56 protein-coding genes and 1 pseudogene (1 of these 57 cut by a window edge) are annotated in these 55,599 nt (G+C 59.7%); 30 read left to right on the top strand and 27 right to left on the bottom strand.

Features of this window, described 5'->3' with window-relative positions; all coding sequences use genetic code 11:
• On the bottom strand, positions 1–24 hold the 5' end (the start) of the coding sequence (locus QRN33_RS12530) for an alpha/beta hydrolase (protein ID WP_285408819.1). It extends 747 nt beyond the left edge of the window; 24 of the gene's 771 nt are visible here — the first part of the coding sequence; the start codon lies at positions 22–24; its stop codon lies off the left edge, out of view.
• Between the two features lie 111 nt (positions 25–135).
• Between QRN33_RS12530 and QRN33_RS12525 the strand changes: the two genes are divergently transcribed.
• The gene (locus QRN33_RS12525) at positions 136–1,095 is read left to right on the top strand and encodes an aldo/keto reductase (RefSeq protein WP_285408817.1); all 960 of its coding nucleotides are present in this window, start codon (positions 136–138) and stop codon (positions 1,093–1,095) included.
• Positions 1,096–1,101: 6 nt separating this feature from the next.
• Here the strand turns inward: QRN33_RS12525 and QRN33_RS12520 are convergent, their stop codons facing one another.
• A complete protein-coding gene (locus QRN33_RS12520; protein ID WP_285408815.1) occupies positions 1,102–1,995 on the bottom strand; it encodes a LysR family transcriptional regulator in 894 nt (297 codons plus the stop codon).
• Between the two features lie 97 nt (positions 1,996–2,092).
• On the opposite strand from QRN33_RS12520, the gene QRN33_RS12515 reads away from it, so the two are divergent.
• Entirely contained in the window at positions 2,093–2,569 is a 477-nt protein-coding gene (locus QRN33_RS12515; RefSeq protein ID WP_285408813.1) for a (R)-mandelonitrile lyase, read from the top strand.
• A gap of 312 nt (positions 2,570–2,881) precedes the next feature.
• Here the strand turns inward: QRN33_RS12515 and paoC are convergent, their stop codons facing one another.
• From paoC to QRN33_RS12495, 4 genes are all read right to left on the bottom strand, one after another.
• Positions 2,882–5,080: an aldehyde oxidoreductase molybdenum-binding subunit PaoC gene (paoC, locus tag QRN33_RS12510; RefSeq protein WP_285408811.1), complete on the bottom strand. Its 2,199-nt coding sequence runs from the start codon at positions 5,078–5,080 to the stop codon at positions 2,882–2,884.
• Positions 5,077–6,033 carry an FAD binding domain-containing protein gene (locus QRN33_RS12505; RefSeq protein ID WP_065616112.1) on the bottom strand — a complete coding sequence of 319 codons (957 nt, stop codon included), beginning with the start codon at positions 6,031–6,033 and terminating at the stop codon, positions 5,077–5,079. Before QRN33_RS12505 ends, paoC begins: the two co-directional genes overlap by 4 nt.
• Positions 6,030–6,653: an aldehyde dehydrogenase iron-sulfur subunit PaoA gene (paoA, locus tag QRN33_RS12500; RefSeq protein WP_016775137.1), complete on the bottom strand. Its 624-nt coding sequence runs from the start codon at positions 6,651–6,653 to the stop codon at positions 6,030–6,032. The genes QRN33_RS12505 and paoA overlap by 4 nt, the downstream gene beginning before the upstream one ends.
• Before the next feature lie 287 nt (positions 6,654–6,940).
• Positions 6,941–8,695, bottom strand: coding sequence for an L-lactate permease (locus tag QRN33_RS12495; RefSeq protein WP_285408808.1), 1,755 nt, complete (start codon positions 8,693–8,695; stop codon positions 6,941–6,943).
• 243 nt (positions 8,696–8,938) lie between these two features.
• Here QRN33_RS12495 and QRN33_RS12490 point away from each other — a divergent pair, with 243 nt between their 5' ends.
• Positions 8,939–9,145, top strand: coding sequence for a hypothetical protein (locus QRN33_RS12490; RefSeq protein ID WP_285408806.1), 207 nt, complete (start codon positions 8,939–8,941; stop codon positions 9,143–9,145).
• A 104-nt stretch (positions 9,146–9,249) separates the two neighbouring features.
• Entirely contained in the window at positions 9,250–10,314 is a 1,065-nt protein-coding gene (locus QRN33_RS12485) for a hypothetical protein (protein WP_042609359.1), read from the top strand.
• A 98-nt stretch (positions 10,315–10,412) separates the two neighbouring features.
• Here QRN33_RS12485 and QRN33_RS12480 read toward each other — a convergent pair whose 3' ends face one another.
• Positions 10,413–10,688, bottom strand: coding sequence for a hypothetical protein (locus QRN33_RS12480; protein ID WP_042609360.1), 276 nt, complete (start codon positions 10,686–10,688; stop codon positions 10,413–10,415).
• A gap of 279 nt (positions 10,689–10,967) precedes the next feature.
• On the opposite strand from QRN33_RS12480, the gene QRN33_RS12475 reads away from it, so the two are divergent.
• The 4 genes from QRN33_RS12475 to QRN33_RS12460 all read left to right on the top strand — a co-directional run bounded on the left by QRN33_RS12475 (position 10,968) and on the right by QRN33_RS12460 (position 14,440).
• Entirely contained in the window at positions 10,968–12,050 is a 1,083-nt protein-coding gene (locus QRN33_RS12475; RefSeq protein ID WP_285408802.1) for a hypothetical protein, read from the top strand.
• Positions 12,051–12,052: 2 nt separating this feature from the next.
• Positions 12,053–12,424 (top strand): DUF1428 domain-containing protein, encoded by a 372-nt coding sequence (locus tag QRN33_RS12470; protein WP_285408800.1) that lies wholly within the window; start codon positions 12,053–12,055, stop codon positions 12,422–12,424.
• Between the two features lie 124 nt (positions 12,425–12,548).
• A complete protein-coding gene (locus tag QRN33_RS12465; RefSeq protein WP_285408798.1) occupies positions 12,549–14,045 on the top strand; it encodes a helix-turn-helix transcriptional regulator in 1,497 nt (498 codons plus the stop codon).
• A 137-nt stretch (positions 14,046–14,182) separates the two neighbouring features.
• Positions 14,183–14,440: a DUF1652 domain-containing protein gene (locus QRN33_RS12460; protein WP_285408796.1), complete on the top strand. Its 258-nt coding sequence runs from the start codon at positions 14,183–14,185 to the stop codon at positions 14,438–14,440.
• Between the two features lie 1,082 nt (positions 14,441–15,522).
• Here the strand turns inward: QRN33_RS12460 and QRN33_RS12455 are convergent.
• The 6 genes from QRN33_RS12455 to QRN33_RS12430 form a co-directional block, all read right to left on the bottom strand.
• Positions 15,523–16,290: an SDR family oxidoreductase gene (locus tag QRN33_RS12455; RefSeq protein WP_285408794.1), complete on the bottom strand. Its 768-nt coding sequence runs from the start codon at positions 16,288–16,290 to the stop codon at positions 15,523–15,525.
• Positions 16,291–16,327: 37 nt separating this feature from the next.
• Positions 16,328–17,395, bottom strand: a complete 1,068-nt coding sequence (locus QRN33_RS12450) for a phosphotransferase family protein (RefSeq protein ID WP_083352529.1) — start codon at positions 17,393–17,395, stop codon at positions 16,328–16,330.
• 198 nt (positions 17,396–17,593) lie between these two features.
• Positions 17,594–18,562, bottom strand: coding sequence for a 2-hydroxyacid dehydrogenase (locus tag QRN33_RS12445; protein WP_042609366.1), 969 nt, complete (start codon positions 18,560–18,562; stop codon positions 17,594–17,596).
• Between the two features lie 169 nt (positions 18,563–18,731).
• On the bottom strand, positions 18,732–19,154 hold the full coding sequence (locus tag QRN33_RS12440; protein WP_064363515.1) for a hypothetical protein: 423 nt from the start codon (positions 19,152–19,154) through the stop codon (positions 18,732–18,734).
• 16 nt (positions 19,155–19,170) lie between these two features.
• The gene (locus QRN33_RS12435) at positions 19,171–19,653 is read right to left on the bottom strand and encodes a DUF4822 domain-containing protein (protein ID WP_285408791.1); all 483 of its coding nucleotides are present in this window, start codon (positions 19,651–19,653) and stop codon (positions 19,171–19,173) included.
• A gap of 331 nt (positions 19,654–19,984) precedes the next feature.
• Positions 19,985–20,368, bottom strand: a complete 384-nt coding sequence (locus QRN33_RS12430) for a tautomerase family protein (protein ID WP_252874733.1) — start codon at positions 20,366–20,368, stop codon at positions 19,985–19,987.
• A gap of 226 nt (positions 20,369–20,594) precedes the next feature.
• Here QRN33_RS12430 and QRN33_RS12425 point away from each other — a divergent pair, with 226 nt between their 5' ends.
• From QRN33_RS12425 to QRN33_RS12415, 3 genes are all read left to right on the top strand, one after another.
• Positions 20,595–20,789, top strand: a complete 195-nt coding sequence (locus tag QRN33_RS12425) for a hypothetical protein (RefSeq protein WP_285408789.1) — start codon at positions 20,595–20,597, stop codon at positions 20,787–20,789.
• Positions 20,790–20,841: 52 nt separating this feature from the next.
• Complete coding sequence (locus tag QRN33_RS12420) at positions 20,842–21,012, top strand: hypothetical protein (protein WP_165839209.1); 171 nt, start codon at positions 20,842–20,844, stop codon at positions 21,010–21,012.
• 249 nt (positions 21,013–21,261) lie between these two features.
• A complete protein-coding gene (locus QRN33_RS12415) occupies positions 21,262–22,542 on the top strand; it encodes an HAAAP family serine/threonine permease (protein WP_285408787.1) in 1,281 nt (426 codons plus the stop codon).
• Between the two features lie 134 nt (positions 22,543–22,676).
• On the opposite strand, the gene acnB is transcribed toward QRN33_RS12415, so the two are convergent.
• Complete coding sequence (gene acnB / locus QRN33_RS12410) at positions 22,677–25,286, bottom strand: bifunctional aconitate hydratase 2/2-methylisocitrate dehydratase (protein ID WP_123419324.1); 2,610 nt, start codon at positions 25,284–25,286, stop codon at positions 22,677–22,679.
• Positions 25,287–25,753: 467 nt separating this feature from the next.
• Here acnB and QRN33_RS12405 point away from each other — a divergent pair, with 467 nt between their 5' ends.
• Positions 25,754–26,224, top strand: a complete 471-nt coding sequence (locus tag QRN33_RS12405) for a DUF1289 domain-containing protein (protein WP_285408785.1) — start codon at positions 25,754–25,756, stop codon at positions 26,222–26,224.
• 103 nt (positions 26,225–26,327) lie between these two features.
• Here QRN33_RS12405 and uspL read toward each other — a convergent pair whose 3' ends face one another.
• Positions 26,328–27,191 (bottom strand): universal stress protein UspL, encoded by an 864-nt coding sequence (gene uspL / locus QRN33_RS12400; protein WP_123419325.1) that lies wholly within the window; start codon positions 27,189–27,191, stop codon positions 26,328–26,330.
• Between the two features lie 159 nt (positions 27,192–27,350).
• Here uspL and QRN33_RS12395 point away from each other — a divergent pair, with 159 nt between their 5' ends.
• The 3 genes from QRN33_RS12395 to QRN33_RS12385 all read left to right on the top strand — a co-directional run bounded on the left by QRN33_RS12395 (position 27,351) and on the right by QRN33_RS12385 (position 30,130).
• Positions 27,351–27,959 (top strand): MiaE family protein, encoded by a 609-nt coding sequence (locus QRN33_RS12395; protein ID WP_123419326.1) that lies wholly within the window; start codon positions 27,351–27,353, stop codon positions 27,957–27,959.
• A gap of 176 nt (positions 27,960–28,135) precedes the next feature.
• Entirely contained in the window at positions 28,136–28,843 is a 708-nt protein-coding gene (locus QRN33_RS12390; protein WP_285408782.1) for a response regulator, read from the top strand.
• Complete coding sequence (locus QRN33_RS12385) at positions 28,844–30,130, top strand: ATP-binding protein (protein WP_285408780.1); 1,287 nt, start codon at positions 28,844–28,846, stop codon at positions 30,128–30,130.
• Between the two features lie 123 nt (positions 30,131–30,253).
• Here QRN33_RS12385 and QRN33_RS12380 read toward each other — a convergent pair whose 3' ends face one another.
• Positions 30,254–30,742: a GFA family protein gene (locus tag QRN33_RS12380; protein WP_281924142.1), complete on the bottom strand. Its 489-nt coding sequence runs from the start codon at positions 30,740–30,742 to the stop codon at positions 30,254–30,256.
• A gap of 139 nt (positions 30,743–30,881) precedes the next feature.
• Between QRN33_RS12380 and glsB the strand changes: the two genes are divergently transcribed.
• Both glsB and QRN33_RS12370 read left to right on the top strand, forming a co-directional pair.
• The gene (gene glsB, locus QRN33_RS12375; protein ID WP_042609378.1) at positions 30,882–31,790 is read left to right on the top strand and encodes a glutaminase B; all 909 of its coding nucleotides are present in this window, start codon (positions 30,882–30,884) and stop codon (positions 31,788–31,790) included.
• A 192-nt stretch (positions 31,791–31,982) separates the two neighbouring features.
• Positions 31,983–33,485, top strand: coding sequence for an aldehyde dehydrogenase family protein (locus QRN33_RS12370; protein WP_285408776.1), 1,503 nt, complete (start codon positions 31,983–31,985; stop codon positions 33,483–33,485).
• Between the two features lie 112 nt (positions 33,486–33,597).
• Here the strand turns inward: QRN33_RS12370 and QRN33_RS12365 are convergent, their stop codons facing one another.
• Together QRN33_RS12365 and cynS are read right to left on the bottom strand one after the other, a co-directional pair.
• On the bottom strand, positions 33,598–34,257 hold the full coding sequence (locus tag QRN33_RS12365; protein ID WP_285408774.1) for a carbonic anhydrase: 660 nt from the start codon (positions 34,255–34,257) through the stop codon (positions 33,598–33,600).
• A gap of 57 nt (positions 34,258–34,314) precedes the next feature.
• Entirely contained in the window at positions 34,315–34,782 is a 468-nt protein-coding gene (cynS, locus tag QRN33_RS12360; RefSeq protein ID WP_285408772.1) for a cyanase, read from the bottom strand.
• Positions 34,783–34,902: 120 nt separating this feature from the next.
• Between cynS and cynR the strand changes: the two genes are divergently transcribed.
• Positions 34,903–35,775, top strand: coding sequence for a transcriptional regulator CynR (gene cynR / locus QRN33_RS12355; protein ID WP_285408770.1), 873 nt, complete (start codon positions 34,903–34,905; stop codon positions 35,773–35,775).
• Between the two features lie 190 nt (positions 35,776–35,965).
• Here the strand turns inward: cynR and QRN33_RS12350 are convergent, their stop codons facing one another.
• Together QRN33_RS12350 and QRN33_RS12345 are read right to left on the bottom strand one after the other, a co-directional pair.
• Positions 35,966–36,295, bottom strand: coding sequence for a hypothetical protein (locus QRN33_RS12350; protein ID WP_042609383.1), 330 nt, complete (start codon positions 36,293–36,295; stop codon positions 35,966–35,968).
• Positions 36,296–36,838: 543 nt separating this feature from the next.
• Positions 36,839–38,782, bottom strand: a complete 1,944-nt coding sequence (locus tag QRN33_RS12345) for a DNA topoisomerase III (protein ID WP_285408767.1) — start codon at positions 38,780–38,782, stop codon at positions 36,839–36,841.
• A gap of 192 nt (positions 38,783–38,974) precedes the next feature.
• On the opposite strand from QRN33_RS12345, the gene QRN33_RS12340 reads away from it, so the two are divergent.
• On the top strand, positions 38,975–39,337 hold the full coding sequence (locus tag QRN33_RS12340; protein ID WP_042609386.1) for a DUF427 domain-containing protein: 363 nt from the start codon (positions 38,975–38,977) through the stop codon (positions 39,335–39,337).
• Positions 39,338–39,394: 57 nt separating this feature from the next.
• Here the strand turns inward: QRN33_RS12340 and QRN33_RS12335 are convergent, their stop codons facing one another.
• Both QRN33_RS12335 and QRN33_RS12330 read right to left on the bottom strand, forming a co-directional pair.
• Positions 39,395–41,017, bottom strand: coding sequence for an MFS transporter (locus tag QRN33_RS12335; protein ID WP_042609387.1), 1,623 nt, complete (start codon positions 41,015–41,017; stop codon positions 39,395–39,397).
• A gap of 129 nt (positions 41,018–41,146) precedes the next feature.
• Positions 41,147–42,799: a GMC family oxidoreductase gene (locus tag QRN33_RS12330; RefSeq protein WP_285408763.1), complete on the bottom strand. Its 1,653-nt coding sequence runs from the start codon at positions 42,797–42,799 to the stop codon at positions 41,147–41,149.
• 133 nt (positions 42,800–42,932) lie between these two features.
• Here QRN33_RS12330 and QRN33_RS12325 point away from each other — a divergent pair, with 133 nt between their 5' ends.
• The 8 genes from QRN33_RS12325 (at position 42,933) to QRN33_RS12290 (ending at position 49,880) form a co-directional block, all read left to right on the top strand.
• Entirely contained in the window at positions 42,933–43,817 is an 885-nt protein-coding gene (locus tag QRN33_RS12325) for a LysR family transcriptional regulator (protein ID WP_064363502.1), read from the top strand.
• Between the two features lie 185 nt (positions 43,818–44,002).
• Entirely contained in the window at positions 44,003–44,350 is a 348-nt protein-coding gene (locus QRN33_RS12320; RefSeq protein WP_042606695.1) for a metalloregulator ArsR/SmtB family transcription factor, read from the top strand.
• A 27-nt stretch (positions 44,351–44,377) separates the two neighbouring features.
• Positions 44,378–44,848 carry an arsenate reductase ArsC gene (locus tag QRN33_RS12315; protein WP_285408760.1) on the top strand — a complete coding sequence of 157 codons (471 nt, stop codon included), beginning with the start codon at positions 44,378–44,380 and terminating at the stop codon, positions 44,846–44,848.
• A gap of 9 nt (positions 44,849–44,857) precedes the next feature.
• On the top strand, positions 44,858–45,556 hold the full coding sequence (arsH, locus tag QRN33_RS12310) for an arsenical resistance protein ArsH (protein WP_042606697.1): 699 nt from the start codon (positions 44,858–44,860) through the stop codon (positions 45,554–45,556).
• 181 nt (positions 45,557–45,737) lie between these two features.
• Positions 45,738–46,649: a sel1 repeat family protein gene (locus QRN33_RS12305; RefSeq protein WP_285408758.1), complete on the top strand. Its 912-nt coding sequence runs from the start codon at positions 45,738–45,740 to the stop codon at positions 46,647–46,649.
• A 158-nt stretch (positions 46,650–46,807) separates the two neighbouring features.
• Positions 46,808–47,329, top strand: coding sequence for a GNAT family N-acetyltransferase (locus tag QRN33_RS12300; RefSeq protein ID WP_123419337.1), 522 nt, complete (start codon positions 46,808–46,810; stop codon positions 47,327–47,329).
• A gap of 356 nt (positions 47,330–47,685) precedes the next feature.
• The gene (locus QRN33_RS12295) at positions 47,686–49,227 is read left to right on the top strand and encodes a phospholipase effector Tle1 domain-containing protein (protein WP_285408757.1); all 1,542 of its coding nucleotides are present in this window, start codon (positions 47,686–47,688) and stop codon (positions 49,225–49,227) included.
• On the top strand, positions 49,227–49,880 hold the full coding sequence (locus QRN33_RS12290) for a DUF2931 family protein (RefSeq protein ID WP_083352545.1): 654 nt from the start codon (positions 49,227–49,229) through the stop codon (positions 49,878–49,880). Before QRN33_RS12295 ends, QRN33_RS12290 begins: the two co-directional genes overlap by 1 nt.
• 103 nt (positions 49,881–49,983) lie before the next feature.
• Here the strand turns inward: QRN33_RS12290 and QRN33_RS12285 are convergent, their stop codons facing one another.
• The 3 genes and pseudogenes from QRN33_RS12285 to QRN33_RS12275 all read right to left on the bottom strand — a co-directional run.
• The gene (locus tag QRN33_RS12285; protein WP_285408755.1) at positions 49,984–51,087 is read right to left on the bottom strand and encodes a DNA alkylation repair protein; all 1,104 of its coding nucleotides are present in this window, start codon (positions 51,085–51,087) and stop codon (positions 49,984–49,986) included.
• A 2-nt stretch (positions 51,088–51,089) separates the two neighbouring features.
• Positions 51,090–51,695: a glutathione S-transferase gene (locus tag QRN33_RS12280; RefSeq protein WP_285408754.1), complete on the bottom strand. Its 606-nt coding sequence runs from the start codon at positions 51,693–51,695 to the stop codon at positions 51,090–51,092.
• 66 nt (positions 51,696–51,761) lie between these two features.
• Positions 51,762–51,875, bottom strand: a pseudogene (locus tag QRN33_RS12275) (MurR/RpiR family transcriptional regulator); the annotation flags it as partial.
• 510 nt (positions 51,876–52,385) lie between these two features.
• Here QRN33_RS12275 and QRN33_RS12270 point away from each other — a divergent pair.
• The 3 genes from QRN33_RS12270 (at position 52,386) to QRN33_RS12260 (ending at position 54,934) form a co-directional block, all read left to right on the top strand.
• Complete coding sequence (locus tag QRN33_RS12270; RefSeq protein ID WP_016775095.1) at positions 52,386–52,790, top strand: TraR/DksA family transcriptional regulator; 405 nt, start codon at positions 52,386–52,388, stop codon at positions 52,788–52,790.
• Positions 52,791–53,017: 227 nt separating this feature from the next.
• Positions 53,018–54,622: a methyl-accepting chemotaxis protein gene (locus QRN33_RS12265; RefSeq protein WP_285408753.1), complete on the top strand. Its 1,605-nt coding sequence runs from the start codon at positions 53,018–53,020 to the stop codon at positions 54,620–54,622.
• Positions 54,623–54,730: 108 nt separating this feature from the next.
• Positions 54,731–54,934 carry a hypothetical protein gene (locus QRN33_RS12260; protein ID WP_285408752.1) on the top strand — a complete coding sequence of 68 codons (204 nt, stop codon included), beginning with the start codon at positions 54,731–54,733 and terminating at the stop codon, positions 54,932–54,934.
• Between the two features lie 6 nt (positions 54,935–54,940).
• Here QRN33_RS12260 and QRN33_RS12255 read toward each other — a convergent pair whose 3' ends face one another.
• Both QRN33_RS12255 and QRN33_RS12250 read right to left on the bottom strand, forming a co-directional pair.
• Positions 54,941–55,180 carry a DUF2789 family protein gene (locus tag QRN33_RS12255; RefSeq protein ID WP_285408751.1) on the bottom strand — a complete coding sequence of 80 codons (240 nt, stop codon included), beginning with the start codon at positions 55,178–55,180 and terminating at the stop codon, positions 54,941–54,943.
• A 49-nt stretch (positions 55,181–55,229) separates the two neighbouring features.
• Positions 55,230–55,502 carry a hypothetical protein gene (locus QRN33_RS12250; RefSeq protein WP_042606707.1) on the bottom strand — a complete coding sequence of 91 codons (273 nt, stop codon included), beginning with the start codon at positions 55,500–55,502 and terminating at the stop codon, positions 55,230–55,232.
• Between the last annotated feature and the right edge of the window lie 97 nt (positions 55,503–55,599).

Here is a 55,599-nt window from a genome sequence, read left to right as displayed (position 1 = left end):
GAGTGACATCAGGGTTCGGGACATTCGGCTACTTTTAACGGGGTAAGAGGTGGGCTGTCGAAGTGTAGTTCAGCGACTGCGCCTGACAGCCTGCGCACACAACATGCAACAGATCCGCGCAGCAGGAGGGCCCGCATGCGCCACACTGAGGGTTATTCCCGTCGCCGCTTGCTTACGCTGGCTGCCGAGGTGGCGGCGGTGTTGACGATTGATCGGGCGTTGGCCAGCGGCGCGCCGCCGGCCGTCACTGCGCCGCACACGGCAGGAGACCAGACCATGCAGACCCGCGCCATCCCTTCAAGCTCCGAGGCACTGCCCATGGTCGGATTGGGCACCTATCGCGGTTTCGACGTCGGCCCGGGTGATCCGGTTTATCGGCAATTGCCCGCCGTGCTCGAAGCGCTGTTCAGGAAGGGCGGCACGCTGATCGACAGCTCGCCGATGTACGGCCGCGCCGAGCAGACCACCGGTGAATTGCTGTCGATCCACGAACCGCGCTCGCCGGCCTTTCTCGCCACCAAGGTGTGGACGCGCGGGCGCAAGGACGGGATCGCGCAGATGGAGCAGTCGTTCAGCCTGCTGCAAACCGAGCGCATCGACCTGATGCAGATTCACAACCTGCTCGACTGGCAAACCCACTTGCCGACCCTGCGCGAATGGAAAGAGCAGGGGCGGATTCGCTACATCGGCATCACCCATTACACCTCGTCGGCCTATGACGAGGTCGAAGCGGTGCTGAAGGCCGAGAAGCTGGATTTTCTGCAGATCAACTACGCCCTCGACGACCGGGGCGTGGAAAAGCGCATCCTGCCGCTGTGCCGCGAGCGCGGGGTCGCGGTGATCTGTAACCGGCCATTTGGCGGCGGCGATTTGCTCGCCCGGCTCAAGGGCAAGCCGTTGCCGGCATGGGTCTCGGACGTGCAGGTCAACAGTTGGCCGCAACTGGCCCTGAAATTCCTGCTGGCGCATCCGGCAGTGACCTGTGTGATTCCGGGGACCAGCAATCCGCGCTACATGGCTGACAATGCCGGAGCCGGTTTTGGGCCGATGCTCACCGATGCGCAGCGGCATCAGTTAATTGCGTTGCTGGGTTGAACCGGGTCAAACGCGATAGCGCAACGCCTCCAGCAACAAGGCAAACGCCGGCGCTGCCTGGCGTCGGCTCGGGTAGTACAGGTGATAGCCGGAAAACGCCGGGCACCAGTCTCCAAGCACCTGGATCAAGCGGCCGTCGGCCAGAAACGGTGCAACGACATTTTCCGGGATGTAGCTCAGACCGAAACCGTCCAGCGCGGCGTCGAGCAACGGGTACACGCCGTTCAGGGTGACCTGGCCGGAGACACGAACCTTCAGGCTTTCGCCGTCCTTTTCGAACTCCCACGAATACAGTCCGCCATTGGTTGGCAGACGCAGGTTGTTGCAGGCGTGGTCGGTCAGGTCGCGCGGGGTCTGCGGCGCTGCGCGGCGGGCGAAGTAGGCGGGCGAGCCGACCACGGCCATGCGCATGTCCGGGCCGATGCGCGTGGCGATCATGCCCTGCGCAACGTCTTCGCCCAGGCGCACTCCGGCATCGAAGCCCTGGCCGGCGATGTCGACGAAGCCATAGTCGCAGCAGACTTCGACGGTGACGTCCGGGTATTTCGGCAGGAACTCCTGCAACACCGGACGCAGGATCCAGTTCAGCGAGTGGTCGGTGGCGCTGATGCGGATCTTCCCTGCCGGGGTCTCGCGCAGGTTGCTCAGGGCGGCCAGTTCCATCTCGATCTCTTCGAAGCGCGGGCCGATGGTCTGCAGCAGGTGTTCGCCGGCCTCGGTCGGCGAAACGCTGCGCGTGGTGCGGGTCAGCAGGCGCAGGCCGAGACGTGCCTCGAGACTGCGAATGGTGTGGCTGAGCGCCGATTGCGACACGCCGAGTTTGGCGGCGGCCTTGGTGAAACTGCGTTCACGGGCAACGGCGAGAAAGGCGAGCAGGTCGGTGGCGTTTTCCCGGAGCATTGATGATTGTCCTGCATAAGTTTTTTCGGATTCTAGACGATTATCTAAAGAGTGCCGATCGCTACAGTGGTTGCGTTATTCATCCGGAGGAACCGCCATGAACCCGATCGCTGCTTCTGCGCTGACGCTCTCGCTGCTGGCCGGTGAAGTGCAGGCCACTGAAAACCCGCGTGTCACGGTTACGCCGAATGGCTCTCAACCCTCGGCCAAAGGCCCCGCTGACTGGTTTACCGGCACGGTGCGGGTGGATGCGCCGTTCAAGGGTACCGACGAGGCCCGCGTGAGCGGCGCGACCGTAACGTTCGAGCCGGGCGCGAGAACTGCGTGGCACGCCCATCCGTTAGGACAGACATTGATCGTCACCGCAGGAGCAGGGTTCGTCCAGGAATGGGGCCAGCCGGTTCGTGAAATCCGCCCGGGCGATACCGTCTGGATTGCCCCGGGTGCCAAACATTGGCACGGGGCGGCGCCGACAACGGCGATGAGTCATATCGCAATTGCGGAAGTGCTGGATGGCAAGGTGGTGGACTGGATGGAGCAGGTCAGTGATGAGCAATATCCAAAGACCGAGTGAAACCTCGCCCCTCACCCCAGCCCTCTCCCGAGGGAGAGGGAGCCGATTGGGGGATGCTCGAGACGTTCGGCATTCTGCAAGCGTGGTGGTGAATCCACTCGACCCCTAGGACCCCATGCAGGTGCGCTAACAGCATGCGAGTCACCCCAGGCGTCTCCCGGGGGAGTGGGAGCCGACCGAGGTGTCTTGCGATGTGCATCGACCGGAACGTGCCGTTGCGATTATGGATACACAGAAAGACTTTCACGTCGCTGCACATTCTGAATATCCCCGGATCGGTTCCCTCTCCCTTTGGGAGAGGGGCTTTTCGCTTCAGATCATCTCCGGCAATGAATCCAGAATCTTGTCCAGCGTAATCGGATACTCCCGCACCCTCGCGCCGGTAGCGTTGTAGATCGCATTCGCTACCGCCGCACTCACGCCGCAAATCCCCAATTCACCCACGCCCTTGGCCTTCATCGGCGAAGAAATCGGGTCAGTCTCTTCGAGAAAAATCACTTCCTGATGCGGAATGTCGGCGTGCACCGGCACTTCGTATCCCGCCAGGTCATGATTGACGAAATAGCCCAGACGCTTGTCCACGGCCAGCTCTTCCATCAATGCCGCGCCGACGCCCATGGTCATTGCGCCGATCACCTGGCTGCGGGCCGAAATAGGGTTGAGAATCCGTCCGGCCGCGCACACCGCGAGCATGCGCCGCACGCGGACTTCACCGGTGGCGGCGTCGACGGCAACTTCAGCGAAGTGCGCGCCGAAGGTCGATTGCTGATACTTCTCGGCCAGATCCCCGAATTCGATGCTGTCCTCGCCGACCAGCGCGCCGCCCTCAGCGGCATTGCGCAGCGGCAGGCTCTTGCTGCCGACGCGCACCTGACCATCGACGAACTCGGCCTGATCCGCCGCGAGTCCCAGCTTCTGCGCCACCGCTTCGCGCAGTTTCATGCAGGCGGCATAAACCCCTGCAGTCGAGCAGTTGCCGCCGAACTGGCCGCCGGAACCGGCCGAGACCGGGAAGTCCGAATCGCCCAGACGTACCACCACATCATTCAGGCCGACGCCCATCATCTCTGCGGCTGTCTGCGCGATGATCGTGTAGCTGCCGGTGCCGATGTCGGTCATGTCGGTTTCGACGATCACCTTGCCGTCACGCTCCAGGCGCACGCGGGCGCCGGACTTGACCAGCAGGTTATTGCGAAACGCCGCCGCCACGCCCATGCCGATCAGCCAACGGCCTTCACGACGTGTGCCGGGCTGCGCTTTGCGCTGATCCCAGCCGAATTTCTCCGCGCCGATCTGCAGGCATTTGACCAGTTGACGCTGGGAAAACGGCCGCTCGGTCTTCACCGGATCGACCTGGGTGTCATTGGCAATGCGGAACAGCACCGGGTCCATCTTCAGCTGTTCGGCCATTTCGTCCATGGCAATTTCCAGCACCATCAGCCCCGGCGCTTCACCCGGCGCGCGCATGGCGTTGCCTTCAGGCAGGTCGAGCGGCGCGAGGCGCATGCTGACGCGGCGGTTTTCTGCGGCATAGAGCAACTGGCTCGGTTGCGCGGCCAGTTCGACCTTGCCGTCGGCGAGGTTGCCCGACCAGCCTTCATGGGCAATGGCGGTCAGCTTGCCGTCGGCCGTGGCACCCATACGGATACGCTGAATCGTTGCCGGGCGATGGGTGGTGTTGTTGGCCATTTGCGGGCGGGCGAGGGCGACTTTCACTGGCCGGCCGGCCATGCGCGCGCCTAGAGCGGCGAGGATCGCGTCGGCACGAATGAACAGCTTGCCGCCGAACCCTCCGCCAATGTACGGCGAGACCAGGCGGACTTTTTCCTTCGGCAGGCCGAGGGTCTTCGCAATGTCGCCGACGCTCCAGGCGACCATCTGGTTCGACGTCCACAGCGTCAGTTGGTCGCCTTTCCACGCGGCCAATGTCGCATGAGGTTCCATCATCGCGTGGGACTGGTCCGGCGTGGTGTAGGTCTGATCGAACTGCACCGGGGCGGCGGCGAAGGCTTTGTCGAAGTCGCCGTGATTGACGTCCGGCAGCTCGTCTTTCGGCTCGACGCCGAGGTCTTTGACGCTGGCCAGGTCGAACTTGCCTTCGGCGGTTTCGTAGTCGACCTTGACCAGTTGCGCGGCGGCGCGGGCCTGTTCGAAGGTCTCGGCGACCACCAGCGCAACGGCTTGCTGGTAATGCTGCACGTCGGGACCGGCGAGCAAATGGGCGGCGTTGTAATCACCTTTGTCGAGCTTGCCGGCGTTCTCGGCGGTGACGATCGCCAGTACGCCGGGTGCGGCTTTGGCCTCGTCGAGATGAATGGCTTTGATCCGCCCTTTGGCGATCGCCGAATCAACCATGAAACCGTAGGCCTGATTGGCCGCCGCTTCATGTTGCTCGTAGGCGTAGGTCGCCTGGCCGCTGGTTTTCAGCGGGCCTTCGATGCGCTCGGTGGGCTTGCCAACGACCCTCAAGCGGTCGATGGGATTGGTGGTGGCGGGCGTGTCGAATTTCATGCGGTTTCCCTCGCTTGCGCCAACACCGAAGCCAGCGTGCGCTCGACCAGTGTCAGTTTGAATTGGTTGTCATCGGTGGGGGTCGCGCCTTCGAGCAGGCGCTCGCTGACCGCTTTGGCGCCCTTGGGCAGCAGCGCTTCAGCGGCTTCGACCCGCCAAGGTTTCGGCGCAATGCCGCCAACGGCGACGCGGCCGGTGCCGTCCTTTTGCAGGATCAGACCCACCGAGACCAGGGCAAACGCGTAGGACGAACGATCACGTACCTTGTGATAAATGTGCGTGCCACCGACCGGCGCCGGCAGGGTCACGGCGGTGATGAACTCACCGGGTGTGAGGCTGGTTTCGATGTTCGGCGTATTGCCGGGCAATAGATGAAAATCGGCCATGGCAATGCTGCGGGTGCTGCCGTCAGGCTTGACCGTTTCGATCTGCGCATCAAGCGCACGCATGGCGATGGCCATGTCGCTCGGGTGGGTGGCGATGCACGCGTCACTGACGCCGATGATCCCCAGTTGCCGGGTGACCCCGCCGATCGCCGCGCAGCCGCTGCCCGGATTGCGTTTGTTGCAGGCCTGATGGGTGTCGTAGAAGTACGGGCAGCGAGTGCGTTGCAGCAGGTTGCCGGCGGTGGTCGCCATGTTGCGTAACTGCCCGGACGCTCCGGCCAGAAGCGCGCGGGAGAGCAGGGCGTAGTCTTTGCGTACGCGGGCGTCGGCGGCCAGATCGGTATTGCGCACCAGGGCGCCGATACGCAGTCCGCCCTCAGGCGTAGCCTCGATCTGATCCAGACCGAGGTGGTTGACGTCGATCAGATGCACCGGGGTCTCAATGTCGAGTTTCATCAGGTCGAGCAGGTTGGTGCCGCCGGCGATGAACTTGGCGCCTTCGGCTTGTGCAGCTTGGGAGGCGGCTGCGGCAGGCGAGTCGGCGCGGCTGTAGTTGAAGGCTCTCATGCCGGCACCTCCGCAACTTCAGTGATGGCTTCGATGATGTTCGAGTACGCGCCGCAGCGGCAGATATTGCCGCTCATGCGCTCCTGCAGTTCGGCGGCGATCAGTTTCGGCGGCTCGGTCAGGCTCGGGCTGACGTGGCTGGGAATACCGTCGCGGATTTCCTTGAGCACCGCGACTGCGGAGCAGATCTGCCCCGGCGTGCAGTAGCCGCACTGATAGCCGTCGTGCTTGATGAACGCGGCCTGCATCGGGTGCAGCTTGTCCGGCATGCCGAGGCCTTCGATGGTGGTGACTTCGCTGCCGTCGTGCATGACCGCCAGGGTCAGGCAGGAGTTGATCCGCCGCCCGTCGGCGATCACCGTGCAGGCGCCGCACTGGCCGTGGTCGCAGCCTTTCTTGGTGCCGGTCAGGTGCAGGTGTTCGCGCAGGGCGTCGAGCAGGGTGGTACGGGTGTCGACTTCCAGGGTTTGCGGTTTTCCGTTGACTTGCAGGGTGACTTTGCTCATGGCCGGTTGCTCCAGACTGGCCGCGTAGGCCTTGAGGCTGATAAAGGGGGGCATAGCGAACGCCGTCGCGGTTACGGCGCCGAGGATCATGAAATTGCGTCGGGAAATCGGCATGGTTCGATTCCTTTTCTCTCATCGGGCGGCAGGATTGCAAAAGGCCCAAAAGGGCGCGCCGGCATGCATGCCAGTCTCGTAAAAGGAGTGACCGCAGGAGGGAGGAAAAGGTTTTGTCGGATTTTCGCTAAAGAGTTATGTGTTCTGCTCATCAATCTCCAAGGCAGCACAAAAACCCTGTAGGAGTGAGCCTGCTCGCGATAGCGGTGTGTCAGCCAACACACTATCAACTGACAGACCGCTATCGCGAGCACGCTCACTCCTACAGGGGAGTTGTGTTTCTTCAGTTATGGCCCACCTACCACCATCGAGGTAAACGGCGCGACGTACGCCTGCAACGTCACTAGCCCGCCGACCAGGATCGCCAGCACGATCGAGTGGAAAAACACGTAACGCAGGATCTCGCCCTCATGCCCATACCAGCGGGTCGCGGTGGAGGCGACGACGATCGACTGCGCGTCGACCATTTTGCCCATCACCCCACCGGAACTGTTCGCCGCCGCCATCAGCACGGGACTGATGCCCAGTTGTTCCGAAGTCACCCGCTGCAAGCCGCCAAACAACACGTTCGACGCGGTGTCCGAGCCGGTCAGTGCCACCCCCAGCCAACCGAGCAGCGTGCCGAACATCGGATAGAAAATTCCCGTCGCCGCGAAGGCCAGTCCCATCGTCGCATCCAGTCCGGAATAGCGCGTGAGGAACCCCAGCGCCAGCATTGCCGCAATGGTGATCAGCGAAAACCGCACCACCCACAGCGTGCGCAAGTACTGCTTGATCAGTTGCGGGATCGAATAGCCCATCAACAGACCGCCGACAATCGCCGCCAGCAGAATCCCGCTGCCGGTCGCTGTCAGCCAGGTGAACTTGTACACCGCTTCCTCGGCTTTCGGCGCCGCAACAACTGGCGGGACTTTTTCGATCTGCAAGTGCAGGCTGGTGAAAGTCAGTGCCGGGGCGAAAATCGGATTGGCCTCACGCACCGGTTTGCCTTGCGGATCAAGCTTGGCCGATTGCGTGACCGGGTCGATCACCGGCCGCGTATCGAACATGTTCTTGAAGCCCTGCGTGCCCCAGGCAAACACGAACACCGTGAGAATGATCCACGGCATCCATGCGCGCATCACTGCCGGGCGCGCCTGATCGCTGAAGGCGGCGCTGGCGGTGACTTTTTCTTCATCGACTTTGGAGGTGTCGACGCGGCCGGACAGCGCTGCCGAAGTATGAATGGTGGCCGGTTTCCACACCTTGAGGAACAGTGTCAGGCAGGCCATGGAAATCAGCGCGGCGATCACGTCCACCAGCATCGGCCCGTGGTAGTTCGAAACGAGAAATTGCGGGATGGCGAAACTGACTCCGGCCACCAGAATCGCCGGCCACACCTCGAGCATCTTGCGCCATCCGGCAAACGCCCAGATCAACCAGAACGGCACCAGCACCGAGAAAAACGGCAACTGCCGGCCAACCATCATCGACAGCTCCATCTCATCCAGCCCGGTGACTTTGGCGAGGGTGATGATCGGCGTGCCCAGGGCGCCAAATGCCACGGGGGCGGTGTTGGCGATCAGTGCCAGACCGGATGCGGCCAATGGCGAAAAACCCAGACCAATCAGGATCGCCCCGGTCACCGCCACCGGCGTGCCAAAGCCCGCTGCGCCTTCGAAGAACGCACCGAAGCAGAAGGCGATCAATAGCAGTTGCAAGCGTCGGTCGTCGGTGATGCGCGCGAGGGAATCCTGCAGCACTTTGAACGAGCCGTTCTCGGTGGTCAGGCGATGCAGGAAGATGATGTTGAGGACGATCCAGCCGATCGGCAGCAAGCCATTCGCTGCGCCGAACAATGCCGCCGAACCGGCCATGCCCGCCGGCATGTCGAAGGCGAAGATCGAGATCAGCAGGGCGGACGCCAGTGCCAGCAGCGCCGCCAGATGCGCCTTGACGTGAAAGAACGCCAGCGCCGCGAGCATCACCACCACCGGCACTGCAGCCATCAGCGTGGAGAGCACCGGATTGCCGAACGGGTCATAGATTTGCTGCCAGACCATGGTCCACCTCTGCTTGTTGTTATTTGAGGGTGCAGATCCATTGCTTGGGGATTGGTTGCAAGCAGTATAGGTGGCATTACGCCGCCGCTCGGTTGCGGCGAACGGACCGACAGACGGTCGATGGTGGCCAGTGAATCAACGGGTTTTTGCCCGGTCGTATCTGCGGCTGCGCGCACTGCCTCCTGAAGAGGCCGGCAGCGTGGCGATTTCATCGTCAAGACCTTGGGTTTAGGAAAGTATTGAATGAAGCACGCGACAACGATGCTGCTCACTGTGACCGCCGCGGTATTGCTCAGCGGGTGTATTGCGGATTTTGATGATGACCACCGGCATGGCCGGCATTACGACCGTGATCATGGCCGCTATTACGATGATGACCGGCGCTGGGACGACCGCGATGGCGACCGCCGCGATGGCCGTCGTTATTACCGTGATCGCGATGATGACTGATTGATCGAGAGTCCCAGGGACGGGCTCACGTGAGGGAGCGAAGAAATGGACGCCGTAGTGGCAATTCAGTAGCATGCGCGCTTTTCACGCTGCCAAGGAAGATCATGTCCATTGTTTCCCCGCTGCGCTTGGCCCTGTCGCTGGCTGGTGCAGTACTGTCATGCAGCCTGCTGACAGGTTGCAACATCACCGGCACCTATCAGGATGCGACCGATCCAGACGCCGCCAAGGTAAGGTTCGTCGCCAATACCGATAACGCCACGATCGATTATTTCGACGCCGAGCATTGCGATGGCTTGACCACCGGCATGCTCAACAATGTGTTGATCGGCGACAGCAAGCGCCGGGCGGGGATGATGGTTGCGCCGCCGGAACAGGCGCGCGGTTACCTTGAATTCAAGATCAAGCCCGAGCAGCCGGCGTATCTGCGTGTCAACACGCAGGTCGGTTACGCCACCTGCGGCTCGGGTTTTTCCTTTACGCCCAAGCGTGGCAATGAATATGAAGTGACACTGAACGTCACCAAGACCCAGTGCATCACCACGTTGCGGCATCTGGAGCGGCACGACGGTAAAGATCTGCGCACCGTGATGCCACTGGACCGCACTGCGCTGGCGGCGTGCGTGGGGCGCAACCCGATCTTTCCCAAGCCACCGGCGCTGCTGCCCGACACGCCGCAACGCACGGCACTGATCGACCGTATCATCGAAGGCAGCCTTTTCGTTTTCATGAAACCGGATGCCGGCAAAGAGCCTGCGGCCAGTTTTTCTCCAGAGAAGCTCGACTCGCTGATCAACGACCGCAAGGCCAAACTGGGTTTTACGTTGCCGGACGATTACTGGGCGCTGTATCGCCAGAATCTGATCGAGTTCGACAAGGAAAGCGCGACCACAAAGGATCAGGCGATGCAGCGCACCAAAGACGAATATCGCCAGCGTTTGCGTAGCGTCGATGACAAGCGCCTGGGCGAGTGGGCGCGCGTGGATGACAAAGACGGCAAGCGTGGCAACGCGGCGCCGGACGCGGAAGAAAAGGCCATGTTCATGTTCTATTTCCAGGCGTCGAACCGCGTGATGGCGGAAGCCATCGATCATCACCTCGATCGGATGGCCGCCATGGACGCGAAATATGAAGTCTGTTCGCGCTTTGCCGACTGCTGGAAGCGTTGATCGACTGAGTCAGCGGATGCCACGAAAAAGCCCACTGAGCCGAACCGGCCAGTGGGCTTTTTCATGATCGTCCGCTTCGCGGGCAAGCCTTCGAGGGATTAAAAATGAGCGCTCGCCTGGACGCGGGATCGCGCAGGCACCGAGGCCTCGTGATCGAGCAAATGGGTGGCGAGAATGTCGCTCAGAAAACGGAACTGATCGTTGAGGCCGACCACTTCATTGCTGAAATGGTTGCTGGCGGCGGGCATCAGCAGATCGTCGAAATCCTTGTTGAACACCAGCGTCTGCGCTTTGCGCGGTACGACGTGCTGTTGGTAGTAGTTGCTGCCGAACACCGGGAAACTCACGGAGAGGGTGACTTGGGTATGGATCATGATGTGAACGCCTCGTTGTGTGTCGGATGAGTCAATCGTGCCTTTGGTGAGGGATGGGCGGAAGGCAATCGTGGCGATGGTGGTTATCGACGGTGGTGATGGTTGAGGTTTGTGGTGCTGCTGATGACCCCTTCGCGAGCAGGCTCACTCCTACAGGGAGAACGCATTTCAAATGCAGGAGTAAGCCTGCTCGCGAAGAGGCCAGAACAAGCGGCACCCCTCTTACTCACCTGCCTATACTCAAACCTGCACCTCCCTCAGCCAAAGGACACCACCACCGTGAACCCGCGCGCGCTGGTCGTTGCCGCACTGTTTCTGCTGGCCGGCTGTGCTACTTCGGTCCGGGCACCGGTGACCGCGCCGCAAGCCGTGGTCGTGTCGGCGCAGACCTGGCAGCAGATCGACCGCGAAATCCTCAGCGCTTCGCAGCAGGCCACCGAACAGGTCAAGCTGTTCGCCCGCGGTTCGATGGAACATTGGCGCACTCGCGTCTATCAGCAAACTGAAGAAAATTTCATCCCTTGGTTCAGCAGCTACTGGACCCAGGAATGGCTGTCGATGAAGGTCAGTTGGTACACGATCAGCGCTGGCGGCGAGCAGGATGCTTCGGCGAAACGGCTGGCGACGTATCTGCTTGAGCAATATCAGGAAAAGGTCCTGGCGCCGGTCGCAGTAGAGATAGATCCGGACGCCATCCTGGCTCAGGCCACGGCGTTCTACGCGCAGTTGATGGCGCAACAGATGCCACTCATCGCCCAGCGTCATGGTGTGCCTATTGCGCAGCTCAACGGGCGCTTGCAAAAGATCCCGGCCATCGCCCTCGGGCCCCCGCCGGCGCGGGATGCCTCGCTGTTCACGGTCATCAGCACCGAGCCGCTGAACACCCTGCCGGCGTACGCCGCGCTGATCGACAAGGTTCACACCGACGGCGGCGCCAGGGGCATTTCTTCCACCGACGCCGCCATGGCCCCGGTGGCCAAACGTGCCAGCCAACGCATTGAAGCGGAAATGGCCCCGCGCGGCGCCGCCAGTGCGGTGGCGGCAGCGGCGGGGAAACTGGCCGGGGCGATGATTTCAGTCGGCGTGGCCGGCATTCGCGCGATCATCCAGGCCAACGACCGCCCCGACAGCGAAGCGCTGATTCGTAGCAGTCTGGGCAACACCTTCGACAAGGCCTGGATGAAGCTGCTGCAGAACCCGACCACCGGGGTGATGGCGGGAACACTGCACATGGCCGGGCAGGTCGAGGGCAATCTTGGGGCGGGTGACGAACCGCCGGTCGGGCCTGGCGTGAATCGTGTCGAATGGCGCCCGCCGCAATCGACCAGTCAGCAGATCGAACCCATCCTGCAAGGAGAATGAACATGGCCTACATCGATATCTTCGTGGCACCCGTGCCTGACGCCAATCGTGAACAGTACAAAAAACACTGTGAGATCGCCGCCAGGCTGTTCAAGGAATATGGCGCCGTTGAGGTCGTCCAGTGCTGGGGTGACGACGTGCCGGAGGGCAAGCTCACCTCTTTCCCGTTGGCGGGCAAACTCGAGGAAGGCGAGACCGTGTCATCCGGCTGGCTGATCTGGCCCGACAAGGCCACCCGCGACGCAGGCATGGCGAAAATGATGGAAGACCCGCGCATGCAACCGGACGTCAATCCCATGGGCTTTGACGGGCAGCGGATGATTTTTGGCGGGTTCAAAAATCTTTTTGACGGCGTTGGGCCGTGGGACAAGTGAACTGGCACAGATTACAGCTCACGCACTCCCACAGAGGTCTTTTCGGCGATTTTCAAGGCGTGGCACGATCCCGAGTCGTCGCGGTCGTACTCTTCACCTAGCCGCATCACAGTGTGGAGATCCAATGAGCCAGGAAGTCCTGACCACCGAAACCAACCGTCGCCAGTTGCAGCAGATCATTGCCGGGCTGTCGGACGGGGTGATTCTGCTGGAACTCGACAAAAGCATCCTCTGGGCCAACGAAGCGGCGCTGACCATGCATGGCGTCAGCACCATCGGTGACCTGGGCACCAACGCTGACGAGTACGCCAAGCGTTTCGTCCTGCGCTATCGCAATAACCATGTGTTGTCGCCCGAGAACTACCCGATCAGCCGCGTGGCGCGTTGCGAGGCGTTCAGTGACGTGCTGATCGAGATCTCGCCCGTGGACGACCCGGAGCGTGTCTGGGTGCACAGTGTGCGCAGCATGGTGCTGACCGACCGTGTGGGGCAGCCCGAGTCGCTGGTGCTGATCATGAGCGATGTCACCGACTGGGCCAACGCCGAGCTGCGCTTCGAAAAAACCTTCAACGCCAATCCCGCGCCGGCGGTGATCTGCCGGCTCAGCGATTTGCGTTACATCAAGGTCAATCCGGGTTTTCTGGAAATGACCGGCTATACCCGCGATCAGGTGATCGGCACCTCGGCATACGAAATCGATATCTTCGAGCAGGCCGATAAACGCGATCTGGCTATCCAGCGCTTGCGCGATGTCGCGACCATTCCGCAGATGCAGGCGGAACTGCGCCTGCCTGACGGCGGCAGCAAACAGGTGATCGTTGCCGGCCAGCCGCTGCTGCTCAATGACGAGAATTGCATGCTGTTTTCCTTCGTCGACATGGAGCCGCGACGCCGGGTCGAGTTGGCGCTGCGTCAGAGCGAAGAACGGTTCGCCAAAGCTTTTCGGCTGACCCCCGTGCCGATTCTCATCTGCACCGCGGACAAGCAGGAGGTCATCGACGTCAATCAGGCGTTTCTCGATACCCTGGCCTATGACAGCGATGAGGTGCTCGGCAAGACGGTGACGCAGTTGAGCTTTATCCATGATGACGGTGCGCGCACGCGGTTGTTGTCGGCGCTAGCCAAGCACGGTCGGGTGGATCGGGTCGACGTGCCGGTGCGCAAGAAGGACGAGGAACTGCTTGAATGCGCAGTGTCCGCCGACACGGTGAACATCCATGACACCTCGTGCTATCTGCTGGTGTTGATGGACATGACCGAACGCAAGCGCACGGAGCTTGAACTGGTCGCGGCGATTGAAGAGGTGATGAAGGATGCTTCGTGGTTCAGTCGGACGTTGATCGAAAAGCTCGCCAACGTAAAGAAGATCAACTCGCCGCAGTTGCCCAGAGCCTCGTTCACTGATCTGACGGCGCGCGAGCGCGATGTACTGGGTCTGATCTGCGAAGGGCTGGCAGACAAGGAGATCGCCGGCCGACTGAAACTGGCGCCCAATACCGTGCGCAATCACGTGGCCACGGTGTATTCGAAGCTGGATGTGCACAGCCGCAGCGAGGCGATTGTCTGGGCGCGGGAGCGCGGCCTGTTCTCGGGAGAGTGGGGCACCAAAGGCCAGCGCTGAGGGTGCAAATGCACTAGTTACAAGGGTGCAAATTCATGTATTGGCGCAGGCGTTGTGTTCTTAGGCTTGTGGGGTGCGGTGTGGACCATTTGCGTCTTGCGATCGCGCCCTTTCGAAACAGCCATAGGAACATGTCCATGATGAATCTTGCGCAGTTGCGCGCTCGGCTCGAGCACAGTTTTGCGCCGCTGGCTTGTGAGTGTTCGGTGGATGGTGATCGTTCGCTGACGGTCAAGTTGTATCACCCGGATTCGGGGCAGGTGGATCTGGTGATCAGTGGCCTGGATCTGGCTTCGCTGCGTACGCCGGAGGCGGTTGAGGCGTTGGTGGGTGAGTTGCGGTATGAGCTTGAGAGCAATTCTTTGCGCTCGTCGCGGGATCCTGATTTGGCTTAGCGCTTTTGGGGCTTGGCGGCCTTTGGGCCGACCATGCTTTGGGGGGGTGGGTGTATATCCGTTTTTTGGGGTGTTGCGGATGGCGGTTTCGCCCTTACGGCGAGTCCCTTTTGGCAAACGCCCCAAAAGGAACCAAAAGGTCTTCGCCCTGACGTTCGGCCCGCTCGCTGGGGCTCGGGGTTCCTTCGCTGCGGGATCGATCCTGGCGCAGCGGCTCCGGTTTGCTTCGCTGCACCTACACTCGCTGTGTCCGACTGCGTCGTACGGTCGCTGCGCTCCCACGCCCGGATCCATCCCTCCGCTCAGCCTGCCGACGGGCTCCAGGATCAAAAGCGGAACTCGAGCTTGCGCTCATCGTGGGTAGGCGCTGCCGAAGGCTCGGGGCGCGATCGGACGATCATTTGATTTTGTTTTTGCTGTTCTGTGGGAGCGAGCCTGCTCGCGAAGGCGGCCTGAAAGCCGACCTGTTCTTTAGGTTGTACGCAATCCATGTAGGAGCGAGCCTGCTCCCGATGAGGCCCTCGCCGATTACGATGATCTCAATCCAGACCTCTTCTGGACAATTCGCGCAAAACCGACAGCCCAAACTATTCAATCGCCCCAATCCACTGGCGCGAACAATGTGCTCAGCTATAAAGAATGAGTGGTCAGGTCTTCCGCGGCCGTTTGGGCGGCGGGAGGTTGTCTCCCTTTATCGCGGGTCGTCCGATGACTAATCCTGGGAAACGCGTATTGCCGTTGGCTTTTCTTGTCGTGTTGGTGGCGGGTTGTGCCAGTCCACCACCCCCTGCGCCTGTCGCGCCGCCGCCACCGCCGGAACCTCGCTGCGAGGTGTTGGAGAATACTGAGGTGGTTGGGGACATGTATGTGGATGGGCAGGTGACGCGCCAGATCACGACTACCCGTTGCATCACACAATAAGACTCGCGATTCCTCGATTGTACGAGGCCTGGAATCCAGCAGTGACTCTGTGGGAGCGAGCCTGCTCGCGAAGGCGGGGTATCAGTCGAAACACAGCTGACTGACACGACGCTTTCGCGAGCAGGCTCGCTCCCACACGGGCTAGCAATTTGCCGGGGAAATCAGGACAGGAAGCCGCCGTCCACATTCAGCGCCACACCGGTGGTGTAGCTCGACGCGTCGCTGGCGAGGTACAACACCGCGCCCGCCATTTCGCTCGGATCGGCCACGCGTTTGAGTGGGATCTGGGTCAGGGCTTGCTTCAGGATTGCGTCGTTTTTCACCAGTGCGGAGGCAAATTTGGTGTCGGTCAGGCCGGGCAGCAGGGCGTTGCAGCGGATGCCGAATTGCGCGCATTCCTTGGCGAAGACCTTGGTCATGTTGATGACCGCGGCTTTGGTCACCGAATAAATGCCCTGGAAAATCCCCGGCGAGATGCCGTTGATCGAGGCGACGTTGATGATGCTGCCGCCGCCGTTTTCGCGCATCAGCTTGCCGGCTTCCACCGACATGAAGAAGTAGCCGCGAATATTCACGTCGACGGTCTTCTGGAACGCACTGAGATCGGTGTCGAGCACGTTGCAGAATTGCGGGTTGGTCGCGGCGTTGTTGACCAGGATGTCGAGGCGGCCGAACTGTTCCTTGATCCCGGCGAAGACCTGACTGATCTGCTCCATTTCACCGATGTGGCAGGCTACGGCGGTTGCCTTGCCGCCGGCGGCGGTGATGGCGTCGGCGACGTGCTGGCAGCCTTCGAGCTTGCGGCTCGAGACGATCACGTGGGCGCCTTGCTGGGCCAGCAGTTTGGCGATGGCTTCACCGATGCCGCGGCTGGCGCCGGAGACGAAAGCGATTTTGCCGTCGAGGTCGAACAACTGAGTCTTGGACATGGGATTCCCTTGTGAAAAGTCTTGTTATTGGCCCGGATCAGAGGCTGGATTTCTGGATGACCTGCAGGCTCATCTGCTCCAGCAGTTTGTTCATGTGAATGAACTGCGCGAAGCGTTTGTCCTGGGTCTGGCCATGGTAGAAGCGGTAGTAGATCTGCTGCACGATGCCGGCCAGGCGAAACAGGCCGTAGGTGTAGTAGAAGTCAAAGTTGTCGATGCGGATCCCTGAGCGCTCGGCGTAGTAGTCGACGAATTCGCGGCGCGTCAGCATGCCTGGCGCGTGGCTCGGTTGGCGACGCATTAATTGCACCGGTGCCGGGTCGCCGGCTTCGATCCAGTAGGCAAGGGTGTTGCCAAGATCCATCAGCGGGTCGCCGAGGGTGGTCAGTTCCCAGTCGAGTACACCGATGATCTGCATCGGGTTGTCCGGGTCGAGGATGACGTTGTCGAAACGGTAGTCGTTGTGGACGATGCTCGACGTCGGGTGGTCGGCCGGCATCTTGTCGTTGAGCCAGGCTTTTACTGTTTCCCAGTGCGGCGCGTCCGGGGTCAGGGCTTTCTCGTAACGCTCGCTCCAGCCTTTGATCTGCCGCGCGACGTAGCCTTCGGGCTTGCCCAGATCGCCGAGGCCACAGGCGTTGTAATCGACCCGGTGCAGTTCAACGAAACGGTCGATGAAGCTTTTGCACAGCGCTTCGGTCTTCGCCGAATCGAGGCCCAGTTCCGGCGGCAGTTCGGCGCGCAGGATGATGCCCTTGACCCGTTCCATCACATAGAACTCGGCGCCGATGACGGCTTCGTCGGTGCAGTGCACGTAGGCCTTCGGGCAGTACGGGAAACCTTCGCGCAGTTGATTGAGGATGCGGAACTCACGGCCCATGTCATGGGCGGACTTGGCCTTGTGGCCGAACGGCGGGCGGCGCAGTACGAACTCCTGTTCCGGGTATTCCAGCAGGTAGGTCAGGTTCGAGGCGCCGCCGGGAAACTGGCTGATCCTGGGGCTGCCGGTCAGGCCGGGAATGTGCGCCTTGAGATACGGATCGATCAGGCCGGCATCGAGTTCTTCGCCCGCGCGGATTCGGGTGGACTGGTCAGTAAGCGCCATGCTTATCCCTTCTGCTTATTTTGGAGGCCAGACATCATTGGCTAATCTAATGGCGCGCGGGGTGGGTCACAAGCGCGGGTCGGTCTTATAGGTTCGCGTGTTGCTGGATGATCACCTTTGGAAATGGGTACAACGGGCGTGCAGACAGAACGGGCCGGATCCGCTTGACGGCAGTGAATCCGAGGCTCGCGGCATACTTCAGTGCACGCGCTGGTTGCTGAATCTGGGCGGCAGGGCGACGGGGGTCAACACCGGTTGACCGGAGAAAAACGCCATGAGGTTCTTGCCTACCAGTTCCACGGTGCCCTGAGTGGCCTCGGGGGACAGTCCGGCGACATGAGGCGTCAGCACCACATTGCTGAGGTTTTTCAGCGTGTCGGGCACCTCGGGTTCGTGATCGAAAACGTCCAGCGCAGCTCCGGCGATGCGACGTTGTTCCAGTGCGGAAACCAGTTCCGCCGTGCTGATCACACTGGCTCGCGCGATATTGACGATGAATCCGTTTGGGCCCAGCGCATCAAGCACTGCTCGCGTCACCAGATGTTGAGTACCAATGCCACCGGGCGTGGCAACGACCAGGAAGTCCGAGGCCCGGGCCAGTTCCGTCGGCGTTGAGCAGAATGCGTAGGGCACATCGCTGCGCACCTGGCGGTTGTGGTAGCTGATCTGCATGTCGAAACCAAGCTCGGCGCGTTTGGCAATCGCCATGCCCACCGCGCCCAGCCCGAGAATGCCCAGACGTTTGCCCGCCAGGGAGGGCCGCATGATTTTAGGCCATTCACCCCGGCGTACTGCGGCATCGCAGCGCGGGATATCACGCACCAATGCCAGCAGCAGTGCCATTGCATGATCCGCCACCGATGAAGCGTTGACCCCGGCGCCGTTGGTCACGGTGATGCCTCGATTACTCGCTGCTTGCAGGTCGACCTGCTCGTAGCCTGCACCGATCACCGTGATGATTTTCAAGGCGGGGAGGGCGTTGATTTCGTCGGCTGTCAGGCCCAGCGGGCCGCGAGTGAGCACGGCGTCGATACGACTGCCATGGGTGAGGATGGCTTGCGTACGTTCGGCTGGCGTCGGTGCAAGGATCAGGTGGAATCCCTGATGTTCGAGAATCGGCAGATAGTCATTGATCGTTTCAACCAGTACCAGAACGGTTGCGGGCATTGCGCGGCTCCTGTGATTGGCGGCGGGTGGGTCGCGAAAGTCGACTCAGAGTGCTGAATCCGCAGCGGCTTGGCAATCGTTGCATTCGCGCAGTGGTGCTTTGATTCTGGACCGCTTCACGCCAGAAGCAAGGGCGCCCGCCCACCGGTGAACCGGTGGGCGGGCGATGTCATTGGGCCGCGTGCGCTTTGCTCTGTTCGGCCAGCGCGATCGGTTTGAAATCATAGGTGGGGTAGAACTCGGTGCGATAGCTGCCCCAGGCTGTGTTTTCCAGCGCCAGGTTCACTTCCGCCAGTCGAGACGCGGGAAAACGCACTGTAACGACCTGGCCGATGCCCATCATGATATTCCAGCTCACCACTTCGACCCCGGCGGGCGGGAAGGTTTTATAGAAACCTTGCTGGGCAAGCTGGGCTTTGAGTTCGCTGAGCGGACGGGATTGATCATGCTTGAGGAACACGGTGAGCATCATGGTGTTGTCCGTGACGGCGGCCTTTGTTGGAGCCGCCGTGGCGTGCGCGTTGCTGAATCCGAGCAGCGCGGCGGACATCAGGGATGCCGATAACAACAGGGACTTCAGTGTCTTTTTCATGTCGAACTCCAGGCTTTTATTGTGGCGTGGCAGACTTGGTGACCACACTTCCGGTATAGGGCGCGTGAACCACGTGAATGCGTACGGGCGGATTGCTTTCAATCATGTCGCGAGGTACTTCACGGGAATAAGTGAACTCGTTTTTATTCAGTGTCTCCAGACGCCTGACGATCGTTTTGTTCGGTCCGATGTCCGGCACCAGCACATGTTTTCGTTGATCACCGGTGACGAAGAAGTAACCGCCGCCGCCATTGTTGTACTTGGACTCACCGGTATCGGTGTAGAAAAACTCGTAGCGGTTGGTTTCCGGGTCCCAGGTCGATATTCCGACGACGCCGGGATATTTGGCCTTCACGTCAGTCTGCGGAGCGCCCTCGATGTAGACCTTGGTCGTCAGCCACCGCGGTGACGAGGCCAATTCGCGAATGTCAGCCTGCGCGCCCGCAATCGGCAAGAGCAGCGCCGCCCACAGTAAATGAATCCTGTTGTATTTTTGCATGCCCGATTCTCGCTGTCTGAAAGGTGACGGAGAAAATATAGTCAGGCATCGGGAAGTTATTCAAGGCCAGGGAAGTTGCTTGTAACAAATTCGCTTATTTCGCATTTCCGGTAATGTTCGGTGTTATTTTAATTGCGTTTTTATTTGTAGGATTAATCTGAAAGTTTGGGTCTGAAATTCTTCCAAGTTACAGTGTTGACACAGGTGTCGCGTGTCAGTTGATAGTCGCCAGGACGGTCTACCCGGTTTTCTAATTCGATCTGAAGAACATGTAACAATTAAAATCAGACAGGGCTGTGGGAGTCAGTCCCGACTCGAAACGCCGACGACGTCAGGTGACGTATTGGGCGACGCCATTGCCAAATGACCAGTTCTCTTTTTTTACTTCAACCAGATTGATGAAGACATCCTCCAGGCGTATGCCCAATTGCGCATGCAGGCCCTCGGCGATGGTCTTGAACAGCAATTGTTTCTTATCCACGGTGCGCCCTTCGCTGATGGTGATCTGAATGAACACCACGCCATCGCTGCGCTGGATGCCGAGGTATTGCGCGTCATACACGAAGTGCTGGCTGTCGTGCTCGTTGAGAATCTGGAAGTTGTCGTGCTCGGGCACATCGATACAGGTGCGCAGAGCGGCATAGACCTGTTCACCGATGCGCCTGGCGAACGTGGGATCGGGGTTTTGCTGGATATCGACGCGAACCAGTGGCATGGGAGTCTCCTTGAGTGGTGGCTTCTCTCACGCTAGATCAAAAGCAGTGTCCTGGCAGGTGAATGGTCTGGAATATCGTGGGTTCGGTGTATGAGGGAGCTTACGCGACGCGCGGATTTTGCCTACGGGGACGGCAGATGCGTCTGCTAGCCAGCACCCTATGGATGCGAAATCATCACGCCACAGAGCAGCTTGCGCGAGAGCTGCCACTAGCCAAGGAAGGCGAATGCTTCAAAACGACCGGGAAAACCTCGAACTTGACAAGCTGATGAATGAAATACGCAAGCTTGTGGCTGAGAGGAAAAAGCTTGTAGCGGAAGAAAAAAAGATGAAATGGGAAACCTGTTTCTACCCGGTTGCGGTAATAGCCGGGGTATTGACTGCAAGAGCGGCCTTGATAGGCCTTTCACTCAAGTCATGAATGTTCGAGCTTCAGCATATCTAACCCATCACCCGCGAGTAGGAAATTCACCATGAGTACATTCGACCGCCAGGCCATGATTGATCGATCCGATCGAGAGCACGACGAGTATCTGGAAAAATTACGCATCAAGCAGAGAGGCGACATCGTTCCTATCCTGGGATTACTGAGTCTGGCAATACTTTGCATGTCGTTCGGCTTCCTGGTCGCTCGATTGATCTGAGCCTCCGGCTGGGCAGGGTGCAGGAAAAACGTCGAAAAACGACATTCAACGTAGCTTTTAACGGCAAAAAACATTCCGAAAACGACCACCCATCCATCTGCTCCGGACAACCATTCCTCAGCTAAGTCTTTGCTTGCGTTGATTTATCACGGAGAATCGCGCCCCTGTTTCGGCCGGAGCATGTCTGTCGGTTTTTTCCGACGCGTCCCGACCGAGTGGCAAGTGACCGGAATGCGGAGATCCGACCGGATGAATGATCAGGCCAATAGCCTCGAAAAGCGTTTCGACGCAGCAGCACCCGCTGAACTTTCGAGCTGGAATCGCCAGGACACCACCTGGATGCTGGGACTGTTTGGGACGGCCATTGGCGCCGGCACCCTGTTTTTGCCGATCAACGCAGGGCTGGGGGGCTTCTGGCCGCTGGTGATCCTCGCGCTATTGGCGTTCCCGATGACGTTTTACGCTCACCGTGGCCTGACCCGCTTTGTGCTGTCCGGTCGCGAAGGCGCCGATATCACGGAAGTGGTCGAGCAGCATTTCGGCATCAAGGCCGGCGCGTTGATCACGTTGTTGTACTTCTTCGCCATTTTCCCGATCCTGCTGATCTACAGCGTCGGCCTGACCAATACGGTCGCCAGTTTCCTCGAACATCAACTGCACATCACGCCGCCACCGCGCGCGCTGTTGTCATTCGTGCTGATTCTCGGCCTGTTGGCGGTGGTGCGTTGCGGTGAACAGGCGATCGTCAAGGCCATGAGCCTGATGGTCTATCCATTTATCGTCGCGCTGCTGTTCCTTGCCGTGTACCTGATTCCGCACTGGAACGGCGGCATCCTCGCCACCGCCTCGCAAGTACCGGCGCCGTCAGCGCTGCTGCATACCCTTTGGCTGGCAATTCCGGTGATGGTGTTCTCGTTCAACCATTCGCCGATCATCTCCGCGTTTGCGGTGGATCAGAAGCGTCGTTATGGCGTACACGCTGAAGAGCGCAGCTCGCAGATCCTCGCGCGCGCTCATGCACTGATGGTAGTGATGGTGCTGTTCTTCGTATTCAGTTGCGTACTGACCCTGTCGCCGGAGCAACTGGCGGAGGCGAAAGACCAGAACCTGTCGATCCTCTCGTACCTCGCTAACCACTTCAGCAATCCGACCATCGCCTTCGCGGCGCCTTTGATCGCCTTTGTGGCGATTTCCAAGTCGTTCCTTGGCCATTACATTGGTGCCAGTGAAGGTCTCAAGGGTTTGATCGTCAAGAGCGGCAAGCGTCCGGGCGCCAAGGCGCTGGATCGCATCGTTGCGGCGCTTATGTTGGTGGTCTGCTGGATTGTCGCCACCCTGAACCCGAGCATCCTGGGCATGATTGAAACCATCGGGGGGCCGGTGATTGCCGCGATTCTGTTCCTGATGCCGATGTACGCGATTCGCAAGGTGCCGGCGATGGCGCGTTATCGCGATCAGGCATCGAACGTGTTTGTTACTGCAGTTGGGCTGGTAGCGATTTCAGCGTTGGTTTACAAGCTGGCTGTCTGACCGATCTGTGCGATTGCGAGCCTGCCATCGCGAGCAGGCTCGCTCCCACAAGGTTTTGCGTGATGCTTGCCCGGCAGGCATAAAAAAACGCCGCTCATCTCACGATGGGCGGCGTTTTTTATTGCCTTGCAGCGTTAGGCTTGAACGACCGGGATCTTGGCGTTCGCAGCAGCTTCACGGAACTCGGCGATCTGGTCGAAGGACAGGTAGCGGTAGACATCGGCCGCCATGCTGTCGATCTTGCCAGCGTATTCCATGTACTCCTCGACGGTCGGCAGGCGACCCAGGATCGAAGCAACGGACGCCAGCTCGGCCGAGGCCAGGTAGACGTTCGCGCCGTCGCCCAGACGGTTCGGGAAGTTACGGGTCGAAGTCGACACCACGGTGCTGTTCGGCTCAACGCGTGCCTGGTTACCCATGCACAGCGAGCAGCCTGGCATTTCCATGCGTGCGCCAGCCTTGCCGTAGATGCCGTAGTAGCCTTCTTCGGTCAGTTGGTGAGCGTCCATCTTGGTCGGCGGCGACAGCCACAGACGGGTTGGCAGCTGACCCTTGACCTGATCCAGCAGTTTGCCGGCAGCGCGGAAGTGACCGATGTTGGTCATGCACGAACCGATGAACACTTCGTCGATCTTCTCGCCAGCGACGCTGGACAGCAGACGGGCGTCGTCCGGATCGTTCGGCGCGCAGAGCACAGGCTCGTTGATCTCGGCCAGATCGATTTCGATGACTTCGGCGTATTCGGCGTCGGCATCGGCTTGCATCAGCTCAGGGTTGGCAATCCAGGCTTCCATCGCTTGAGCACGACGTTCCAGGGTACGCGCATCGCCGTAGCCTTCGCCGATCATCCAGCGCAGCAGGGTGATGTTGGACTGCAGGTACTCGGTGATCGATTCTTTCGACAGCTTGATGGTGCAACCGGCAGCCGAACGTTCGGCCGAGGCGTCGGACAGTTCGAACGCCTGCTCGAGGGTCAGACCTTCCAGGCCTTCGATTTCCAGGATGCGGCCGGAGAAGGCGTTTTTCTTGCCCTTCTTTTCAACGGTCAGCAGACCGTTCTGGATGGCGAAGTACGGAATGGCATGAACCAGGTCGCGCAGGGTGATGCCAGGTTTCATCTTGCCTTTGAAACGCACCAGGATCGATTCCGGCATGTCCAGCGGCATGACGCCGGTGGCTGCGGCGAACGCGACCAGACCGGAACCGGCCGGGAACGAGATGCCCATCGGGAAACGGGTGTGCGAGTCACCACCGGTACCGACGGTGTCCGGCAGCAGCATGCGGTTCAGCCACGAGTGGATGATGCCGTCGCCCGGACGCAGGGATACGCCGCCGCGGGTCATGATGAAGTCAGGCAGGGTGTGGTGGGTGGTCACGTCGATCGGCTTTGGATAAGCCGCGGTGTGGCAGAACGACTGCATCACCAGATCAGCGGAGAAGCCCAGGCACGCCAGGTCTTTCAGTTCGTCACGGGTCATTGGACCGGTGGTGTCCTGAGAACCCACGGTGGTCATCTTCGGCTCGCAGTAGGTGCCAGGACGAACGCCCTGGCCTTCTGCCAGACCGCAAGCCTTGCCGACCATTTTCTGCGCCAGGGTGAAGCCCTTGGTGCTTTCAGCCGGTGCTTCCGGCTTCTTGAACAGGTCGAACGGTGGCAGACCCAGCTCGGCACGAGCCTTTTCGGTCAGGCCACGGCCGATGATCAACGGAATACGACCGCCGGCACGGACTTCGTCCAGCAGCACCGGGGTTTTCATTTCGAAAGTGGTGATGACTTCGTCGGTACCGTGCTTGCAGACCTTGCCAGCGTGCGGGTACAGATCGATCACGTCGCCCATGTTCATGTTCGACACGTCGAACTCGATCGGCAGGGCGCCGGCATCTTCCATGGTGTTGTAGAAGATCGGGGCGATCTTGCTGCCGAAGCAGAAACCGCCAGCGCGCTTGTTCGGCACGTACGGGATATCGTCGCCGAAGAACCACAGCACCGAGTTGGTGGCCGATTTACGCGAGGAACCGGTACCGACCACGTCACCGACGTAGGCGATCGGGAAGCCTTGACCGCGCATTTCTTCGATCTGCTTCATCGGGCCGGTCTTGCCTTGCTCGTCCGGCACGATGCCGTCACGGGCCATTTTCAGCATGGCCAGGGCGTGCAGCGGGATGTCCGGACGCGACCAGGCGTCTGGTGCAGGCGACAGGTCGTCGGTGTTGGTTTCGCCGGTCACTTTGAAAACGCGCAGGCTGATCTTGTCGGCCAGCACCGGACGCTTCTTGAACCACTCGCCGTCAGCCCAGGATTGCAGCACGGCCTTGGCGTGAACGTTGCCGTTCTTGGCTTTTTCCGCGACGTCGTGGAAGGCATCGAACATCAGCAGGGTGTGCTTGAGTTCTTCGGCGGCGACTGGAGCCAGTTCGGCGTCATCCAGCAGCTCGACCAGGGTCACGATGTTGTAGCCGCCCTGCATGGTGCCGAGCAGTTCGACAGCGCGTTTCTTGTCCAGCAGAGGGGAGGTGGCTTCGCCCTTGGCCAGGGCTGACAGGAAACCGGCCTTGACGTAGGCGGCTTCGTCCACTCCAGGCGGTACGCGATTGGTGATCAGGTCAACGAGGAAAGCTTCTTCGCCAGCCGGAGGGTTCTTCAGCAGCTCGATCAGGCCTGCTGTTTGTTCGGCGTTAAGCGGCTGGGGAACGATACCCAGGGCTGCACGCTCTTCGATATGTTTGCGGTAGGCTTCAAGCACAGTTATTACCCTCATCAGTGGTCCCAAATGGGTGTCCGGGACGCTCGTCGCGAAATGCTCGTACTCATGCGCTGCGCGGCGTTGTGGGCCGCTTGGCCAGAATTACCGAGCATTCCTTACAGAAGCTGCTTTCAAAGTTTTACGCCTGCAGAACGGGGAGCTGATGAGGGTTGGCGCTGGGCTTTTCCCCGCTGGAAAAACCCTTCGCCAACACCGCTCTGAAGGAACGACTGTGCTCGTGACGCTTTGAAAACAGCTTCTAACGGACATTGGCGCCTTAAAAGGCTGGCTGATTCTACGGCAAAAAAAATTTAAAGGTAAGTCGCGCTCTATTGGACTTTCGTGGCAACCAGCGTGGCCGGGGCAAACCTGCGACGCTGGCGAAACCCTGCTGTTTGAGGGGTGATCAATGCCCGACAAAGGGCTAACATGCCGGCCTGTTCCGCGTTTCAGTGTTCTGCCCATTTATGCCCAATCAGACCATCAAGACTCCCTGCGTCGGCCTCTGCTCCACTGTTTACGGTGACCTGGTGTGCCGTGGCTGCAAGCGTTTCCACCACGAAGTGATCCACTGGAACGGATACAACGAGGAGGAAAAGCGTGCGGTCTGGCTGCGTCTGGAGCAATTGCTGTCACAAGTGATGGCGAGCAAGGTCGAGATCTTCGACCCGGTTCGTCTGCGCGAACAGCTGGAACAGCGCAAGGTCCGCTTCGTCCCGCATCAGTCGGAATATTGCTGGGCCTATCAGCTGATTGCCCGGGGCGCGCGAGTGATCATTAATCTTGAGGCATACGGGATGGTATTGCTGCCGGAGTTTCGTGACTGGAACCTGCCGGAACTGCGCGATGCCATCGATCGGGAATTCTTCCTGCTGTCGGAAGCGCATTATCAGCGCTATATCGCCCCCGGCTTTCTCAAAGACGCCTTTCAATTGTAGGAGCGAGCCTGCTCGCGATGGCGTTGTGTCAGTCAACGCATTTTCAATGATCCACCGCTATCGCGAGCAGGCTCACTCCTACAAGGGGCCGCATTGCAAATGTTCAGTGTTTCACCGCCAACTCCACCAGATGATCCTCAACCTCCTGCGGCTTGAGCACCAGCACATCGCTTTCCAGCGTATCCAGCACTGCTTCAGCGGTATTGCCGATCAACGCACCTGACAAGCCACTGCGCGCCACCGTGCCAATCACCGTTACCGCTGCCTGCAGCTTGTGCGCCATGAACGGAATCAGCACATCTGCCGGGCCTTCCTCGACGTGCAGGTGCTCATCATCGACATCGAACTCCGCCTGAAACGCCCGGCATTGCTCGCGATATTTGGCTTCTATGGTGGATTTGAGCTGAAACGTCGGATCTGCCGCCGAGAGCATCGGCGACGGGTGCGCGGTGATCACATGCAAATGCGCCTTGGCCAGGCTGGCGATGTCGTAGCCGTGATCAATGATAGTGCTGTGCAAATGCCGGTGCTCGCCGTCGGCATTGCCGACATCGACGGCGGCGAGAATCACTTTGTCCTTCCACGTACCGGCGGTTTTCACCAGCAGCACCGGGGTAGGGCAGTGGCGCAGCAGCTTCCAGTCAGCCGGGGTCAGCAGGGCTTTTTTCAGCGAGCTGTCGGGGAAATGCTGCTTGATCACCAGGCCGCAACCCTCGGCCTGCTGCACATCGATGATGGTTTCATGCAGGCTCTCGTTCCATGCCTGTTCGGTGGTCACGCTGTAACCTTCGGCGAGCAACGCAGCCTTGAGCACGCTGAGCAGGCCGGCGTGGTCATGCTTCTTGTCGCACACCAATAGATGCAGATGGGCCTGGGTCACACCGGCGATCAGCTTGGCGCGCTTGAGCGCCAGGCTCTCTGCATGTTCAGGTTCAATGACCACCAGAATGCTGCGAATGGCTTGCATGAGCGGAGTCTCCAGCAAAGAAAAGGCACGGCGTTGCACAACTATAGTTGCTGTCCGAACGTCTGCGACTTGATGCATATCAACAGCCGCCGCTGGTGGTCTGCGGGCAGGCCGGTATAATCGGCGCCCTTCGCTCGAACACCTTTTACCGTGAGCCCCATGATCCTTCCCGAAATCCACGAATTCCTTGGCTGCCGCACGCCCGACGCCTGGGTCCAGGCGGCACTGGCCAATCAGGACATCCTGCTGATCGACCACAAGAACTGCGAGTTCAAGGCCGCCAGCACTGCGCTGAGCCTGATTGCCAAGTACCACGCCCACGTCGACCTGATCAACATGATGTCGCGCCTGGCCCGGGAAGAACTGGTGCACCACGAGCAAGTCATGCGCATCATGAAGCGGCGCAAGATCGAGCTGCGTCAGCTGCACGCCGGCCGTTACGCCTCGGGCCTGCGCAAAGTGGTGCGCAGCCACGAGCCGGTGAAACTGGTCGACACGCTGGTGGTCGGCGCGTTCATCGAAGCACGCAGTTGCGAACGCTTCGAAGCACTGGTGCCGCATCTGGACGAAGAGCTGGGCAAGTTCTATTTCGGTCTGCTGAAAAGCGAGGCGCGGCATTTTCAGGGTTATCTGAAACTGGCCTATCAGTATGGTGATGCCAAGGATGTCGCGCAGGTGATCGAGCGCGTCCGTGCAGCCGAGCAAGCACTGATAGAGTCACCGGACGACGAATTCCGCTTCCACAGCGGTGTGCCGGTCGCCGCATGACCGGGCAGCTCCTACGAAAACGGCCATCATTGTCTGATTGTAAAAAATTCTTAAGAGTATGAAACATCACCGAAAACCGGCCCGCGTGGCCGGTTTTTGCTGTCTGGCGTCATCGCCTGAACGACGATTGCCCGCATAATATCGGCCCTTCCACGTTTGGCTCGGCAACGGTCGTTATGGATAACCTGGGTTTTGGCAAAGTCCTGCTGGTCGAAGACGATGAGCGTCTGGCCGCACTGATCGCGCACTTTCTTGAACAACACGGCTACGAGGTGCGCACGGTGCATCGCGGCGATCTGGCCGTGGCCGCGTTCCTCGAATTCAAGCCGAAGGTAGTGGTGCTCGACCTGATGTTGCCGGGGCAGAGCGGTTTGCAGGTGTGCCGCGAAATTCGCAGTGTGTCGGAGACGCCGATCGTGATGCTCACCGCCAAGGAAGACGACCTTGATCATATCCTCGGGCTGGAGTCCGGTGCCGATGATTACCTGATCAAACCGATCAAACCGCCGGTATTGCTCGCCCGGCTGCGCGCGCTGCAACGACGACAGATGCCGGACACCAGCGTGGTCAGTTTTCTTGAGTTCGGGCAATTGTGCATCGACCGCAGTTGCCGCGAAGTGCGCCTGGCCGGTGAGCTGATCGAGCTGACCACCATGGAGTTCGAATTGCTCTGGTTGCTCGCCAGCGCGGCGGGCAAGATTCTCTCGCGCGATGACATTCTCAACCGTATGCGCGGCATCGCTTTCGACGGCCTCAACCGCAGCGTCGACGTCTACATCAGCAAATTGCGCAACAAACTCAAGGACAATCCCCGCGAGCCCGTGTGCATCAAGACCGTGTGGGGCAAAGGCTATCTGTTCAATCCGTTCGCGTGGGAGTTGTAGATGCTGCGCTTGTTCCTCGGACTGTTTCTGGTAATGACGGTGGGGCTGGTACTGGCTTTGCAGACCGTCGAACACACCTTCAACGCGTTGCTCGACAGCCAGATGCAGGACTACAACCGTGAAGCCGTGCGCGGCCAGGCGTGGTCGCTGGTGGATCATCTGCAAGGCCGCCAGGGTGCCGAGCGTGAGCAGAAACTCGATTCATTGCGCGCCCATTACGGTCTGTCGCTGAGTCTGGTCGAGGCCGATCAACTGGCCCTCACACCGCAGGAAAAAGCCGAACTGGCGCGGAATCTGTTGGTGATCCGCGACGATTACACGCAGTTCATCAGCAACATCGATGGCGGCTCGCAGTTACTCAGCATCAAGTTGCCGCCGGAGCCAAGCCTGATGCCGTTCTATATCACGGCGGCGTACATGATGCTGGCGGTGTTGATCGGCATCGTGCTGTTTTTCTGGGTGCGGCCGCACTGGCGCGATCTGGAAAAACTGCGGCTGGCCGCCGAGCGTTTCGGCGACAACGACCTGTCGGTGCGCATCCAGTTATCGCGGCGCTCGAATATCCGTGATCTGGCCGAACACTTCAATTTGATGGCGGCGCGCATCGAGGGGCTGATCGCCAATCAGCGCGAACTGACCAATGCCGTTTCCCACGAATTGCGCACACCGATCGCGCGGCTGTCGTTCGAACTCGATCAGCTCAAACAGCAACCGGGCGCGAGCCAGAATCGCGAACTGATCGCCAACATGTATGCCGACCTCGGTGAACTGGAGGAAATGGTCTCGGAGCTGCTGACCTACGCCAGCCTGGAACACGGCGCGACGGTGATCAAACGGGAGAATGTTCACGCGGCCGACTGGCTCGACAGCGTTGTCGGCAGTGTGGCGCTGGAGGCCGAAGCGGCGGGGGTGCAGTTGTCGATCGGCGATTGCCGGGTCGACACCGTGAGCATCGAACCGCGTTTCATGGCGCGGGCCGTGATCAATCTGCTGCGCAACGCCATCCGCTACGCCGAGCAGCGCGTAGAGGTGTCCCTGCTGTGCAACGGCGATGACTATGAAGTTCGGGTCAGCGATGACGGGCCGGGCGTGCCGTTGCAAGGGCGGGAGAAAATCTTCGAACCGTTTTCGCGTTTGGATGCCAGCCGGGATCGACGTACGGGTGGATTTGGCTTGGGCCTGGCCTTGGTGCGGCGGGTGTCGCAGTCCCATGGCGGGCAGGTTGAGGTGGGTGACTCGGTGTGGGGTGGGGCGTTGTTCAGGATGACCTGGGCGCATCCGGATTGAGTGATGCGCCTGAGCCAGCCCCTTGTAGGAGTGAGCCTGCTCGCGATAGCGCTAGGTCATTCAATGATGAGTCGACTGACACAACGCTATCGCGAGCAGGCTCACTCCTACAAGGGGCGGTGTTCAGCTAGTCAGGCCGAGCCGCTCATGCCACTGGGCAATGGACTCTTCGGGATATTCATCAAACCTCTGATCCTTAGCCTTGGCCTCGACCTCAACCCATGGCGCTTTCGAACCAAGCATCAGGTGCGTGTGTTCCGGCGGCACCGGCAGCGGCGTATCGATCGCCGAGGCGAATGGATGAATCAACTCTGGCCATTCCGGACTGAACAGCCACAAACCGCTGCCGCACAGCGAACAGAAGTGGCGCTCGGCGCTGCTGCGATGGGCGCGGTTGTCGCCTTCGGCTTTCATCTTCGCGTGATAGATGCTGATGTTTTTGCGCCCGCGAACCTTGAGGCTGGTCGCGTCGCCGCCGAGGTTGATCGCATAACCGCCGCCGCCCTGGGTCTTGCGGCAGATCGAGCAGTAGCAGCGTTGATAAGGGTAGGGGTGGACGCTGTCGAGGCTGAACGTGACTTCGCCGCAATGGCAGGAGCCTTCGAGGTGCATGGTGCTCTCCCGTGTCTGAATGGTCCGGTTCAGCCTAGAACACTTTGCGCAGCGCTTGCCGGTGTGATGCGACCGGCGGGCGCAGCGTCTAGCCCCAGTGTCCCCGCGATCCCATGGGGCGAGACTTTCGGAACCCGGCATGCAAGCGCTGTTGAACGAGATCCTTGACGCCGTCCGGCCCCTGATCGGGCAGGGCAAGGTCGCTGACTATATTCCCGCCCTCGGCACGGTGCCGGCCAACCAATTGGGCATCGCCGTGTACGGCAATGACGGCGAAATGTACTTCGCTGGGGACGCTGAAACGCCGTTCTCGGTGCAGAGTATTTCCAAGGTCTTCAGCCTGGTGCAGGCCATCGATCATTCCGGCGAGGCGATCTGGGAACGGCTTGGTCATGAGCCTTCCGGCCAGCCGTTCAACTCGCTGGTGCAACTGGAATTCGAGCGCGGCCGCCCGCGCAATCCGTTCATCAATGCCGGGGCGCTGGTGATCTGCGACATCAATCAGTCGCGCTTCGCCGCGCCGACGTTGTCGATGCGTGATTTTGTCCGGCGTCTGTCCGGCAATCCGCAAATCATGATCGACGGCAAGGTCGCCGACTCCGAATACCAGCACCGCGCGCGCAATGCGGCGATGGCCTATCTGATGCAGTCGTTCGGCAATTTTCACAACGACGTCGAAGCGGTGTTGCGCAGCTATTTCAGCCACTGCGCGCTGCGGATGAATTGCATCGATCTGGCCCGGGCGTTCTGCTTTCTGGCCAATGACGGTTTCTGCAAGCACAGCGGCGAGCAGATCCTCACGCGCCGCCAGACCCAGCAGGTCAACTCGATCATGGCTACCAGCGGTTTGTATGACGAAGCGGGCAACTTCGCCTATCGCGTCGGTCTGCCGGGCAAGAGCGGAGTGGGCGGCGGGATCGTCGCGGTAGTGCCGGGGCAATTCACAGTCTGTGTGTGGTCACCGGAGTTGAACGCGGCAGGTAATTCGCTGGCGGGGATGGCGGCGCTGGAGTTGCTGAGCTCAAGGATTGGCTGGTCCGTCTTCTGAAACTCACACAGTCCCCTTGTAGGAGTGAGCCTGCTCGCGATAGCGGTATGCCAGACAAAATAATGTCGACTTGTCTACCGCTATCGCGAGCAGGCTCACTCCTACAAGGTTTTTTCGGTGGATTGAAGAGGTGTATTTCAGCCAGTAATCCGCTACATTTTCCGGCCGCCCTCTGCATGGTGAATCCGCTTCATGTCTCTTGCGCTCGAACGTCTAGTCGCTGGCACGCCGATCCCTTTCGCTGGTAACCGCGTCACCGTGGTCAGCCCCGAACTGGCTGCGCGGTTTCAGCCCGGTGACCATTTGCTGGTCGAGCAGGTCAGTGGCGAGTTGTTGCTGATCCCCGTGGCCGATCAACAGGCCGCTTCTGTGGCAATCGAGCGTGCGGCAGCGGCATTCACTGCGTTGTCGGCGGTTTCCGATGAAGCCATCAGCCAGTTTTTCGACCTGTTTGCCCAGCGCCTGGAAAATCCTGAGTGCTGGACGCAGATCGAAGCCGCCAATCGCGCCGACATCGAACGGGCCAAGGCACGCGGTCGCTCGACCACTCGCTTGCTCGCTGATGAGCGGATGCGCCGCGACATGATCGCCGGGCTGCGCGCCTGGCGTGATGCGCCACCGACGCGCGGCAAGGTGATCAGCAGCGTCGAACATGACGGCTGGAAGGTCGAACAGGTGGTCTCGCCGCTGGGCATCGTCGCGTTTGTCTTCGAAGGCCGGCCCAACGTATTTGCCGACGCCGCCGGGGTGCTGCGCACCGGCAACACCGCAGTACTGCGCATCGGCAGCGATGCATTGGGCACTGCACAAGCCATCGTCACTCACGCGCTGAATCCAGCACTTGCCGAAGCCGGCTTACCGGTTGGCGCGGTGTCATTGGTGGAAAGCGTCAATCATGCCGCCGGTTGGGCGATGTTCGCCGATCGGCGTCTGTCGTTGGCCGTGGCGCGCGGCTCGGGCCGGGCGGTCAGTCAGTTGGGCAGCATCGCCCAGCAGGCCGGCACCGCCGTCAGCCTGCACGGCACCGGCGGTGCATGGCTGATTGCCGACCGTGATGCCGACGCCACGCGCTTCGCGGCAGTGGTGCGCAACTCGCTGGACCGCAAGGTCTGCAACACCCTGAACGTCTGCCTGATCCAGCGTGAACGTGCCGCCGAACTGGTGCCGCTGTTCCTCGATGCCTTGAAAGACGCCGGCACTGCGCGCGGTCAAGGCTGCAAATTGCACATCGTTGAGGGCAGTGAAAGCTGCCTGCCAGGCGAATGGCGAAACGCGACGGTCGAGGTGTATCGCGCTGAGGGTTACCGGACCGAAGCGCTGGCCGAATCCTTGCCTGAATCGGACCTGGGCCGTGAGTGGGAATGGGAAGAGACTCCGGAAGTCAGCCTGATGATCGTCGAGGATCTGAATCAGGCCATTACGCTGTTCAACCGCTACAGCCCGCAATTTACCGTGTCCTTGATCAGCGAGGATGCGGCGGTTCAGGAACGCTTCTACAACGCAGTGAACGCGCCGTTTGTGGGCAACGGCATCACTCGTTGGGTCGATGGCCAGTACGCACTGAACAAGCCGGAACTGGGCCTTTCGAATTGGGAGAGCGGCAGGCTGTTTGCGCGCAGTGCGATTCTTTCCGGTGATGGCGTGTTTACCGTGCGCAGCCGGATGACTCAGGTTGATCTCACGGTGAAGCGCTGACTCGAAATCCGGACCGCGCCGTGTAGGAGCTGCCGAAGGTTGCGATCTTTTGATTTTGGGTAGAAATCAAGATCAAAGGATCGCAGCCTTCGGCAGCTCCTACAGGGGCGGGTCAGCCAGCGTGGCTGGCTTGCGCGCTGATCGCGCAAGTCGTGGGTTGCTCGGCCAGCGGCACAAAGGTGCGACGATCGGAAGAGAGCGCATCGATCGAACCGGTCTCGATGTCATACACCCAGCCATGCAGATTCAGCCGACCTTGCTCCTGCGCCAGGCGCACGCTCGGATGGGTCTGGATGTTCGCCAGTTGCGCGATGACGTTCTCGCGCACCATCGAACTCAACTTCGCTGCATCGCTGCCATGCGTGCGCGCTTCGTTCATCACCTTCGCCGATTCCGCATGTTGCAGCCAACCGCTGACGGCGGGCAGGTGATCCATGCATTTGCACTGAGCAATCGCCGTCATTGCGCCGCAATCGGAGTGGCCGCAAATCACGATATCGCTCACACCCAGCACCGCCACTGCATACTCCACCGTCGCCGAGACGCCGCCTGGATGCGGGCTGTAGGAGGGCACGATGTTGCCGGCGTTGCGGATCACGAACAGCTCGCCGGGCTCTTGCTGGGTCAGCAGCTCCGGCACCACACGGCTGTCGGAACAGGTGATGAACAGCGTGCCGGGTTGTTGCGTGGTCGCCAGGTGTTTGAACAGTTCGCTGCGTTGCGGGAAAGCTTCGTTCTGGAATTTCAGGAAGCCGTCGATCAGGGCTTTCATGGCGTGTCCTCTTGGCAGAAATCGGATGGCCCGCACGCAAGGTGCGGGCCGGGCGCGTCAGAACGGACGCAGCGGCAGGAACTTGCCGTCGAGGGTGACCACGGCGCGGGAGCCGCCTTCCGGGTCTTCGACTTTCTTGATGTCCAGTTTGAAGTTGATGGCGCTGATGATGCCGTCACCGAATTGCTCATGCACCAGCGTCTTGAGCGTGGTGCCGTAGATCTGGATCATCTCGTAAAAACGGTAGATGGTCGGGTCAGTCGGCACGCCGCTGAGGCTGCCACGCAGAGGAATGATCTGCAGAGCGGCAATGTCATCAGCGGTCAGTTCGAGCTTGTCACCCACCACTTGGGCAGCGCTTTGCGGCAGCGGGTGCTGACCGAGGAGGGCCGCTGTGACGTAGGCCAGGCTGAGGCCGGTGTCGTCGGCGAGATCCTGCCACGACAGATCTTTTTTCGCCTTGGCGTCGAGAACGCGAGTGGTCAGGGCCAGGCTGTTGTCGTTGTAGGCGTGGGACTGTTGCATGGTGTCACTCCTTTCAGTGGTTGGCTTGCTGTGTGGGAGCAATCTTGCGCCGGCCCATCCATAGCGTCCAAGACCCATATACAATGCGCTGCATAAGCCCTGCCTATAGATGGTGTGCCCATGCTGTTGCGACATTTGCGTTATCTGCTGGCAGTAGCCGATCACGGTGGTTTCACCCGCGCTGCCGAAGCGCTGCATGTATCGCAGCCGACGCTGTCGCAGCAGATACGCCAATTGGAAGAGACCCTCGGGGTGAGTCTGTTCGATCGCACCTCGCGCACGGTGAAGCCGACGGATGCCGGTGCGGCCTACATCGAATGCGCCCGGCGCGTGATGGTGGAGCTGGAGGCCGGGCAGCGCGCGTTGCACGACGTGAAGGATTTGTCCCGGGGCACCCTGCGTCTGGCGATGACGCCGACGTTCATGGCGTATCTGGTCGGGCCGTTGGTGCGTGATTACCGGGCACGGTTTCCCGGAATTCATCTGGAAATCTTCGAGCTGTCGATGGACGACATCGAGGCCGGCCTCGCCGATGACTCGCTGGATGTCGCGATCGCGTTTACGCCGGTGCGCAATGCCGAGATTGAATGCCTGCCGGCATTTACCGAGACGTTGGGGATCATGGTCGGGCCTGGGCATCCGCTGTACGACAGCCCTTCGGCGTTGACGCCGACGGACGTCGCTTCACTGGATTTCGCCTTGCTGGCCCCGGGCTTCATCACGCGGTTATCAGTGGATGAGTATTTCCGTCAGCACGGGATTACGCCGCAGGTGCGGATCGAGGTGAATTCGGTGAGTACGTTGCTGGAAGTGGTGCGGCATTCCCCGCTGGCCACGATGTTGCCGGAAGCGATTGCCAGCGAAGACCGCGCATTGCGCCGGTTGCGTGTCAAAGGGGAGGCGCCACAGCGGGGCGCAGCGTTGTTGCGGCGCAGGAATAATTACCACAGTGCGGCGGCGCTGGCGTTTGTGGAATTGGTGCTGGAACTATAGGGGCACAAGGCAACGCTATCCCTGTAGGAGTGAGCTTGCTCGCGATAGCGGTGTGTCAGTTAGATAGGCGTGTCTGAATAACCGCTATCGCGAGCAGGCTCACTCCTACAGGGCTATGCGCTGAATTCGGGATGTAAAAAAGGGCCTGCTCCAAATCGGAAGCAGGCCCTTTAGTCAAATAATCTACAACTCAATAAAACCGATCAATCACCCGAACTTCATTGTTGTTCTGCATCGAGTCCCACGCCTGTTTCAGCGTCTGCAGTACATTGCCAATGAAGTCCTTGTCGGCCGCAGCCTTCTTGCCGACATAACCATGGCCGCGGCGGTACATCTTCAGGCGGGCCAGCAGGTTCTGGTGGTTGCGGTCGAATTCTTCTTCGCCAGCGTGGGGCGACAGGCAGTCGATGTGCACCTGGCCCGATTTGCTGATCCAGAGAATATGGCTGTCGTGGCTGTCTTTCTGCGCCGCGAACATACGAGCCAGTTCTTCGATGGTGGGTTGATTGTTCAGATTCATCGTTATGCCCCTTGACCAGTCTGGTGATCTTTCAAAGTTGATTCGCTAATACAGGTAGCCCATCGGTTAGTTGATCCCTGGCACCGAAACCAGGACGTCAGCGCTCGCCCGTGTGGAGTACGGGGTCGTGCATCTGTTGCATGTAGTCGTGTTGAATAACTGCTACGCAATAGCGTCACAACGAGGAGAAGCAGCGAAAACCGGGAGGCTCCTTGACGACATATCCAGTGTCGGCCACAAGCGTCTTGAGAATTTTCGCCAGCGCTTCTCGTCCTTGTACTGGACGTTCAGGCCAGGTCAGCTTCTTCAATCTGCCTTGTGGGCAGCGTGTATCCGGAAAAAACAACTCGGCGGTCAGACGAGTTTGCTCAAGCGTGTAACCAGTGCTCCCGATCGGGGAACGTCTTCATCATGCAAAAGCAAAACGATGCCGTCAACGGTTTTGTAGTGATTATTTTCAGGCACTACATATTGTCGGACAAAGCCATTTTGGAATGAGAAAACAACCGTTCAAGCAACGTAGAGACAGGAACCGCGAGAGATTTAGCGGGTCGCCGGCCGCGCCGTGCGTTTACGCGTGCCAGTGGTTTTGCTGGCAGTGGATTTGCGTTTTTTCTTCCACGGCGCTGCGGTTTTGCCGGCGGGAGGCGGGCCGCTGATGGTCAGACTGAGGGCAGAGCAGCGGGTGACTTGCTTGCTCATCCACGCGGCCTGTTTGGTGACGAACTCTTCCAGACTCATCTCGCCGCTTTGCACCATGTCGAGCGCCTGCTCCCAGATCGCTGTGGTGCCAGGATCGGCGATTGCGCGTGGCACCGCGTCGATCAGGCTGAACGCGGCAGGCGTCGCCGCCAGTGCCTTGCCGTTCTTGACCAGATAACCGCGATCAAGCAAGCCTTGGATGATCGACGCGCGGGTGGCTTCGGTGCCGATGCCGGTGGTGTCCTTGAGTTTCTGTTTGAGCAGCGGATCCTCGACCAGTTTCGCAACGTTCTTCATGGCCTTGATCAGATCGCCTTCGGTGTAGGGTTTGGGTGGTTGCGTCCACAGATCCTTGAGATTTACCCGCGACACCGCGCATTCGACGCCCTGGCTCAGGGCCGGCAAGGTCTGCGGCGCGGGCGCTTCGCGGCCTTTCGCTGGGGCCAATGCCTCGGGCAGTGCGCGCTTCCAGCCCGGTTCGATGATCTGCTTGCCCACTGCGCGTAACGCCTGCCCGTTGCAATCGAAATCGGCCTGGGTGCGATCGTATTCGTGATTGGGCAGGAACTGCGCCAGGTAGCGTGCGCGAATCAGTGTGTACACCGCGCGATGTTTGCCGGTCAGACGTTCGAGGTTCTTCGCGGCGATGGTGGGGATGATCCCGTGGTGAGCGCTGACTTTGGCATCATTCCACGCCCGCGAGCGCCGCTGTGGTTCGAGAAAACCCTGCAAGGCTTCAAGGCTCGGATCGGCTTGACGCAACCCTGCGAGAATCGCCGGTGCCTCGCTGTGCTGGCTCAAGGGCAGGAAGCCACAGTCACTGCGTGGGTAGGTGATGACTTTGTAGGTTTCGTAGAGCGCCTGGGCAATATCGAGGGTTTCCTGGGCGCCGAGGCCGAGCTTCTTCGAGCAGACTTCCTGCAAGGTGCCGAGGTCGAAGGGCAGGGGCGCCACTTCGCGCATACGCTCGGTTTTCAGCTTGATGACTTGGGCGCTGGCGGCACTGTTGATCGCCGCTGCTGCCTGTTGCGCCAACGCCTGATTCAGGCAGCGATCCTGATCATCACAAACGTCCGCCGGGGCGCGCCATTGCGCGGTAAACGCTGTGCCGTCGTGCAGCAGTTCCACGTCGATCGCCCAGAACGGCACCGGCACGAAGTCGGCGATGCTGCGGTCGCGGTCGACTACCAGTCGCAGCGTCGGCGTCTGTACTCGACCTACCGGCAACACGCCCTGATAACCGGATTGACGCCCGAGCAGGGTGAACAGTCGACTCATGTTCATGCCGATCAGCCAGTCCGCCCGCGAACGTCCCAGCGCCGAGTGATACAGGCTGAACGTTTCGGCTCCCGGCTTCAGCGCTGCCAGCGCCTTGCGAATCGACGCCTCGTCGAGTGCCGACAGCCACAAGCGGCGGATCGGCCCGCGATAGCGGCAATGTTCGACCAGTTCCCGGGCGATCATCTCGCCCTCACGGTCGGCGTCGGTGGCAATGATCAGTTCGCTGGCTTCGCCGAGCAGGCGTTTGACCGCTTTGTACTGGCTGGCAGTGCGCGGCTTGACGGTCATTTTCCACTTGTCCGGAATGATCGGCAGATCTGCCAGCACCCAGCGTTTGTAGCGCGCGTCGTAGGCGTCCGGCGGCGCGGTTTCGAGCAAGTGGCCGATGCACCAGGTCACTGTGACGTCTGTCCCCAGCCAGCAGCCGTCGCCACGACGCCTGGCGCCGAGCACGGCCGCAATGTCTTTGGCCTGGGAAGGTTTTTCACAGAGGTACAGCCGCATATCTGCCATCGCTGGTTGGTGTGTGGAGTGGGCACAGGATGGCCGGAGTTTGCGGCCGCGGCAACTTTTATCTGTATGGATATACAGATAAAGCGTTGCTGAAGGTTTGTACCGTTCGGCTGCACGGCCAGCCGGGCCCGGGCCGATCAGCTATACCTGATCCGGTCTCTTCGCTGTGTTCAGGAGAACCTCATGAAAAGCCCCAGTCCCGTAATCAGCCTCGAACAACTGCCGGGCTGCCTGCTGGTGAAATTCCACGGCATCCAGGTCGCTGCGTCCTCCCACGCGCTGATCCTCCAGGAGGCCAACTACCCGCCGGTCTACTACATTCCCCGCGAAGACATCGACGAGAAATATTTCGCCCGCACCGACCACACCAGCTATTGCCCGTACAAGGGCGACGCCAATTACTTCAGCCTTCAGGTGCCCGGACATGAGGGCGCGAACGCGGTATGGACGTACGAAAATCCAAAGGTCTCCGTCGCACCGATCCGCGACTACGTGGCGTTTTATCCGGACCAGGTGAAATTCGAAGTGATCAAAGGAGATGTCTGAATATAACTGTGGCGAGGGAGCAAGCTCACTCGCCACAGAAACAGCGTTGTCCAGGGTTCAGTTTTTGTCGAGATCGATATTCTTCGTCTCACGCAAGCAGATCATTCCCACCACCAGACTCACTCCGGTGATCAGCACCGGATACCACAGCCCATAGAAAATGTCCCCGGTATACACCACCAGCGCAAACGACACGGTCGGCAGGAATCCACCAAACCAGCCGTTGCCGATGTGATACGGCAGCGACATGGAGGTGTAGCGAATGCGCGTCGGGAACAGTTCGACCATCAGCGCCGCCAGCGGGCCGTAGCACATGGCCGAGATGATGATCAGCGCAACGATCAGGGCGACGATCATCGGTTTGTTGATCTGCTGCATATCGGCCTGTTGCGGATAACCGGCGAGGGTGATTGCGCCGCGCAGTGCCGCCTCATCGAAACCGTCCAGTTTCACGTCGCCGACACTCACTTGCACGGCGCTACCCGCAGGCGCAGCGACGCTGGTGTAGGGCAGGCCTTGTTTGACCAGGAAGGTTTTGACCTTGTCGCACGGGCTGTCGAATTTGGCCTTGCCCACTGGGTCGAACTGGAAGGTGCAAGTGGCCGGATCGGCGAGGACGGTAATCGGTGCCTGGCGGCTGGCCAGATCGATCGCGGGGTTGGCGTAGTGGGCCAGGGATTTGAAGATCGGAAAGTACAGCGCCGTCGCCAGCAGCAGGCCGAGCATCAGCACCGGTTTGCGCCCGACCTTGTCCGACAGCCAGCCGAAAAAGATGAAGAACGGCGCGCCGATCACCACGCTGATGATCAACAGACTGTTGGCCACCGCCGGGTCCATTTTCAGGAACTGGGTGAGGAAGAACAGCACGTAGAACTGCGCGGCGTAGAACGTCACCGCTTGCCCGGCGTTGATGCTGAACAGGGCGATCAGCACGACTTTGAGGTTTTCCCACTTGCCGAACGATTCGCGGATCGGCGCCTTTGAGGTTTTGCCTTCTTCCTTCATTTTCAGGTAGGCCGGTGACTCGTGCAGGCTCAGGCGAATCCAGGTGGAAATGCCCAGCAGCACGATCGACAGCAGGAACGGAATGCGCCACCCCCACACCTCAAACTGATCGCCGGTAAAATAGCGGCAACCGAGCACCACCAGCAGCGACAGCAACAGGCCAAGGGTGGCGGTGGATTGAATCCAACTGGTGTGGAAACCGCGCTTGCCGATCGGCGCGTGCTCGGCCACGTAAGTTGCCGCACCGCCATACTCCCCACCGAGCGCCAAGCCCTGGAGCATGCGCAGCACCACCAGAATGATCGGTGCGGCGATGCCGATGCTGGCGTAAGTCGGCAGCAGGCCCACGCAGAACGTCGCCACGCCCATCAGAATGATCGTTGCGAGAAAGGTGTATTTGCGCCCGATCATGTCGCCCAATCGGCCGAACACCAGCGCGCCGAACGGCCGCACAATGAAGCCGGCGGCGAACGCCATCAGGGCGAAGATGAACGCCGTGGTGTCGTTGACCCCGGCAAAAAACTGCTTGCTGATCACCGCCGCGAGGGCGCCGTAGAGGAAGAAGTCATACCACTCGAACACTGTCCCGAGTGATGAGGCGAAGATGACTTTCTGCGTTGCGTTGCTGGTCTCGGCGCTGCCCGCAGCGTCCAGCGGCTGAGCGTGGTCTGACATATCGGTATCCCTCACAGTGATTGTTTTTGTTGTTCCACTGGTGCTCGATGTCCTTGAATCAAACGCGGTCCCTTGTAGGAGTGAGCCTGCTCGCGATGGCGGTGTGTCAGCCAACGAAAATGTCGAATGTTACTCCGTCATCGCGAGCAGGCTCACTCCTACAGGGTCGGTGTTTACAACATTACGTTTGAGCATGAGTTGTGCCGCCTTCTCGGCAATCATCAGCGTAGGCGAACAGGTGTTGCCCGAGGTGATTTTCGGCATGATCGAGGCGTCGGCAACCCGCAACCCCGGCACGCCGTGCACGCGCAGTTGCGCATCGACTACCGCGTCGCCGTCGTTGCCCATGCGGCACGTGCCGACCGGATGGAAAATCGTCGTGCCGATTTTCGCCGCCGCTTCGTGCAATTGTTCTTCGCTTTGCAGGTTGGCGCCGGGCAGGTATTCCACAGGTTTGAAGGCCTGCAGGGCAGGGGCGCTGACGATGCGTCGGGTCAGGCGAATCGCATCGGCGGCGACACGCAGGTCTTGCGGGTGGCTGAGGTAATTGGGCTGAATCAGCGGCGCCGCTTGTGCATCGGCCGAGCGAATCTCGACGCGCCCACGGCTCTGCGGGCGCAGGTCGCACACCGAAGCGGTGAACGCCGGGAAACTGTGCAACGGTTCGCCAAAGCGCTCCAGCGACAGCGGTTGCACGTGATATTGCAGGTTCGCCGAAGTCTGCTCGGGACCGGATCGCGCAAACGCGCCCAACTGACTCGGCGCCATCGATAGCGGGCCGCTGCGGTCGTACAGATAACGCAGACCCATGCCCATCTTGCCCCACACGCTGCCGGCGATCTGGTTCAGGGTTCGGGCGTTTTCCAGCTTGTAGATCAGGCGCAGTTGCAGGTGATCCTGCAGGTTGCCGCCAACCCCCGGCAGCTCATGAATCACGCCGATACCCAAACGCTCGAGCAGCGGCCGCGGACCGATCCCGGAGCGCTGCAGAATACTCGGTGAGCCGATCGAACCCGCGCACAGGACAATCTCCTTGCGCGCCTTGAATCGTTTGATCTGGCCCTCATGACGCGCGCTGACTTTCGTCGCGCGGCCATCCTCCAGCAAGACACGATCAACTTCTACGCCGGTCAGCACAGTCAGGTTCGCCCGGCCTCGCAGCGGTTTCAAAAAGGCCTTGGCCGCGTTCCAGCGCACCCCGGCTCTCTGGTTGACCTGAAAGTAGCCGCAGCCTTCGTTGTCGCCCTGGTTGAAGTCATTGATGCTGGCGATGCCGCTTTGCTCGGCAGCGCTGCGAAAGGCATCCAGAATCGGCCACGACAGGCGCTGCTGTTCGACCCGCCACTCACCCTGATCGCCATGAAACTCGGCGCCGCCGGCAAAGTGGTTTTCGCTCTGCTTGAACAGCGGCAGCACATCCTTCCACGCCCAGCCCGGATTGCCGGCCGCCGCCCAACCGTCATAGTCGCTGGCCTGGCCGCGCATGTAGATCATGCCGTTGATCGATGAACAGCCGCCCAGCACCTTGCCGCGCGGATAACTCAGCGCACGGCCATTGAGACCCGGTTGCTCTTCGGTTTTGAAGCACCAGTCGGTGCGCGGATTACCGATGCAGAACAGGTAACCCACAGGAATGTGAATCCAGGCGTAGTTGTCGCGTCCGCCAGCTTCGAGCAGCAACACCCGATGCTGAGGGTCTGCGGATAGCCGGTTGGCCAGCAGGCACCCGGCGGGGCCGGCGCCGACCACGATGTAGTCGAATTCATCGAGGGACGTGTACATGCCCTGACCTCGCTTTTTGTTTTTATTGTCGGACACTCTAGTTGTTAGCTTTCGTTAAAAGAATGTTAGTTTTTGCGCAGCCGCTGTGCGTTTTCAAACAGCGTTCAGCGACGATAGCCGACAAGGACCCGCCATGTTCGACTGGAACGACCTGCGCTTTTTTCTCGAATTGCAACGCAGCGGTCGCTTGCTCACCGCCGCGCGCCGGCTCAACACCACCCACGCCACCGTGGCACGGCATATCGAATCGATCGAGAAAAGCCTCGGCACTGCGCTGTTCGTTCAGCATGCCCAAGGCTATGAAATGACCCCGGCGGGTGAGGCGCTGCTCAAGCACGCCGAAGCGATGGAAAATGTCGCGCTGCTGGCGCAGGAGGAAATTACCCAGTCCACGGCGCCGCTGGGCAAGATCCGCGTTGGCGTCACCGAAGGCCTCGGCATCAAATTTCTTGCCAGTCGCATGATCGGTCTGTTCGAGCGCTACCCCGGCCTTGAGGTGGAACTGGTCGCGGTGCCGCGCTTCGTCAGCATCCTCAACCGTGAAGCGGAAATCAGCATCCACCTCGAACGACCGTCCGCTGACATGCTGGTCACGCGAAAACTCACTGATTATCGGTTGGCGCTTTACGCCAGCCAAAGCTACCTCGACAAGGCACCGCCGCTGCACAGCCGCGAAGATCTGGGTCGACACGCGTGGATCGGCTACGTCGACGATCTGTTGTTCAGCCAGGAACTGATGTTCCTCAACAGCTTCTGCCGCAGCCCGCGCGTGGTGTTTCACAGCACCAGCGTCATCGCTCAGCAGGAAGCGGCGCGCTCGGGATTGGGCATCGCCGTCCTGCCGTGTTACATGGCCGCGTCCGACCCGGATCTGGTGGCGCTGCTGCCGGATGAAAGCATTGAGCGCAGCTACTGGATCAGCACGCGGCGGGAGTTGCACAAATCGGTGCGGCTGCGGGTGGTCTGGGATTATGTGGTGGGATTGTGCGAAGCAGAGCAGGGGTTGCTGCGCGGTTAGTCCTGCATCACACAAATCTCCTGTAGGAGTGAGCCTGCTCGCGATAGCGGTGTGTCTGTGAAGCTAGCTTTGACTCATACACCGCTATCGCGAGCAGGCTCACTCCTACAAGGAATCGCATTTCAAGTTGATAAATATATGGATATCCGTATATTCGTTTTCCCGCATATGGCGAGCCGATCACCATGATCACCCCCACCGAAGTCTTCAAAAGCCTCGCTGACGAGACCCGCGTTCGCGCCATTCTGCTCATCGCCGAACAAGGTGAGCTCTGCGTTTGCGAGCTGATGTGTGCGCTGGACGACAGCCAGCCGAAAATCAGCCGCCACCTCGCGCAACTGCGCAGCAATGGTTTGCTGCTCGACCGCCGTCAGGGCCAGTGGGTGTATTACCGGCTGAACCCGGAGCTGCCGGCATGGATCGGCGAAATCCTCCAGGTGACCGCGAAAGCCAATGTCGAGTGGCTCAAGGACAACGCCGCGCGCCTGCAGTACATGGATGGCCGTCCCGTGCGCGAACGCGCCTGCTGCTGAATCTTCAACTTTTTACGGAGCGCATCGATGCGAGTCCTGTTCATGTGCACGGCCAACAGCTGCCGCAGCATTCTTTCCGAAGGCATGTTCAATCACTTGGCGACCGGCAGCTTCACAGCAGTGAGTGCCGGCAGTTTCCCCAAAGGCCAGGTGCTGCCCCGCAGCCTGACGACGTTGCAAAAGTACGGTATCGCCACCGACGGGTTGCACAGCAAAGGCAACGACGCTTTCGAAAATGATCCACCGGATATTGTCATCACCGTCTGCGACAAAGCCGCCGGGGAAACCTGCCCGGTGTATTTCGGCCCGGCATTGAAAGCACATTGGGGGCTGGAAGATCCGTCCCAAGTCCAGGGCGACGAAGCTGCAATCGACGCGGCATTCCAGGCCACCCTCATGCGCATCGGCGAACGCTGTCAGGCCTTCCTCGATCTGCCGTTTCACTCGCTCACTCGCGAACAACTGAAGGCTGAACTCGACCGCATCGGCGCGCTGTAAGGAGGCCCCATGTCAGATCATCTGCCCAACCTCGACGCAACCTTGTTCGACGCAGACAAGCCATCGTTAATGGGCGAACACAAACCGCGTATCCTTTTGCTCTACGGCTCGACCCGTGAACGTTCTTTCAGTCGCTTGCTGGTCGAGGAGGCCGCACGCCTGCTTGAACATTTCGGCGCCGAAACCCGCGTGTTCAATCCGTCCGGCCTGCCACTGCCCGACGACGTCCCGGTCGACCACCCGAAGGTTCAGGAGCTGCGCGATCTGGTGCTGTGGTCGGAAGGCCAGGTCTGGTGCTCGCCAGAACGCCACGGCGCCATGTCCGCCGTGTTCAAAGCACAGATCGACTGGATCCCCCTCGAACTCGGCGCCGTCCGCCCGACCCAAGGCAAAACCCTCGCGGTGATGCAAGTCTGCGGCGGCTCGCAGTCGTTCAACGTGGTCAACCAACTACGCGTCCTCGGCCGCTGGATGCGCATGTTCACCATCCCCAACCAATCCTCCGTACCCAAGGCCTATATGGAATTCGACGAAGCGGGGCGGATGAAACCCTCGCCGTTCTACGATCGCGTGGTGGATGTGATGGAGGAATTGGTGAAATTCACCGTGCTGCTGCGCGGCCAGCAGGCGCATCTGGTGGATCGCTATTCCGAGCGCAAGGAGAGTGCTGAACAGTTGATGGCGCGGGTGAATCAGCGATCGATCTGACCTCGTCCCGCGGGGAGGGACGGCTGCGTTCAAGTTGCCAACAGGCTTATTCCGCCTGCAGCTGACGAATGCTGCGTGGCGATGGTGTCGACGAGTTTTTCTGGTGTTTTCGAATAACCGACACTTCAGCTTTCGCACCTCCCTGCCGATGAAATCTGCACGATTTCAACGGAGTCCGTTCATGAACAAGGTTGTTGCTGTGCTGGTGCTCACTGCACTCGTTGCTGGCTGCAAAAGCAGCAGTTCCGATACCCAGACCGCAGATCTCTCCAATCTGCGCTGCTTCGCTTACTGGGACGATAAATCCATTAGCTCGCTGGAAGTCAGCTACATCCGCGATATGAGCAAGAGCGGTAACCTGCCGTGCACGATCATGCTGGGCGACCTGTACGAGAAAGGGCGCGGTGTGCCTCAGGACATTACCAAAGCCAAAGCCCTCTATCAGTCCGTAGCCGATAAAGACGCCGGCGCCTACGGCCAACTTGGGCGGATGGCCGAAGAAGGCATCGGCGGGCCGGTCAATGACTTTGATGCACGGCAGTTTTATCAGCGTGCTGTGAGCAAACCCGAACAGCATCGCAGTGAAGCTAAACTGGCCAAATACATGGAGGAAGGGCGAGGCGGACCGCAGGATTTGCAAGGCGCGCTGACGCACTACTTCAATGCAACGCGGTACCTCGGCGATGCCTCGTGGCAAGGCATCGAACGCCTGCGCGGTAAAGGCTTGACTCTGACGATTGAGCAGCAACAGCGCTACAACAAAATTTTTGTCGCCAGTGTGCAGAGCGGCCTCAGAAAACGCGTTGAAGTCATAGAGAAGTCTCTGGAGAGCAACGTCAGTTCGACGCCTGCGAGCAAACCGGTGCAAGTGCAGCTGGAGTACACCCCCGGCGCGTCGGCACCGGTGCTTTCGATACTACAAAGCTCAGGCGATTCCGCCCTCGATCAGAGAGTCATGCAAGCCTTTAGCGACTATCGCTTCCCCGGCGACCCGATCATGCCCCCGGGCCAGAAGAGCTATCAGGCGATCCCGGTCGTCAGGACAGACGGCAAGAGCCCACTGCAGAGGCTCAACGAGAGCAGAAAAAAGTAAGCCTTCTCCCTGCGCAAACCGGACGAGCCGGACCGGCTGCCGACGATGGCAAAACGATCGGCAGCTTTCTTCAAGGCGAACGAAAGCTGTTCTTGTATTATTTTTGATTGCTGATTCGTGCTCCAGCCCGGTTTTGCCACCTTTCAAAGGTTCTGATCATGTCAGACATGCCACCACGCCTGATCTACAGACGCCCACAACCAGCAGACCTGCCCAACGTTTTCGCGATTTTCGGCGACCCAAAAACCAACCAGTTCAATCCCGCCGGTCCAATGACCGACATGGCCCAAGCCGCAGCCCTACTGAGTCGCTGGCTGCAACACTGGGCAACCCACGGCTACGGATGGTGGGCAATCAGCAGCAGCCAGGCCCCCGACAACATCCTCGGATTCGCCGGTATCGCTGCCCATGACTATTTGGGCAAACCGGTCATCAACCTCGGCTACCGCTTCGCCGTCGAAGCCTGGGGTCACGGTTACGCAACAGAAGCCGCCCAAACCGCGCTGACCCACGCGTTCCACTACCTCGGTTTACCTGAAGTATTCGGACTGGTCAGACCGGACCATGTCGCCTCAATTCGCGTACTGGAAAAGATCGGCATGCACCGCTTCGGCGATCTCGACGACGTCCCCGGCAAAGCCCCAAGCCTCGTATTCCGTATCCAACGACAAGACGCCTGATCCAAAGCCAGACGCAAAACCTGTAGGAGCGAGCCTGCTCGCGATGACGCCAGCCCAATCACCATCTATCTAAACCAGACAAAAAAACTGTGGGAGCGAGCTTGCTCGCGAAAGCGTCCGCCCAGTCACCCCTCATGCGCAGTACACCTTAGCGTGGGGGGGGCCTAGTTACAGGTCTACCCACCCGCGTATGGCCGCGACCTTCGTTGGTGGCGAATGTGTTCGGCGAAATCGCCAGCTACCCCCCACCCCGACGAGGGGGCACTCCCCGGCTGGCACACGGCCACAGCTTGCGTCTCCCAGTCTCGGCTGTCACCCTTCGGGCCGTTCTCAAGGATCAGAACCAGGAATCACGGATGAGTGGCTACGTACCCAACCCCCCGAAAAATTATCGTTACGAAGAAGCCAAACCCGTCGATATTCATGCCGAGCGTTGGGCGGAATATGAGAAGTACGGGAAAGAACCTGCGCGCGAACCTGAAAAAATCGGCATTGCGTTGAGGATTGGGGTTTTCTTTGATGGTACTGGGAATAATGCGAACAACTCTGCTGCGGGGTTGTTGTGTGGCGCTCAGCATCCGATTGCGCCTGAGGATATTCCCGCCAGCTGCCAGCCTTACATGAGTGACCCGGACAGTAGTTATGGTAACGATGTCAGCAATGTGAAAAAGCTGAGCGAACTGTATGGGGCGACGCGACTCGCTGAGGGAGAGGGGCCACGAAAGAAAGCTTTCGGTATGGTCTACGTCGAAGGCATAGGTACCCGTTCGGGTGAAGAAGACAGTAAATTCGGCGCCGGTACAGGACGTGGCGAAACAGGCGTTGCAGGGCGAGTGCAATCCTCTTTCGCAGTGATCGAACAGCGTATCACTGAGGTATTGGACAAAAATCCCGGTAGTGAAATTGTTTCGTTGACCTTCGATACATTTGGCTTCAGTCGCGGTGCGGCAGCCGCCAGACATTTCGCCAATGAGATTGTGCGTGGCAGACAAGGCCCTTTGGGCGAGATTCTTCGCAATCAGTCCGATGCGCTTAGTTCGACCTTTGTCGACCAATACCACAGCGACATCAACATGGGCTTCATTGGTTTGTTCGACACTGTACCGTCGATTGCTGGATGGTCCAATTTGGGCAATATCAAAAGTGCAGTCGCAACAGGAATCAAACTCTACCTCGACCGACGTTACTTCACCGACGTTGTGCAGTTGGCTGCGCGGGATGAGTGCAGGGCTAACTTCGCTCTCAATCGAGTAGCGATGGATCATCCGGAAATTGTCTTGCCAGGTGTGCATTCCGATGTGGGTGGCGGTTACCTTGAAGAAGCTGAAGAATGTGTGCTCATTAGCCCAATGCAAACGCTAGAGGTCGGCAACTACGCGGATATCAACACCACGTCGATCTACCGGGATGCGGTCAATGTGAGAAATCAGTGGTTAGCCGATGGCTGGCCTTCCGAAATGCTTGAAGTCGTTACACCACCTCCTTTACTGATGCCGATCAGTCCTCAGGATCGACTGAGTCCTCGAGTCAAACGAGTCTACGCCGCCGTTCAACTCAAGCGTCCGGTGAGTGGGTTACTGTCGAGAGTGAGCCTGCGCGTGATGCATCAACTCGCCAAAGCCAAAGGCGTTCGCTTCGAAGACATTCCCGAGACGCCAGACTTCGCCGTTCCTGAAGAGCTTCAGCCCATGTGTGCTCGTTTTGCCGCCGGCGACTACAGCACTACGCCAGAGGAGGAGCACATCCTCAAACTCAAGTACATTCACACATCCGCCAATTGGAACCATCCGCTTGGCAGGAAAGATGGAAGTGGCATCAGAGCTGTTTACATCAATGCCCCCACGGAAGATGCAATCCGAGTAAAGCACCCACACGTACCTGACTGGACGCTTTGGTAATGAAGTTATTTACAGCACTGCTGTGCGCGCTCTTTGTGGCTGGCTGTAATGCCGATCCGCTGTCAGCAAAGAACGACCCTAAATCTCCATGGTGGGAACTCGGTTTTACCGAACCCAACTACATGAAAGTATGGGTTGAAGACACTGCTGTGGAAGACATTAGGGGCAAGACGTTTCTGCGCACGGGTGGAGGTTCTGCGTCGGGCGGGTACCCAGAAGATGGTACTGAGTCTGCCCGAGGCTGGGACGGAGTGGGCGCGTCCGCAAAAGCGGTGGTCGGCGCTGATCTCCCAAAACGAATTTTCGTTCGCTGGCAGTCCATCGTAGAGCCTCAGACCTATCGAGCCTGGGTGGATATACCGGAAGAAGCTAGGCAACTGATGCGGACTTCGGTTAGCCAGCGCTGCGCGAAAACACCGGAGCAGCGGAGCACCTATATTTCATCGGTCTATTTGGGATTGGCGCCTGGAGGGGTAGTGCAGGTTTGGGTCAGAGACTCATGCCACCATCCTGTTAAAGTCGCGAGAGCGCAGGCTGAGATAGAACCGCTAGGGCCTAGCCAAGGCAAGAACCAAGGGCGCTACGCATATCCCGTAAGCGAAAAGTCCAAACGTTACATCGAAAAATTCGGCATCCCATACGGGAGTTGGTAACCGCTGAAGCCGTGAGTCGTCCATTGTGCCGCCGCGCTCAATTTCGATGCACGGCCGCCAGCGCAATGATCCGCTATCGACCCTTGGGGTCAATAAACACTCCTCAAATCAAAACCTCAAACCCCGCACTACCCAACACTTCCCCATTAACCATCACCTGAACCCCATGCCGCCCGGCGAAATGCTTGCGCGTCGTAAAATCCTTGATGACCTGTCTGCGCCGCACTGGCTCGACCCCAAACCCCGGCAATTCCACCGTCTTCAACTTGAAAACCTTCCTCGAAACCCCGCCATTCGCTTTCACATAGTCAATCGCATAATCAATCACCAGCCGCTGCTCGTGCGCCACCGTGGACTTCACCACAAACGACAGCGTGATTGCGTCACCCAACTTCACCTCAGCCGGCTCAACCTTCACATCCAGCAACTCAACCTCAGCCTTCGCCCCCGCGCCAATCACCGTCAGCGCCCGCGAATCCCCCTGTTTGATCAAACTCCGCAACGCATGCTTGGCAATCCAGGCCGTGTGCTTGTTCTCCAACGACCAACCTTCAATCGTGTCCAACACCCACTGCGGATGCACTTTCGTCACATCATTCAAATGGTTCGCCACGGACTTGCGCACGTACAGACTCTCATCCGCCTTCAACCGATCCAGTATCCCGGCGGCCAACTGCGGATCCGCCTGTACCGCCTCCAACCGAAACGACCAGGGCAGGCGAGGGCGGCTGCCTTCGCTGGCTAATCTTCTGACGTGGTGGTTTTCGTCGCGAGTCCAGTCATGCATCCGTTCCAGCGAGCGTTCAAGGTCGGCGCGCAGAAAATAGCGAATGGCGAACTCGGATGAGCCGAAGGTGGTGAAGTACTTCAGGGCTTCCATAGAAGTATCGAACGCGCCAGCACCGTAGCTCGCGACATAATGCGGCAGGCATATGCTCACGAATCCGCTGTTCAGGCGTGGCGCGAGATTACGTAATACATCGAGGGAATCTTCGTAGTCCAGCGGCAGCACTGCATGCAGGCTTTCGGCGACGCGGGCCATGCGTTGCATCACCGACAATTCGGCCAGCCCGCGGCTGGCATGTTCAAGAAACGCTTGGGCTTTGAATGCCGGGTACACCGCGCTCATTTCATCAGCAATGTGCTGCAGACGCTCGGCGTTGAAGATTTCCTTTAGCGCCGGAGCGGCGGTGTCGGTGGTGCTCATGGTCAGTTCATCGGTGTGCTGAGGAAGGCGTCGGTGCCTTCGGCGTAGGCGGTGTATTCGGCAATTCGCGGATAGCGTGCGGCGTCGATCTGATCGGGCACCACAAGGTCGGTGAAGCTCCAGGCAACCGCCAGGCTGATGCCATCCTGGGCGAGCGAGCCGTCGATGGGTAATCGACGATGCTCGAGTTCTTTTTCCAGCGCGGTAAACGCGGCGGCGAGTTGGCCTTCAACGCGTTCGACCCAAGGTTGATATTGAATGTCGGCCGGGCGCAGGTTGCGTTCGTAATATAGCTGCACGGCTTTTTCGCAGGCGGCAAGGCTCAGGCCGATCAGGCGCAGGGCTTGGGCGCGCTGAGGCAATTCTTTCGGCAGCAGGCTTTTACCGGATGCGCTTTCGAGATAGTCGAGGATGAGTGTCGAGTCCATCAGAACCATGCCGTCGTCGAGGATCAGCGTCGGCGCCTTGACTACCGGGTTGATCTGCTGGAACTGCTCGAAATGGCGGAACACCGAGACCGACTCATGTTCGAGGTCGATCCCTAGGCATTTGGCGGAGATCGCTACGCGGCGCACGTAAGGGGAGTCGAGCATGCCGATCAGTTTCATGACGCGTTCCTTCAAGTCGAACCGGTGGGAACGCATAACCTAGCCGAGCCTGAGGCAATTGTCAGGCTGGCGCGGCAGCGCGTCGTATTCGTCGGTAATCGTTTGCAGCAGGCGCTCGGCAATGATCGGGGGGCTGGCGAGTGAGTGCTCGTCGGTAGCCGGCATAGCGGGGCGGGGCATAAATCTTCCTTCGGGCTGATCGATCACCTTGTGGCGAGGGCGCTTGCTCCCGCTGGACTGCGTAGCAGGCCCCGGATGTAAAACACTGGGCCTCTTCGCCCCAACGCAAGCAAGCTCTCTCGCCGCAATGTTGCTGGGTCGCGGCTGATATTAGGGGGGCTTTTGCAGTTCTGCTTTGCTGAAACGATGCAGTGCATAGTAAAAAAATTGCATACGAACGCTGTGGGGTTAGCCGTTTGTCTTCTATATACAGCCGCTCGACTGAATTTCTTGCTATAAACGCACTCCGATGGCCATGTGAAGCCTGTGTCAGAGCAGTTTCCTGGTCCTGTCGGACAAATTCCCTGTATTTACTGTTGCTGAGGTCTTGATCGGGCCTTAGACTGCCGCCCCTCGTAAATTGAGTGCCGGGTGGCGTTTGCAATAAAACGATGCCTTTTCGACGGCCCCCACGGTTCGCCGAAACGCTCCCTTATTCGCCTTAATGCACGTTTTTTTATAGAGATATCAATGACAAAGGACAAGTTGCTGGCCATGCCGGCAGATGACTACATGAATGCAGAGCAACACGCTTTCTTCACCGAGCTGTTGCAGAACATGAAAGTCGAAACCCACGAGCGCATTGAGCAAAATCGTATCGCCATCGAAAGCCTGGACACCCCGGCTGACCCGGCGGACGCGGCTTCGGTTGAAGAAGAGCGCACCTGGCTGGTCAACGCGATCGATCGCGACCAGCGCATGCTGCCGCAACTGGAACAAGCCCTTGAGCGCATCAAGGACGACAGCTTTGGCTGGTGCGACGACAGCGGCGAGGCCATCGGTCTCAAGCGCCTGCTGATCAGCCCGACCACCAAGTACTGCATCGAAGCTCAAGAGCGTCACGAGCAGATCGACAAGCACCAGCGTCAGGCCTGATTCTGTGGGGTGACCCTTTCAACAGGGCGCCTTGAAAAGATCGCAGCCTCCGGCAGCTCCTACACGGGCGTTGCTGAAGGCTGCGATCTTTGCTTTTGCTCGTCTGCACTCTTCCCAAACCGTTCCATTGACCTGCCACCGACCCACGACGAACGGACCATGGATAATGGCGTTGTAGTGGCGTTTAATGCAGGTACAACAATGAGAACAAACGTGGGGTGTTAGAGATGACGAGAGACGGATCTCTGGTTGCGGCGCTGCCTGCACCAGTGCATTTGCCGAAAGAACGCTGGATCGCACCGGCCCTGCAAAGCATTGCCCTGATGCTGTTGCTCGCCGGCGTGGCCCTGACCGACTGGTCGCTGTACCTCGGCATGCCGCTGGCGGTGCTGATTGTCTGGCTGCCGCGCCTGCGTTCACGCAACGTTCCTGCCACTGTTGCGGTCGATAGTGCGAGCGCATTGTCTGCACTGACCCGGGATCTTTCCTACACCACCAGTCACAACGCACTGTCAGCCGCCGGCGTGGCGTTCTCGGTCAAGTCGCTGGCGAGCAAACTTGAATCGCAACTCGACGCGGCGGCGCAGATCGTCAGCAACGCCGAAGTGATGATCGCCACCGAGCAGGCCACCTCGCAGCTCAGCCGCGAGGCGCTCGACGCCGCCAGCGAAGCGCATCAGAGCAGCGCGGCGGGACGTAGCGAATTGCTCGACTCGATTGTGCGCATGCAGCAACTCAGTCAACGCGCCAATGCCAGCCGCGAATTGATCGAAGCCTTGAGTGTGCGCAGTGACGACATTCAGCGCGTGACGCTGGTGATCCAGTCGATTGCCAGCCAGACCAACCTACTGGCCTTGAACGCAGCGATTGAAGCGGCCCGGGCCGGTGAACATGGGCGCGGTTTTGCTGTGGTCGCCGATGAAGTGCGCGGGTTGGCGGCGCGTACCGCGGCGGCCACGGGCGAAGTCGGCGAAATGGTTGCTGACATTCAGCAACGCACCGCGCAGGTGGTGGCGCAGATTCGCGAGTTGTCGAGCGATCTGCACATTGGTGTCGAACAGGTCGAACACACCGGCCAGCATTTGGAGAACATCGCACGACTGGCAGCCGGCGTCGAAACCCAGGTCAGCGAAATCGCCCGCGGCGCGCAAACCAATCGCCAACAGCTTGATGCGCTGTTCAGCGCAATCGAGCAAATGCGCAGTGATCTGGCGATCAGCGACCAACAGACCCGCCGCCTCGCAGAAGCAGCGGTGCAGATGGAAGGGCAGGCGGAAACCATCAGCGAACGCTTGGCCGAGGTGGGCCTGGACGACTATCACCAGCGCATTTATGACCTGGCGCGCGAAGGTGCGAGTCAGATCGCAGCGCGCTTCGAGGCGGATGTCGAGCAGGGGCGGATCAGCCTGGATGATTTGTTCGACCGCAGTTACCAACCGATTCCGGGCACCGAACCGGCCAAATTCCAGACCCGGTTCGATCGTTACACCGATCAGGTCTTGCCGGCGATTCAGGAACCGCTGTTAGCGCGTCATGAAGGCTTGGTGTTCGCGATCGCCTGCACGCAGCAGGGCTATGTACCGACGCATAATCAGGCATTCAGCCAGCCGTTGACAGGTGATGTGCAGGTCGACACGGTGAATAACCGCACCAAGCGCAAATTCAGTGACCGCACGGGTATCCGTTGCGGCAGCCATCAACAACCGGTGCTGTTGCAGACTTACACGCGCGACACGGGTGAGCTGATGCATGACTTGTCGGTGCCGATCATGATCAGGGGCCGTCATTGGGGCGGGTTGCGTCTGGGTTACAAACCGGAAAATCCGCGCTGAGATTGTTACCGTTGGCGCAATGAATCTGTGCACGGCCCTTGCTGTTTCCGCGCGAAGGAAAGCATTACTCTGCCGACTTAGTTAGGTAGCTAATTATTCGGAGAGCACATGCAGTGCAGGGTGGACGTGGCAGTGATGATCGGCAGCGGCGTGCCGGCCGGATTACGTGCGCTGGGGCGCAGTGTGTGTTGGGTGGTTCTGCTCAACGGTGAGCGACGCGGTACAGCCTTCGCCAGTCGCGATGAGGCGGAGGAGTGCAAGGCTGCCTGGCTCGAACAATTGAACATCGAGCCCGGCGACAGCCTGCACTGATCGCCCTTATTTGCCGCGATGCAAACGTACGTTCAGCTCATCGACAATGACCGCTTCTTCACCGTCGGCACGCAGCCACTCTTTGAGTAATTGCGCCTGTTGGGGCGTCCAGAAACCGGCATCGATCAGTTTGGTATCCGGGTCCAGCGGATGGGCTTCGACAAAGTCATTGATCGACGCTTCATCGGACGGTAGGCCCAACTGCTCGAAAAGGGTGGTCAGGTTAAGCTCGGTTGGCAGTTCCATCATCTACTCCTGGGTCGGTGCCGATAGGGCTTGTTCGCTCACTTCCTTATCAGAGGCATGCGCTGGCGCGGAGTTCGATTTTTGATTCGAGCGAGCGGGCGAGGGCGCACGCTTCGTTGTGATTGCCGCGGAAACCTCTGACACGTCCCGTGGATATTTCCTTGATATGAAAGAAGGCGATGCCCGCTGGCACCACTTGAAAGTGCGGGGTTTGGTGATTGTTAGAAGATGTCGGAAGCTGATCGAGGTCGGCAACCTGCACCGTCAGAGGTGTGCTGATTCCTGCGTCAGCCGACGTGGCGAAATGAGTCAAAGTGCACATATGAAGTCCTTTTCATCAGTCGGCCTGAATTTAACGGCCGTTGCGGGTAGTCGTAATGAGCATCGCTGCTCTAGAATCGCCAGAACCTGCTGACGAC

Source organism: Pseudomonas sp. FR229a, from assembly GCF_030209115.1.
GTDB lineage: Bacteria > Pseudomonadota > Gammaproteobacteria > Pseudomonadales > Pseudomonadaceae > Aquipseudomonas > Aquipseudomonas moraviensis_A.
The sequence above is the reverse complement of the archived record's forward strand: the minus strand, read 5'-3'. Positions and strand labels throughout refer to the sequence as shown.

Bases quoted from the DNA above. Each gene is read 5' to 3' on its own strand.
- QRN33_RS12525 (WP_285408817.1), top strand. From the start codon at position 136: ATGCGCCACACTGAGGGTTATTCCCGTCGCCGCTTGCTTACGCTGGCT.
- QRN33_RS12520 (WP_285408815.1), bottom strand. From the start codon at position 1,995: ATGCTCCGGGAAAACGCCACCGACCTGCTCGCCTTTCTCGCCGTTGCC.
- QRN33_RS12515 (WP_285408813.1), top strand. From the start codon at position 2,093: ATGAACCCGATCGCTGCTTCTGCGCTGACGCTCTCGCTGCTGGCCGGT.
- paoC (WP_285408811.1), bottom strand. From the start codon at position 5,080: ATGAAATTCGACACGCCCGCCACCACCAATCCCATCGACCGCTTGAGG.
- QRN33_RS12505 (WP_065616112.1), bottom strand. From the start codon at position 6,033: ATGAGAGCCTTCAACTACAGCCGCGCCGACTCGCCTGCCGCAGCCGCC.
- paoA (WP_016775137.1), bottom strand. From the start codon at position 6,653: ATGCCGATTTCCCGACGCAATTTCATGATCCTCGGCGCCGTAACCGCG.
- QRN33_RS12495 (WP_285408808.1), bottom strand. From the start codon at position 8,695: ATGGTCTGGCAGCAAATCTATGACCCGTTCGGCAATCCGGTGCTCTCC.
- QRN33_RS12490 (WP_285408806.1), top strand. From the start codon at position 8,939: ATGAAGCACGCGACAACGATGCTGCTCACTGTGACCGCCGCGGTATTG.
- QRN33_RS12485 (WP_042609359.1), top strand. From the start codon at position 9,250: ATGTCCATTGTTTCCCCGCTGCGCTTGGCCCTGTCGCTGGCTGGTGCA.
- QRN33_RS12480 (WP_042609360.1), bottom strand. From the start codon at position 10,688: ATGATCCATACCCAAGTCACCCTCTCCGTGAGTTTCCCGGTGTTCGGC.
- QRN33_RS12470 (WP_285408800.1), top strand. From the start codon at position 12,053: ATGGCCTACATCGATATCTTCGTGGCACCCGTGCCTGACGCCAATCGT.
- QRN33_RS12465 (WP_285408798.1), top strand. From the start codon at position 12,549: ATGAGCCAGGAAGTCCTGACCACCGAAACCAACCGTCGCCAGTTGCAG.
- QRN33_RS12460 (WP_285408796.1), top strand. From the start codon at position 14,183: ATGATGAATCTTGCGCAGTTGCGCGCTCGGCTCGAGCACAGTTTTGCG.
- QRN33_RS12455 (WP_285408794.1), bottom strand. From the start codon at position 16,290: ATGTCCAAGACTCAGTTGTTCGACCTCGACGGCAAAATCGCTTTCGTC.
- QRN33_RS12450 (WP_083352529.1), bottom strand. From the start codon at position 17,395: ATGGCGCTTACTGACCAGTCCACCCGAATCCGCGCGGGCGAAGAACTC.
- QRN33_RS12445 (WP_042609366.1), bottom strand. From the start codon at position 18,562: ATGCCCGCAACCGTTCTGGTACTGGTTGAAACGATCAATGACTATCTG.
- QRN33_RS12440 (WP_064363515.1), bottom strand. From the start codon at position 19,154: ATGAAAAAGACACTGAAGTCCCTGTTGTTATCGGCATCCCTGATGTCC.
- QRN33_RS12435 (WP_285408791.1), bottom strand. From the start codon at position 19,653: ATGCAAAAATACAACAGGATTCATTTACTGTGGGCGGCGCTGCTCTTG.
- QRN33_RS12430 (WP_252874733.1), bottom strand. From the start codon at position 20,368: ATGCCACTGGTTCGCGTCGATATCCAGCAAAACCCCGATCCCACGTTC.
- QRN33_RS12425 (WP_285408789.1), top strand. From the start codon at position 20,595: ATGCTTCAAAACGACCGGGAAAACCTCGAACTTGACAAGCTGATGAAT.
- QRN33_RS12420 (WP_165839209.1), top strand. From the start codon at position 20,842: ATGAGTACATTCGACCGCCAGGCCATGATTGATCGATCCGATCGAGAG.
- QRN33_RS12415 (WP_285408787.1), top strand. From the start codon at position 21,262: ATGAATGATCAGGCCAATAGCCTCGAAAAGCGTTTCGACGCAGCAGCA.
- QRN33_RS12405 (WP_285408785.1), top strand. From the start codon at position 25,754: ATGCCCAATCAGACCATCAAGACTCCCTGCGTCGGCCTCTGCTCCACT.
- uspL (WP_123419325.1), bottom strand. From the start codon at position 27,191: ATGCAAGCCATTCGCAGCATTCTGGTGGTCATTGAACCTGAACATGCA.
- QRN33_RS12395 (WP_123419326.1), top strand. From the start codon at position 27,351: ATGATCCTTCCCGAAATCCACGAATTCCTTGGCTGCCGCACGCCCGAC.
- QRN33_RS12390 (WP_285408782.1), top strand. From the start codon at position 28,136: ATGGATAACCTGGGTTTTGGCAAAGTCCTGCTGGTCGAAGACGATGAG.
- QRN33_RS12385 (WP_285408780.1), top strand. From the start codon at position 28,844: ATGCTGCGCTTGTTCCTCGGACTGTTTCTGGTAATGACGGTGGGGCTG.
- QRN33_RS12380 (WP_281924142.1), bottom strand. From the start codon at position 30,742: ATGCACCTCGAAGGCTCCTGCCATTGCGGCGAAGTCACGTTCAGCCTC.
- glsB (WP_042609378.1), top strand. From the start codon at position 30,882: ATGCAAGCGCTGTTGAACGAGATCCTTGACGCCGTCCGGCCCCTGATC.
- QRN33_RS12370 (WP_285408776.1), top strand. From the start codon at position 31,983: ATGTCTCTTGCGCTCGAACGTCTAGTCGCTGGCACGCCGATCCCTTTC.
- QRN33_RS12365 (WP_285408774.1), bottom strand. From the start codon at position 34,257: ATGAAAGCCCTGATCGACGGCTTCCTGAAATTCCAGAACGAAGCTTTC.
- cynS (WP_285408772.1), bottom strand. From the start codon at position 34,782: ATGCAACAGTCCCACGCCTACAACGACAACAGCCTGGCCCTGACCACT.
- cynR (WP_285408770.1), top strand. From the start codon at position 34,903: ATGCTGTTGCGACATTTGCGTTATCTGCTGGCAGTAGCCGATCACGGT.
- QRN33_RS12350 (WP_042609383.1), bottom strand. From the start codon at position 36,295: ATGAATCTGAACAATCAACCCACCATCGAAGAACTGGCTCGTATGTTC.
- QRN33_RS12345 (WP_285408767.1), bottom strand. From the start codon at position 38,782: ATGCGGCTGTACCTCTGTGAAAAACCTTCCCAGGCCAAAGACATTGCG.
- QRN33_RS12340 (WP_042609386.1), top strand. From the start codon at position 38,975: ATGAAAAGCCCCAGTCCCGTAATCAGCCTCGAACAACTGCCGGGCTGC.
- QRN33_RS12335 (WP_042609387.1), bottom strand. From the start codon at position 41,017: ATGTCAGACCACGCTCAGCCGCTGGACGCTGCGGGCAGCGCCGAGACC.
- QRN33_RS12330 (WP_285408763.1), bottom strand. From the start codon at position 42,799: ATGTACACGTCCCTCGATGAATTCGACTACATCGTGGTCGGCGCCGGC.
- QRN33_RS12325 (WP_064363502.1), top strand. From the start codon at position 42,933: ATGTTCGACTGGAACGACCTGCGCTTTTTTCTCGAATTGCAACGCAGC.
- QRN33_RS12320 (WP_042606695.1), top strand. From the start codon at position 44,003: ATGATCACCCCCACCGAAGTCTTCAAAAGCCTCGCTGACGAGACCCGC.
- QRN33_RS12315 (WP_285408760.1), top strand. From the start codon at position 44,378: ATGCGAGTCCTGTTCATGTGCACGGCCAACAGCTGCCGCAGCATTCTT.
- arsH (WP_042606697.1), top strand. From the start codon at position 44,858: ATGTCAGATCATCTGCCCAACCTCGACGCAACCTTGTTCGACGCAGAC.
- QRN33_RS12305 (WP_285408758.1), top strand. From the start codon at position 45,738: ATGAACAAGGTTGTTGCTGTGCTGGTGCTCACTGCACTCGTTGCTGGC.
- QRN33_RS12300 (WP_123419337.1), top strand. From the start codon at position 46,808: ATGTCAGACATGCCACCACGCCTGATCTACAGACGCCCACAACCAGCA.
- QRN33_RS12295 (WP_285408757.1), top strand. From the start codon at position 47,686: ATGAGTGGCTACGTACCCAACCCCCCGAAAAATTATCGTTACGAAGAA.
- QRN33_RS12290 (WP_083352545.1), top strand. From the start codon at position 49,227: ATGAAGTTATTTACAGCACTGCTGTGCGCGCTCTTTGTGGCTGGCTGT.
- QRN33_RS12285 (WP_285408755.1), bottom strand. From the start codon at position 51,087: ATGAGCACCACCGACACCGCCGCTCCGGCGCTAAAGGAAATCTTCAAC.
- QRN33_RS12280 (WP_285408754.1), bottom strand. From the start codon at position 51,695: ATGAAACTGATCGGCATGCTCGACTCCCCTTACGTGCGCCGCGTAGCG.
- QRN33_RS12270 (WP_016775095.1), top strand. From the start codon at position 52,386: ATGACAAAGGACAAGTTGCTGGCCATGCCGGCAGATGACTACATGAAT.
- QRN33_RS12265 (WP_285408753.1), top strand. From the start codon at position 53,018: ATGACGAGAGACGGATCTCTGGTTGCGGCGCTGCCTGCACCAGTGCAT.
- QRN33_RS12260 (WP_285408752.1), top strand. From the start codon at position 54,731: ATGCAGTGCAGGGTGGACGTGGCAGTGATGATCGGCAGCGGCGTGCCG.
- QRN33_RS12255 (WP_285408751.1), bottom strand. From the start codon at position 55,180: ATGGAACTGCCAACCGAGCTTAACCTGACCACCCTTTTCGAGCAGTTG.
- QRN33_RS12250 (WP_042606707.1), bottom strand. From the start codon at position 55,502: ATGTGCACTTTGACTCATTTCGCCACGTCGGCTGACGCAGGAATCAGC.